This is a genomic window from Lactococcus muris (assembly GCF_042849115.1).
Classification (GTDB): Bacteria; Bacillota; Bacilli; order Lactobacillales; family Streptococcaceae; genus Lactococcus; species Lactococcus muris.
This window is the reverse complement of the sequence record NZ_BAAFQO010000012.1, coordinates 1-57671: the sequence shown is the minus strand read 5'-3', so window position 1 is coordinate 57671 and position 57671 is coordinate 1. Positions and strand designations below refer to the sequence as shown.

54 protein-coding genes, 1 tRNA gene, 2 pseudogenes and 1 riboswitch (1 of these 58 running past the window's edge) are annotated in these 57671 nt (G+C 41.1%); of the genes and pseudogenes, 12 read left to right on the top strand and 45 right to left on the bottom strand.

Features of this window, described 5'->3' with window-relative positions:
- The 3 genes from rlmD to ACGHCK_RS08145 form a co-directional block, all read right to left on the bottom strand.
- Positions 1-1346: the 5' portion of a 23S rRNA (uracil(1939)-C(5))-methyltransferase RlmD gene (rlmD, locus tag ACGHCK_RS08155; RefSeq protein ID WP_251422088.1), read on the bottom strand. Its footprint begins 160 nt before the window's first position; only the first 1346 of its 1506 coding nucleotides appear in the window; its start codon is at positions 1344-1346; the stop codon falls past the left edge of the window.
- A gap of 101 nt (positions 1347-1447) precedes the next feature.
- The gene (gloA2, locus tag ACGHCK_RS08150) at positions 1448-1840 is read right to left on the bottom strand and encodes an SMU1112c/YaeR family gloxylase I-like metalloprotein (RefSeq protein ID WP_202231138.1); all 393 of its coding nucleotides are present in this window, start codon (positions 1838-1840) and stop codon (positions 1448-1450) included.
- 30 nt (positions 1841-1870) lie between these two features.
- A complete protein-coding gene (locus tag ACGHCK_RS08145; RefSeq protein ID WP_271328210.1) occupies positions 1871-2224 on the bottom strand; it encodes a winged helix-turn-helix transcriptional regulator in 354 nt (117 codons plus the stop codon).
- Between the two features lie 139 nt (positions 2225-2363).
- Here ACGHCK_RS08145 and ACGHCK_RS08140 point away from each other — a divergent pair, with 139 nt between their 5' ends.
- The 4 genes from ACGHCK_RS08140 (at position 2364) to ACGHCK_RS08125 (ending at position 5715) form a co-directional block, all read left to right on the top strand.
- Positions 2364-3182: an aldo/keto reductase gene (locus ACGHCK_RS08140; protein WP_202231139.1), complete on the top strand. Its 819-nt coding sequence runs from the start codon at positions 2364-2366 to the stop codon at positions 3180-3182.
- Between the two features lie 198 nt (positions 3183-3380).
- Complete coding sequence (gene recX, locus ACGHCK_RS08135) at positions 3381-4214, top strand: recombination regulator RecX (protein WP_271328209.1); 834 nt, start codon at positions 3381-3383, stop codon at positions 4212-4214.
- Between the two features lie 309 nt (positions 4215-4523).
- Positions 4524-5372 carry a MurR/RpiR family transcriptional regulator gene (locus tag ACGHCK_RS08130; RefSeq protein WP_202231141.1) on the top strand — a complete coding sequence of 283 codons (849 nt, stop codon included), beginning with the start codon at positions 4524-4526 and terminating at the stop codon, positions 5370-5372.
- Between the two features lie 31 nt (positions 5373-5403).
- A complete protein-coding gene (locus tag ACGHCK_RS08125; protein WP_202231142.1) occupies positions 5404-5715 on the top strand; it encodes a DUF960 domain-containing protein in 312 nt (103 codons plus the stop codon).
- A gap of 67 nt (positions 5716-5782) precedes the next feature.
- Here ACGHCK_RS08125 and ACGHCK_RS08120 read toward each other — a convergent pair.
- The 6 genes and pseudogenes from ACGHCK_RS08120 to ACGHCK_RS08095 all read right to left on the bottom strand — a co-directional run bounded on the left by ACGHCK_RS08120 (position 5783) and on the right by ACGHCK_RS08095 (position 10667).
- Positions 5783-7413 (bottom strand): annotated as a pseudogene (locus tag ACGHCK_RS08120) (hypothetical protein).
- A gap of 169 nt (positions 7414-7582) precedes the next feature.
- Entirely contained in the window at positions 7583-8350 is a 768-nt protein-coding gene (locus ACGHCK_RS08115; protein WP_251422083.1) for a metallophosphoesterase, read from the bottom strand.
- Positions 8351-8866: 516 nt separating this feature from the next.
- Positions 8867-9112: a 30S ribosomal protein S18 gene (rpsR, locus tag ACGHCK_RS08110; RefSeq protein WP_003133134.1), complete on the bottom strand. Its 246-nt coding sequence runs from the start codon at positions 9110-9112 to the stop codon at positions 8867-8869.
- A gap of 135 nt (positions 9113-9247) precedes the next feature.
- Positions 9248-9739, bottom strand: a complete 492-nt coding sequence (locus ACGHCK_RS08105) for a single-stranded DNA-binding protein (RefSeq protein ID WP_202231671.1) — start codon at positions 9737-9739, stop codon at positions 9248-9250.
- 37 nt (positions 9740-9776) lie between these two features.
- Positions 9777-10070: a 30S ribosomal protein S6 gene (gene rpsF / locus ACGHCK_RS08100; RefSeq protein ID WP_202231670.1), complete on the bottom strand. Its 294-nt coding sequence runs from the start codon at positions 10068-10070 to the stop codon at positions 9777-9779.
- A gap of 384 nt (positions 10071-10454) precedes the next feature.
- A complete protein-coding gene (locus ACGHCK_RS08095; RefSeq protein ID WP_202231669.1) occupies positions 10455-10667 on the bottom strand; it encodes a hypothetical protein in 213 nt (70 codons plus the stop codon).
- 191 nt (positions 10668-10858) lie between these two features.
- A riboswitch (Lysine riboswitch) is annotated at positions 10859-11046 on the top strand.
- A 76-nt stretch (positions 11047-11122) separates the two neighbouring features.
- Between ACGHCK_RS08095 and ACGHCK_RS08090 the strand changes: the two genes are divergently transcribed.
- On the top strand, positions 11123-12586 hold the full coding sequence (locus ACGHCK_RS08090; protein ID WP_271328203.1) for an amino acid permease: 1464 nt from the start codon (positions 11123-11125) through the stop codon (positions 12584-12586).
- 87 nt (positions 12587-12673) lie between these two features.
- On the opposite strand, the gene ACGHCK_RS08085 is transcribed toward ACGHCK_RS08090, so the two are convergent.
- The 5 genes from ACGHCK_RS08085 to ACGHCK_RS08065 all read right to left on the bottom strand — a co-directional run bounded on the left by ACGHCK_RS08085 (position 12674) and on the right by ACGHCK_RS08065 (position 18104).
- Positions 12674-14320, bottom strand: coding sequence for a hypothetical protein (locus ACGHCK_RS08085; RefSeq protein ID WP_271328204.1), 1647 nt, complete (start codon positions 14318-14320; stop codon positions 12674-12676).
- A gap of 245 nt (positions 14321-14565) precedes the next feature.
- Positions 14566-16230, bottom strand: coding sequence for a DNA polymerase III subunit gamma/tau (dnaX, locus tag ACGHCK_RS08080; protein WP_251422920.1), 1665 nt, complete (start codon positions 16228-16230; stop codon positions 14566-14568).
- Between the two features lie 12 nt (positions 16231-16242).
- Positions 16243-16863 (bottom strand): phosphotransferase, encoded by a 621-nt coding sequence (locus ACGHCK_RS08075; protein WP_251422923.1) that lies wholly within the window; start codon positions 16861-16863, stop codon positions 16243-16245.
- Between the two features lie 8 nt (positions 16864-16871).
- Positions 16872-17354, bottom strand: coding sequence for a GAF domain-containing protein (locus tag ACGHCK_RS08070; RefSeq protein WP_202230321.1), 483 nt, complete (start codon positions 17352-17354; stop codon positions 16872-16874).
- Positions 17355-17666: 312 nt separating this feature from the next.
- Positions 17667-18104, bottom strand: a complete 438-nt coding sequence (locus ACGHCK_RS08065; protein WP_202230322.1) for a DUF1761 domain-containing protein — start codon at positions 18102-18104, stop codon at positions 17667-17669.
- Positions 18105-18384: 280 nt separating this feature from the next.
- Between ACGHCK_RS08065 and ACGHCK_RS08060 the strand changes: the two genes are divergently transcribed.
- On the top strand, positions 18385-18657 hold the full coding sequence (locus tag ACGHCK_RS08060) for a chorismate mutase (protein WP_202230323.1): 273 nt from the start codon (positions 18385-18387) through the stop codon (positions 18655-18657).
- 90 nt (positions 18658-18747) lie between these two features.
- Here the strand turns inward: ACGHCK_RS08060 and ACGHCK_RS08055 are convergent, their stop codons facing one another.
- The 15 genes from ACGHCK_RS08055 to argR form a co-directional block, all read right to left on the bottom strand.
- On the bottom strand, positions 18748-19179 hold the full coding sequence (locus ACGHCK_RS08055) for a hypothetical protein (protein ID WP_251422926.1): 432 nt from the start codon (positions 19177-19179) through the stop codon (positions 18748-18750).
- A 233-nt stretch (positions 19180-19412) separates the two neighbouring features.
- A complete protein-coding gene (gene glnA, locus ACGHCK_RS08050; protein WP_202230325.1) occupies positions 19413-20753 on the bottom strand; it encodes a type I glutamate--ammonia ligase in 1341 nt (446 codons plus the stop codon).
- A gap of 52 nt (positions 20754-20805) precedes the next feature.
- Positions 20806-21171, bottom strand: a complete 366-nt coding sequence (locus tag ACGHCK_RS08045; protein ID WP_165713993.1) for a MerR family transcriptional regulator — start codon at positions 21169-21171, stop codon at positions 20806-20808.
- Between the two features lie 88 nt (positions 21172-21259).
- Positions 21260-21691 carry a low molecular weight protein-tyrosine-phosphatase gene (locus ACGHCK_RS08040; protein ID WP_202230326.1) on the bottom strand — a complete coding sequence of 144 codons (432 nt, stop codon included), beginning with the start codon at positions 21689-21691 and terminating at the stop codon, positions 21260-21262.
- Positions 21692-21814: 123 nt separating this feature from the next.
- A complete protein-coding gene (ruvB, locus tag ACGHCK_RS08035; protein ID WP_251422929.1) occupies positions 21815-22813 on the bottom strand; it encodes a Holliday junction branch migration DNA helicase RuvB in 999 nt (332 codons plus the stop codon).
- 43 nt (positions 22814-22856) lie between these two features.
- The gene (locus ACGHCK_RS08030; protein WP_271328205.1) at positions 22857-24098 is read right to left on the bottom strand and encodes a Fic family protein; all 1242 of its coding nucleotides are present in this window, start codon (positions 24096-24098) and stop codon (positions 22857-22859) included.
- 86 nt (positions 24099-24184) lie between these two features.
- Positions 24185-25834, bottom strand: a complete 1650-nt coding sequence (locus ACGHCK_RS08025) for a hypothetical protein (protein ID WP_251422935.1) — start codon at positions 25832-25834, stop codon at positions 24185-24187.
- 168 nt (positions 25835-26002) lie between these two features.
- Entirely contained in the window at positions 26003-26206 is a 204-nt protein-coding gene (locus ACGHCK_RS08020) for an adenine methyltransferase (protein WP_394304524.1), read from the bottom strand.
- A 105-nt stretch (positions 26207-26311) separates the two neighbouring features.
- Positions 26312-26902: a Holliday junction branch migration protein RuvA gene (gene ruvA, locus ACGHCK_RS08015; RefSeq protein WP_251422938.1), complete on the bottom strand. Its 591-nt coding sequence runs from the start codon at positions 26900-26902 to the stop codon at positions 26312-26314.
- Positions 26902-27864, bottom strand: a complete 963-nt coding sequence (locus ACGHCK_RS08010; RefSeq protein ID WP_251422941.1) for a glycosyltransferase — start codon at positions 27862-27864, stop codon at positions 26902-26904. Before ACGHCK_RS08010 ends, ruvA begins: the two co-directional genes overlap by 1 nt.
- A gap of 16 nt (positions 27865-27880) precedes the next feature.
- A complete protein-coding gene (mutL, locus tag ACGHCK_RS08005) occupies positions 27881-29779 on the bottom strand; it encodes a DNA mismatch repair endonuclease MutL (protein ID WP_251422944.1) in 1899 nt (632 codons plus the stop codon).
- 157 nt (positions 29780-29936) lie between these two features.
- Positions 29937-30611 (bottom strand): hypothetical protein, encoded by a 675-nt coding sequence (locus ACGHCK_RS08000; protein WP_202230333.1) that lies wholly within the window; start codon positions 30609-30611, stop codon positions 29937-29939.
- A gap of 58 nt (positions 30612-30669) precedes the next feature.
- Complete coding sequence (mutS, locus tag ACGHCK_RS07995; RefSeq protein ID WP_251422960.1) at positions 30670-33177, bottom strand: DNA mismatch repair protein MutS; 2508 nt, start codon at positions 33175-33177, stop codon at positions 30670-30672.
- A 103-nt stretch (positions 33178-33280) separates the two neighbouring features.
- On the bottom strand, positions 33281-33622 hold the full coding sequence (locus tag ACGHCK_RS07990) for a YlbF family regulator (RefSeq protein WP_202230335.1): 342 nt from the start codon (positions 33620-33622) through the stop codon (positions 33281-33283).
- Positions 33612-34058: an arginine repressor gene (argR, locus tag ACGHCK_RS07985; RefSeq protein ID WP_202230336.1), complete on the bottom strand. Its 447-nt coding sequence runs from the start codon at positions 34056-34058 to the stop codon at positions 33612-33614. Before argR ends, ACGHCK_RS07990 begins: the two co-directional genes overlap by 11 nt.
- A gap of 289 nt (positions 34059-34347) precedes the next feature.
- Here argR and argS point away from each other — a divergent pair, with 289 nt between their 5' ends.
- Both argS and ACGHCK_RS07975 read left to right on the top strand, forming a co-directional pair.
- On the top strand, positions 34348-36036 hold the full coding sequence (gene argS, locus ACGHCK_RS07980) for an arginine--tRNA ligase (protein WP_251422963.1): 1689 nt from the start codon (positions 34348-34350) through the stop codon (positions 36034-36036).
- 191 nt (positions 36037-36227) lie between these two features.
- A complete protein-coding gene (locus tag ACGHCK_RS07975) occupies positions 36228-37493 on the top strand; it encodes a hypothetical protein (protein ID WP_271328206.1) in 1266 nt (421 codons plus the stop codon).
- Between the two features lie 115 nt (positions 37494-37608).
- Here ACGHCK_RS07975 and ACGHCK_RS07970 read toward each other — a convergent pair whose 3' ends face one another.
- The 5 genes from ACGHCK_RS07970 to ACGHCK_RS07950 all read right to left on the bottom strand — a co-directional run bounded on the left by ACGHCK_RS07970 (position 37609) and on the right by ACGHCK_RS07950 (position 40104).
- The gene (locus tag ACGHCK_RS07970) at positions 37609-38493 is read right to left on the bottom strand and encodes an NAD(P)-dependent oxidoreductase (protein WP_251422969.1); all 885 of its coding nucleotides are present in this window, start codon (positions 38491-38493) and stop codon (positions 37609-37611) included.
- 10 nt (positions 38494-38503) lie between these two features.
- Positions 38504-38710, bottom strand: a complete 207-nt coding sequence (locus ACGHCK_RS07965) for a hypothetical protein (RefSeq protein WP_202230340.1) — start codon at positions 38708-38710, stop codon at positions 38504-38506.
- Between the two features lie 53 nt (positions 38711-38763).
- Positions 38764-38846: transfer RNA gene (locus tag ACGHCK_RS07960), tRNA-Leu, on the bottom strand.
- A 47-nt stretch (positions 38847-38893) separates the two neighbouring features.
- Entirely contained in the window at positions 38894-39262 is a 369-nt protein-coding gene (locus tag ACGHCK_RS07955) for a DUF1634 domain-containing protein (RefSeq protein WP_202230341.1), read from the bottom strand.
- Positions 39259-40104, bottom strand: a complete 846-nt coding sequence (locus ACGHCK_RS07950) for a sulfite exporter TauE/SafE family protein (RefSeq protein ID WP_202230342.1) — start codon at positions 40102-40104, stop codon at positions 39259-39261. The genes ACGHCK_RS07955 and ACGHCK_RS07950 overlap by 4 nt, the downstream gene beginning before the upstream one ends.
- A 108-nt stretch (positions 40105-40212) precedes the next feature.
- Here ACGHCK_RS07950 and ACGHCK_RS07945 point away from each other — a divergent pair, with 108 nt between their 5' ends.
- On the top strand, positions 40213-40392 hold the full coding sequence (locus tag ACGHCK_RS07945; protein ID WP_202230343.1) for a hypothetical protein: 180 nt from the start codon (positions 40213-40215) through the stop codon (positions 40390-40392).
- A gap of 23 nt (positions 40393-40415) precedes the next feature.
- Complete coding sequence (gene zwf, locus ACGHCK_RS07940) at positions 40416-41903, top strand: glucose-6-phosphate dehydrogenase (protein WP_202230344.1); 1488 nt, start codon at positions 40416-40418, stop codon at positions 41901-41903.
- A gap of 264 nt (positions 41904-42167) precedes the next feature.
- Here the strand turns inward: zwf and ACGHCK_RS07935 are convergent, their stop codons facing one another.
- From ACGHCK_RS07935 to mreC, 7 genes and pseudogenes are all read right to left on the bottom strand, one after another.
- Positions 42168-42695 carry a YqeG family HAD IIIA-type phosphatase gene (locus ACGHCK_RS07935; protein WP_251422972.1) on the bottom strand — a complete coding sequence of 176 codons (528 nt, stop codon included), beginning with the start codon at positions 42693-42695 and terminating at the stop codon, positions 42168-42170.
- An 807-nt stretch (positions 42696-43502) separates the two neighbouring features.
- Positions 43503-45124 (bottom strand): annotated as a pseudogene (locus ACGHCK_RS07930) (hypothetical protein).
- Between the two features lie 220 nt (positions 45125-45344).
- A complete protein-coding gene (gene dnaJ / locus ACGHCK_RS07925; protein WP_271328400.1) occupies positions 45345-46472 on the bottom strand; it encodes a molecular chaperone DnaJ in 1128 nt (375 codons plus the stop codon).
- A 220-nt stretch (positions 46473-46692) separates the two neighbouring features.
- A complete protein-coding gene (locus tag ACGHCK_RS07920) occupies positions 46693-47871 on the bottom strand; it encodes a coiled-coil domain-containing protein (RefSeq protein ID WP_271328399.1) in 1179 nt (392 codons plus the stop codon).
- 742 nt (positions 47872-48613) lie between these two features.
- The gene (locus ACGHCK_RS07915) at positions 48614-49888 is read right to left on the bottom strand and encodes a CHAP domain-containing protein (protein ID WP_251423741.1); all 1275 of its coding nucleotides are present in this window, start codon (positions 49886-49888) and stop codon (positions 48614-48616) included.
- A 135-nt stretch (positions 49889-50023) separates the two neighbouring features.
- The gene (gene mreD, locus ACGHCK_RS07910; protein WP_202230350.1) at positions 50024-50530 is read right to left on the bottom strand and encodes a rod shape-determining protein MreD; all 507 of its coding nucleotides are present in this window, start codon (positions 50528-50530) and stop codon (positions 50024-50026) included.
- A 2-nt stretch (positions 50531-50532) separates the two neighbouring features.
- Positions 50533-51390, bottom strand: coding sequence for a rod shape-determining protein MreC (gene mreC, locus ACGHCK_RS07905; RefSeq protein WP_202230351.1), 858 nt, complete (start codon positions 51388-51390; stop codon positions 50533-50535).
- A gap of 119 nt (positions 51391-51509) precedes the next feature.
- Here mreC and ACGHCK_RS07900 point away from each other — a divergent pair, with 119 nt between their 5' ends.
- Positions 51510-51962, top strand: a complete 453-nt coding sequence (locus tag ACGHCK_RS07900) for an NUDIX domain-containing protein (protein ID WP_202230352.1) — start codon at positions 51510-51512, stop codon at positions 51960-51962.
- Between the two features lie 50 nt (positions 51963-52012).
- Here the strand turns inward: ACGHCK_RS07900 and rpiA are convergent, their stop codons facing one another.
- Together rpiA and ACGHCK_RS07890 are read right to left on the bottom strand one after the other, a co-directional pair.
- The gene (rpiA, locus tag ACGHCK_RS07895) at positions 52013-52684 is read right to left on the bottom strand and encodes a ribose-5-phosphate isomerase RpiA (RefSeq protein ID WP_251423738.1); all 672 of its coding nucleotides are present in this window, start codon (positions 52682-52684) and stop codon (positions 52013-52015) included.
- 139 nt (positions 52685-52823) lie between these two features.
- On the bottom strand, positions 52824-53561 hold the full coding sequence (locus ACGHCK_RS07890; protein WP_202230354.1) for a pseudouridine synthase: 738 nt from the start codon (positions 53559-53561) through the stop codon (positions 52824-52826).
- 118 nt (positions 53562-53679) lie between these two features.
- On the opposite strand from ACGHCK_RS07890, the gene mnmE reads away from it, so the two are divergent.
- Positions 53680-55044 carry a tRNA uridine-5-carboxymethylaminomethyl(34) synthesis GTPase MnmE gene (gene mnmE / locus ACGHCK_RS07885; RefSeq protein WP_271328398.1) on the top strand — a complete coding sequence of 455 codons (1365 nt, stop codon included), beginning with the start codon at positions 53680-53682 and terminating at the stop codon, positions 55042-55044.
- A 40-nt stretch (positions 55045-55084) separates the two neighbouring features.
- On the opposite strand, the gene ACGHCK_RS07880 is transcribed toward mnmE, so the two are convergent.
- Both ACGHCK_RS07880 and recG read right to left on the bottom strand, forming a co-directional pair.
- Complete coding sequence (locus ACGHCK_RS07880; RefSeq protein ID WP_251423732.1) at positions 55085-55339, bottom strand: hypothetical protein; 255 nt, start codon at positions 55337-55339, stop codon at positions 55085-55087.
- A gap of 36 nt (positions 55340-55375) precedes the next feature.
- The gene (recG, locus tag ACGHCK_RS07875; protein WP_271328397.1) at positions 55376-57382 is read right to left on the bottom strand and encodes an ATP-dependent DNA helicase RecG; all 2007 of its coding nucleotides are present in this window, start codon (positions 57380-57382) and stop codon (positions 55376-55378) included.
- Between the last annotated feature and the right edge of the window lie 289 nt (positions 57383-57671).

Sequence of the window (57671 nt, the reverse complement as noted above, 5' to 3'; positions counted from 1 at the left end):
AATTGCGAAAGAATTATCAAGTCTTTTGCTAATGTCGAAACATTACAAGACACATAAACGAGTTTTTCTGGTGTATATGTGGTGATTGTTTCCAACAAAGCATCATCCAATCCTGTTCGCGGTGGGTCAACGATAAGCGCTGTGGCTCTATGGCCTGACTTATACCAGTTAGGAATGATCCGCTCCGCTTTACCTACTTCATAGTGACAGTTTTTAAAGCCAAGACGTTTTGCATTGGCTTTAGCATCTGCGATAGATTCTGGCGTAATATCCATTCCGTGGACCGACTTAACTTTCTTAGCCACACCAAAACCGATGGTGCCGACACCGCAGTAGGCATCGATAACACGGTCGTCTTTTTTCGGATTCAACGCGCGTACGGCTTCACCATAGAGCACATTAGCTTGTTCTGAATTGAGTTGATAAAAAGCACGTGGTGACAACTCAAAGTCATAATCCAAAACGCCTTCGGTAATCGTTTCTTTTTCTGCAAAAAGCATCTGTGTACGGTCACCATAAATTTCGCTGGTTTTCTTTGGATGGAAGTTGGCTGATACAGAAACAATCTCCTGAAACTCTTCCGTCAAGTCAGATAAAATATTATCCATCTTCACCAAGTCTTTGCGTTGACGTTTTGAGAGCTCTTCACGTGGTGCAGGCCAAACTTGTCCATCTAAGCTGATACGTGCGGATGTCACGAAAATAATTTGAACTTCACCTGTTTTTTGGCTGCGTCGCGCAACGATTGTGCGGATACCCATGACTTTACGTTCATCATAAACAGGCAAATTGTATTTTTCAATCAAACGGCAGATACGATTAGCGATATTTTGGATGACTTCGTCTTGAACCAAGCAATTTTCTAAATTCACTAAGTGATGCGTACCTTCTTTGTATAAACCAGCAATGACATCGCCATTGTTTAGACGACGCACTTGAAATTGCAATTTGTTACGGTAACGCAAAGGATTTTCCATACCAAGTGTGGGTAGAAGTTCGTACTTTTTCCAGCCTGTTGGGCGGTATTTTTCGAGAGCTTGACGGAGCAAATCACGCTTAAACTCTAATTGTTGCGGATAAGCAAGATGCATGATGTGTGAGCCGCTCAGCTCATGGTAAACACGATCTTCAGGTTTAACACGGTATTTTGACTTTTTATTTATCTTGACAACTTTTGCGCGTGAAAAATTACGGGCATTCTCTGTAATTTCTGCTAGAATTTCTTCTGTAGGCAGTGCATAAGGCACAAATACCAAGCGCCCATGGTAAGAGGCAACTCCTTCGCCATTGATACCCATACGCTCAATATTGAGTGGGATTTTTTGTCCAATTTTCAGATTAATCATATCCCAATTTTAACATAATTTTCCTGTGATGAGCCCCAGAAAATTATGCTATTCCCACCACATACACAGAAAAAAGTCCAACCCACAGTTGGAATTTTATGTTATTCATGCAATTCTATCGGCAGATCGTCTGGATCGTAGAAGAAAACCATCTTTTTATCTGTGATTTCATCCACACGTAGTTCTCCCACTTTCACGCCTTGGTAAGACAAATATGCTATATCTTCTTCAATATTATTTGTCTTTATCGCCAGATGACGCAAGCCCTTTGCTTCTGGATAAGACACACGTTCTGGTGCCTCAGCCTTGATAAATAGCTCTATTTCCGTTTCGTCATTCATCTTTAAATCAATTTTTATATCTCCTTTATCAGGACGATGATTTTCTCTAATCACAGAAAAACCCATAATATCGACATAAAACTTCCGAGATTTTTCATAATCGCTGCCAATAATAGCAACATGATGTACCGTGTCAAAATTCGGTTTATACATTGTATCTCCTTGACTTGTTTGCATATTCAACTAATCCTTAATCAGGATGCAGACATCGTTTCCTTGCTCATTTAAAGTTTTGACATGGTCTTCTCCCCAAGAGCAAAGACTGTCTAAAATATTATTCAAACTTTCTCCGTAAGGACTAATTGAATACTCCACTTTAGGAGGGACTTGATTATAAACTTTCCGAACAATAATATTATCTGCTTCCAGCTCGCGGAGCTGCTGTGTGAGCATCTTTTGACTAATGCCAGGGATACTGCGCTTAAGTTCACCCGGTCTGCGTGGCTGATGTCTTAGGTTACATAAAATTATAGCCTTCCACTTTCCACCAATGACATCCATCGTAGCTTCTACACCTATGTTATAAGTTTTTTCCAAAAAAATACCTCTTACAATTCCTCGTTTTAATTAAAAACTACTTTTATGTATGTATATAACAAAAAAGTAGGTACTATTCAATAAGTTGTTTTTATTATATACTATTTTTTGTCAAAAGAAAACTTAAGGAGAACAGATAATGAAGCTTAACAATCATATTAATATCCCCGAATTAGGCCTGGGTGTCTTTCAGATTCCCAATGAAGAAACTGCTGAAATCGTCAAAAATGGTATCATCAACGGCTATCGCCTCATTGATACTGCACAAATTTATGGAAATGAAGAAGGAACAGGACAAGGGATTAAAGAAGGGCTGCACGCAACAAACCTACCTCGTGAAGAGCTTTTCATAACTTCAAAACTGTGGGGCAGTAACCTTTCCTATGAAGAAACTCTTCAAAACTTTGAAACAAGTTTAGAAAAATTAGGTTTGGATTACCTTGACCTTTATCTCATCCACTGGCCGGGTACTGACTATGGTTATCAAGAGTCTTGGAAAGCAATGGAAGACTTATATAAAGCCGGACGTGTAAAAGCTATCGGTGTAAGTAACTTTCAGAAACACCATTTGGAGCGACTCTTTACATATGCTCAAACACTACCAGCAGTAAATCAAATTGAGCTACACCCTAAGTTAGCACAAAAATCTTTACGCCATTTTTTAGAAAAGCATAATATCAAAACCCAGGCTTGGTCCCCGCTCATGCAGGGAAAATTACTAGATAATGAAGTTATCCAAAAAATCGCTCGAAAGCACAATAAATCAGCTGCACAAATTATTCTACGTTGGCATTTAGAACAAGGCATCTTGCTCAATGTAAAATCAGTCAAGGTCGAACGGATGCGTGCCAACCGTGATGTCTTTGACTTCTCACTGGATCAAGAAGACATGCTGCTTTTGGATGCACTTGATGAAAATCTGCGTGTGGGACCAGACCCAGAAACATTTAATTTCTAAACCAAGAAGTTATCACGAGACTGAGATGAGACTCTCAAATACAGAAAAAACGCTCAATTTGCCACAAAGTCATGCAGAACTGAGCGTTTTTTACATATGGAAGAAGATTCACTCGCCTCCCAACTCCCTTATCTTCCCTGTACTGTTGACACATCGAATAATGTTTCCCCTTCCTTAAAACTCTGATATAATGATGCTATGATAAAAATCAAGGAAATTAAAAAACTCAAAAAACTTTACAAAATCACCTTTTTTGAACCCCTCGCGTATAAAGATTGGGATGAAGCTCGTGATAATATCTATGTATGTGAGGATACTCTCGTTAAGTTTATGCTCACACGTGAAAAAGTACTTACTGAAATGGAGTTTGAACATCTCTTATCTTTTGATTATTTTGCCCAAGGCAAAGCTTTGGCACTTTATTTCATCTCGTTCAAACCGCGAACCTCATCCGAAGTAAAAAAATATCTTTTAGAGCATCATGTTCAAAGCTCTCAGGTTGAAGCTATTATCGACTATCTTAGGAAAAACAATCTCATTAACGACCAAGCATATATTGAAAGTTATATCCGAGGAAAAATCAGAGCAGCCAATGCAGGCCCATACCAAATCCTGCAAAAATTGCGTATGAAAGGACTGGAATCACAGCTGATTGAGCAGCTTCTTGCGCAAGTCTTTTATGAGGAAAGACAAATCGATGTGGCCGTAAAGCTCGCTGAAAAAATTGTCCGCCAAAAGGCAAACCGACTCACACTTCAACAACTCAAGCAAAAAGTGACACAATCCCTTACAACTAAAGGCTTTTCATATAATATCAGCGCCATCGCTTTGGAGACTTTGAAGCTTGAAGCAGATGAAGAAAATGAGCTAGAATTGCTCTATGATGAACTTGAAAAAACGGCACGCAAATACAGTAGAAGATACGAAGGTTATGAACTTAAGCAACGCATTACACAAGCTTTAGCACGCAAAGGCTTTGACTTTGGTTCTATCTCAAGCGCTATTCGTGATTATGATTTTGAAGAGGAATAAGGGGAGCGGGTTGCTCAAACGGTCTCCCTCCTTCCCATAGAAGCATTAACAATGCCGACCTCAAATGACATAAGCGACACCAACCGACAAACCTTGCCACTCATTAACCTCCAGACCCAAGAATCAGTCACTGCTGCTATATATTTAGTATAGCTCCTCTTTACTTTTTCTTTTACTTCACACATTACGGCTAGATAGCGTTTCGTGACTATTTTTAGAGTAAGTCATCTCAATTTAACCACTTTTTAGCCCCTCTCCTATCGCTTCCAATAAGGTGTATGATATAATAAGGCTAGGACTGGAAAGCATATGACACACTCTTTAATCACACGTATCAACTCTTATTACGACAATCTTAGCAAGTCTGACCAAGCAATTTCAAATTACTTGATCAAGAACATGGATAGTGCTGCACACTTGTCTATCCAAGACTTTGCCAAAAATGTTCAGGTATCTACAGCAACCATTTCACGCTTTGCAAAAAAGATTGGCTTTGATTCTTTTCAAGATTTAAAGCTAGCTATCCACAGCACCGAAAAATTCAAATCAGATAATTTCTTCAGCGAGCTGTCGCCTAGGGATAGCTATAAAGATATCCTGACAAAAAACTTTACAAGCAACACTTTGTCATTAAATGCGACACTGCAGCTCATAGATAGCAACACGCTAGATGAGATAATGAATGTTCTCCTTTCTGCAAAGACGTGTGGTTTTTTTGGCGTGGGAGGTTCCAATGCCGTGGCTTTGATTGCTTATCATAAGTTTTTACGTATGCCTCTACAAACTGTCTATCACCAAGACTTCCACTACCAGCAAATGTTGGCTTCCAAGTTAACGAAAAATGACTGTGCCTTTGTTATTTCACATACTGGAAAAAACAAGGACACACTCAAGATTGTTGATATATTGAAAAATAATCAAGTTCCTGTAATTGCAATAACATCATTTGCTCACTCAGCATTGGTGAAAAAAAGTGACTTATCCCTCATTTCAATAGCTGAGGAGATTTCTTTCCGACCAGAAGCTGTTGCTTCAACTGTTTCCCAAATCAGTCTTCTTGATGCTATCTTTTTGATGTATGGCATGAGGAGCCAAGACACAATTGAGCACTCTTTGGAAAACATTCGGGAAGTTATTAGTCAAACCCGCTTAAATTAATTTATCAAGTTAATGTTCTAGGAGGACCAAAATGGCATTTACTGAAACAAAAGGACGCTATGCAAGCTATGGTACTGTATCAAGTATCCCTGGCGAAATCATTGACAGTTTTTGGTTCATCATTGACAATCAGCTCAAAGGTGTTATTGCCCTTGAGCCTCTTATCAATTTTGAATTGTTGAACCAAAACGGTTTACTTTCTGTAAAATTTTCGCAGCCAAAGAACCCTTTGACGATTACTGTTGATTTCCGCTATCCTTTCAATCCCTCTTGGCCGCGCCATTTTCACGCTGTCGACAATAATGGCAAAGAAACCATTATTTCTTCAGGAGAGCGCCAATGAGCACCGAATATGAAAATACAAACGAAAAACATTCAAGAGCTAGCACTGCTTCTTGAATGTTTTTATTTTATTGACGAATGATTAGAGCTGGACGCACACCACCAACAGCAGAAACATTGTTTGCAGCACGGTTGGATAGCATTCCGGACATCTCTACTCTATTTACATCCCACGCACTTTCTCCCAGAACTGCAGGAGTACGTGTCCACCACCACATAAAATTAGGGGCTTCACGCGAAGTCCGGCTAGGGAAGGCTCTACCTGGCCCTGATAAGCGAGCGACGTCTGCTAAAGAGAGGGCAAAAGCACGTCTTGTCCCACTGGCATCGACCTGGGTAACATCTGCCGCAACTTCAGGGAAGTCATCTATATTATCAGGTAGCCAGCGCCATGCTTCTGACCAAGTGATGGAGGCATTTTCAACATTTCCTGTCACAAAATTTTCTCTCACTGGCTGAACCATAGCTCGAACCTCTGAGGCAAGCTCTCCCGTGTACCAGCTGTCCAAATAAGCATTCTGAGCATTGAATGAAAGAGCTGGGGTAACATGATTACGGATAATCATATGGTTACGGTTCCCCATATTCTCCAAATAACGATACTGCTCATTAGCCATAGTGAATATCGTCCCCGGTGCCATAATACTAAAGTTGATTTGGTCGGGTTGGACATTGTCATCTGGTCCCGGGTTCCCCAGTTGTTATCAATGGAACCAGTCTGTACAGCTGTCAAGAAGTCAGACAAGTCATCATGGTGCGTAAAGCTTCCATCTGCAGCCAAGAAGTCATTGATACGGTCAGGACTGATCAGTTGCCCGTCCACATGGATACCGTAGTAATATTCTCCCGGGATAGCATTCGCTGCTGCGGTCATCTCTGCTGCATCCAAGAGGTAAGAAGTGGTCTCTCCTGCTTGAAGTTGGTTGGCCCAGTAAGCCCAGCCTGTTTGGTGGTCGATGACCCAGAAGTTTCCGACTTTCAGGTTATTAGGCAAGGCTGCCCACTGGCTGATGGTCATCGGGGCACGGTCTTGTTGCAGGTTTTGGGCTGCATCATGGGTGACTTCTTCTCCCGGCCAAACTGGACCGCTATTGTTAAAGCTGTCGCCAGAGGACCAGTAGGCATCTGTACCATCTCCGGGGTGAGTGGCGCCATCTGTTACCCCGTCTGTGGCTGTGCTTATGACCCAGTCACGGGCATGTCCTGCAGAGGCGGTCATCAGGTCTTGGTTGTCCCGGTTGAAGGTCGGCATGAACCATGGGGCATCTTGACCTGAGCGGCTCCAACCAAAGGTCAGGTTGGCGTAGGTGTTGAAGGCTGCCGAGTCATCTACACGGGTGTTGAGATTAGTCTCTGAGGGACGCATGACCGTCCAAGTGTCCACTTGGTCACGGATGGTGCCGTTCACTATAGGGGTGAAGTCTGTGTCTCCTGCTGAGCGTTTCTCCATGAACTCGGAGAGGCGGATACGGGCCATGAGGGGCACATTGCCATAGTTCTCCACGAAGACGTCCTTGTTTTCGGTGTCACGGTTGTAGTAGTCGTGGACGCGGCCTCCGGGGATGTTTTCTCGGATGCGGTCATTGATGGCCCGCTGGTTGAAGGCTTGGAAGGCGAAGGTGCCGCCTACCAAGAGCAATAAGAGGGACAGGAGCGCGAGGTTGCGCAGCCGCCGCTGGTTTTTCTTTTCTGGTGTCATAAACTCCTCCTTTGACGTAACGTGTGGTTTAGATTTTTCATTACATATACATTTCTAATGTTACGTTTACTTTCTGAGTCTATAGTATAAAAAAAAGGTCAAATGAAATGAGTGTTTGATGAGAAAAACGCCCATGCGGTGTATATACTGCACCTTTGGACGTTTTTTCTTAAATCTCATAATACACTATCTCTGGAGGTACACCAAACCTTATAGGTAAAAAAGTCAAGCCTATTCCTGCATTGACAAAGAGTTTCGTGTTTCCCCCTAAGTCATATAAACCAGAGTCATAAGCTTTAGAGCCATCATTACGCAAACGAAAATTTCCAAGACGGATTTGACCACCGTGGCTGTGCCCTGCAACTACCAAATCATACTGTTCCGGATGTTCAACCTGTAAAATCGTATCCGGCTCATGAATCATTAAAAGGGAAAACTCCGCTTGCTCAGGTAACATCCCAAAATTTGGCTGACCTTCGCGCAAGTCAGCAAGCCCCGTCAATGATACATCTCCTGCCCGTACAGACTGATTTGTAAGTACTGTGAATCCTGACTCTTCCAGAAAGCTTCTTATGTAGTTAGGATGTCCCTCCTCCGAAAAATCATGATTGCCCAAAATAGCAAATTTCCCCAAAGGAGCATCTAAATCCGCCAGAATTTCTTTAACTTTATTTCTCTCGTGCTTTTGAGCCCAGCTTACCTTGTCAAATAAGTCACCTGTAAACAAAATCAAGTCAGGCTGATTCTGCTTTATATGCTTCGAAAATTTATAAAATCGGTATGGCCGGGTGTGCCAGTTAAAATGCGTATCTGTAAAATGTGCAACTTTTAATCCTTTCCTATCTGAGATTTTCACTTCCCGTACACGCATAAAGTGTGGTTCAAGCAAAATCCCATAAAACAGGAAACTAAAAAGTAGAATTATAATCCATATCATTGCTTTTAATTTCTTAACTTCTCTTTTTTCCTAATCATTTGTAGGTCTGCGAGATTACGCGGAAACCTTGCTCTGGTTCAGTCATATATAACATTCTTCTAATGCCCAACCAATCATGTGCTTTTCAAACTCTCTTTTGTCTCACCTCTTCTTCAGCAGGGAAGACCGTTTTTTAAAGGAGCTACATCTTTGGCACACTGTATAAATCCTTCGCACTCTCATTCAATATTTTTTAGAAATGCTTCTGTATCAGATATTTATTTACTCATCCCAAGAGCTCAACTTGTAACTAAAGCTAATTTTTGCAATTCCTTTGGCAGCTTAACCATATAGCCGTCTTGCAAAAAGGCTTCTTTCATTTCTAGTATAACATAAAGTCAAACAAGACTGAGTGGAGTCACCCTTACATAAGTTTTGGAAGCGAGGAGCTTAACCGTTATAATATACGGGATGGTACTCAAAAAATCAAAGTTAGAGTACGAAAAAAGACACCCTCTGGTATCTTTTTTTATATCTTTAGTTTTCGTCAGAAGCTACGAATGGCAAAAGAGCCATAACACGTGCGCGTTTGATAGCTGTAACCACTTTACGTTGGTTTTTAGCTGAAGTACCAGTTACGCGACGTGGCAAGATTTTACCACGTTCTGAGATAAAACGTTTCAATAGTTCAGTGTCTTTGTAATCAACAACTTCGATTTTGTTAGCTGCGATAAAGTCAACTTTTTTACGGCGTTTGAAGCCACCACGTTTTTGAAAAGCCATAGTGTGTTTCTCCTTATATTATTATTTTATGATGTTTCACAGAAAAGTACTATCAGCGTTCTGTGAAACTAATAAGAGGCTTAGCAGCCCACTCGTGTTGGAAAGAAGAGCCTTAACTCCCTCTGCAACAGACTATTAAAATGGAAGATCATCATCAGAAATTTCCATCGGTGAGCCACCAAAAGGATCAGCATCACGACCAAAATCAGGTGTCGCAGTACTTGCTGTGCTCGTTCCAGCAAATGTACTGTTTTGCGGTTGTTGCTGTTGTGGTGCACTGTATGAACCACTTCCACCTTCACGCACGGCACGACTTTCAAGCATTTGGAAGTTATCCGCCAATACCTCAGTCACGTAAACACGTTGACCTTCTTTGTTCTCATAATTCCGCACTTGAATGCTACCTGTCACACCAATTAAGGCACCCTTTTTCGCCCAATTTGCCAAGTTCTCAGCAAATTGACGCCAGATGACACAGTTGATGAAATCAGCTTCACGTTCGCCTTGCGCATTTTTAAAACGGCGGTTAACAGCAAGCGTAAATGTAGCAACCGCAGTATTTTGCGGTGTGTAACGTAGTTCAGGGTCACGCACAAGGCGTCCAACCAAAACAACATTATTAATCATGATGTCTCTCCTTTAATTTTGTCCAGCTAAACCAGAATTAAGCTTCTACTTTAGTGATCATATGACGAAGAATATCGCCGTTAATCTTAGCAAGACGGTCAAATTCGCTCAAAGCCGCTGAATCAGTAGACGCTTCAAGAGTTACGATGTGGTAGATACCTTCACGGAAATCTTGAATTTCGTAAGCGAGTTTACGTGTTTCCCAGTCTTTAGACTCAAGATTCACAGCACCGTTGTCAGTCAAGATATTATCGAAACGTTCAACGAGAGCTTTCTTTGCTTCTTCTTCAATGTTCGGACGAATAATATAAAGAATTTCGTATTTTGTCATTGATTTTTCCTCCTTTTGGACTAATGACACAGGTTGGAGCCTGTGTAAGTTATGAGTTTTACTCACAAGTATATATTCTATCAGATTAGCAGTTTTTTTGCAAGCTGCCCCACTCCTATCACAGAAATTTCACGGCTTATTAAAAAACTATAATAACTATCTCGAAACACTGATTTAGAAGCACTTGTAGTGTACGCACATTTTTCTTAAAAAGAGCCGCTTCGAAGGTATTTTACTCTTTCAAGTGTAAAAGTTATTCAAGAAAAGGGGGAATTTCTCAGAGCTTGTGAAACTTCCGTGTCCCTTCTCGTAGAAATCTTAAAACGAAACCAAAAGAAAACAACCCTCTGCACATGCAGAAGATTTTTCACCTTTCTTTATTTATCAAGCTACAACATCGAGCACATTAGCTGGAATGTAGCGGTACTCACCTTCTTTCGACTGATAGTAGCCAAGTTTTTTCACAATAAAATGCAGTTTGCATTGGTTATCAAAGCGTTGGAATAAGTGTGTTACTTCTCCTTCTTGGCTGCGTGTTACGCGTACAATTTTTTCTCCTGCGTAAGTTGGAGATACATATTTTGGGGTAAATGCCATAACAAACCACCTCCCGATATAATTCAGATGAAAGCGTGCTCATCTACCTTCTATTATAACTCTTTTTAGTTTCTAAAACAAACACTTCGCATTATTTATAACCAACAAGCAAAGTTGCATAATTATACACTTTTTTCAGCTTTATCCTTGACAAGCCTCTCAAATTAATCTAAAATATTCATAAATACTTAATAAACGATAGAGGTCGCAGCCAATAATAAGTCGAACGGAGCTTGAGTAAGCTAGGATGTTTGACCCAGGAGCGGTTGCCGAAAGAAAAGTTAAACTCAATACCTTTTCTTGGTTTAACGAGAAATACTTGTTAAACTGTCGTAGTCTAGCTAGACTCTTAGTATAGACACGATGCGCTATTCGGATAAAAATCCTTTCTGACGTTTAGTGATCCCTCGGGATTGCTTTTTTGTATTAATATTCATAAATTTAGGAGAGAAGTAATGGATAATACTGCAAACAACGGACCCACGACAACCACACAAGTAAAACGGGGGCTCAAACATCGCCACTTAACCATGATTGCTTTAGGGGGAACTATCGGTACGGGGTTATTTGTTGCTTCAGGAGCCACAATATCTCAAGCTGGTCCTTTTGGCGCCCTTGTTGCTTATGGAGCTATAGGTCTCATGGTTTTCTTCTTGATGACTTCTCTCGGTGAAATGGCTTCTTACTTGCCACTATCTGGTTCCTTTGCTTCCTTTGCTGACCGTTATGTTGATGAGGCTTTCGGCTTTGCCATGGGCTGGAACTACTGGTTCAACTCAGCAATCACTGTGGCTGTTGAGGCTGCTACAGTCGGTGTAATTATGCAATTCTGGTTGCCACATGTCCCTACATGGATTTGGTCTACCATAGTTATTGGTCTTATCCTATTGGTCAACTTGATTTCTGCCAAGGCTTACGGTGAAGCAGAGTTTTGGATGGCTACGGTTAAAGTTGTTGCCGTTATTGCCTTTATCGTGATTGGTCTCGCAACAATTTTCGGGATTATGAGTTATAAACCCGATGTGGCACGTAACCTTTCTGCTGGAGGAAATCACGGGTTTGTTGGCGGTATCGGAGGAATGATTGCCGTCTTCATGATTGCAGGTTTCTCTTTCCAAGGTACCGAAATCGTTGGTATTGCAGCTGGTGAATCTGAAAATCCTGAAAAAAATGTACCTTCAGCAATCAAACAAGTTTTCTGGCGTATCCTCATTTTCTACTTCCTATCTATCTTTGTCGTTGGAGCTTTAGTCTATTATAAAGACCCTAGTCTTCTCCGTGCTGCTGCTCAAAACGACATTACCGTTTCTCCGTTTACTCTAGTGTGTGAGCGTGCTGGTTTAGCTGCTGCCGCTTCTGTTATGAATGCTGTCATTTTAACATCTGTTATTTCTTCTGCTAACTCTTGGCTCTACGCTGCTTCTCGTATGCTTTTCGGTATGGCTAAGGAAGGACATGCACCAAAGATTTTTGCAAAGACAAACACAAGCACTGGTGTTCCCATCTTTGCTATCCTAGCCACTGTAGCCATTGGTCTTTTAGCTTTCTTGACCAGTATCTTCGGAACAGAAATTTACTTCTACCTCGTAGCCGCCTCTGGTTTATCTGGCTTTCTGGCTTGGATTGGTATTGCGATTTGCCATTTTCGCTTCCGCCGTGCTTTTATTAAGCAAGGACATCATCTTTCTGAGTTGGGTTATCATGCCAAATGGTTCCCCATCGGCCCAATTATTGCCTTAATCCTCTCAATCATCATCGTTATCGGTCAAATCACCACTGTCACGATGAGCGTGCAAAACATTGTTACCACTTACTTGGCGCTGCCACTTTTCCTTGTTTTATATTTTTCTTATAAAATTGTTAAGAAGACGAAGCTCATCCCCCTTGAAGAAGTTGACCTGAGTCGCGATATTGATTAAAAACTCAGATAAAACCCTAAAAATCACTCAATACTTGGCTTATAAGGATGCCTTATTGAGTGATTTTTGTTTTGGAGTTTGACTGCTTTAGTTGGATTGATTGATAATTATAGCAGGGCGAATACCACGCACAGGGTGGGTAAATGATACATTATTACTAGCGAACAACTGTCCTGGTCTCTGGAAATTCACATGCCAAGCAAATCCGGGAGCCCCAGGTGTCCGTAACCACCACGAGTTACTGTTCGTCGCCGTACGTCCCAAGGAGTTAGGAAATGCTTGTCCAAGTCCAGATAGGCGTGTAACATCAGCTAAGGAAAGTGCAAACGCACGTGGACTACCACCTGCTCCTTGGACAATTGTTGTCACATCTGCCGCAACCTCACCTTCTAGATTATTGGGAATCCATCGCACACCACCATCAAATGTAACAACATCATCTGGAACACTTCCCGTTATGAAGTTATTAGCTACAGGCTGAACTCTGGCTCTCACTTCTGAATGAAGAGAGTCATACCAAGAATCCAGTTCCTCTTCTTGCTGTACAAATGAAATCTCGGTAATCACATTATTCCGGATAATCATATGGTTGCCAGAACCCATGTTTTCAAGGTAACGGTACTGCTCACCTGCCATGGTAAAGATACGGCCCGGACGCATGGTTGAGAAGTCAAAAGCATCTGGTGCACTGTCTTCGTTAGGCAATGGGTTCTGTCCGTCATCGTACATCACTCCGTTCTGGATACCTTGGAGAAGGTCTTCCAGCTCCGCATGGTGTTGCTCCCCGTCATTGAGGAACTCCTCATGCTGGTCAGGACTCACCAGTCCGCTCTCGACATGAATGCCATAGTAGTAAAAGCCGTTAAAGACCTTGTCCTCAATGGCAGCCGTCATCTCCGCTGCATCAAGCAGGTAAGAGGTGGCTTGTTCCCGGTCCAGTCGGTTGGCCCAGTAAGCCCATCCCGTGTTCGAGTCAACCACCCAGAAGTTGCCTATCTTGTCTTCGTTAGGCAGGTTACTCCACTGGTTCATGGTCATTGGGGCACGGTCTTGGGGAAGGTTTTGGGCTGTTTGGTTGGTCACTTCTTCCCCCGGCCAGATTGGACCACTGTTGTCAAAGTCTTCACCTGCTGACCAGTAGGCATCTGTTCCATCACCCGGGTGTGTTGCGCCATCTGTGACCGCATCTGTAGCACCGTTCCCTTCGATCCAGTCCCGCGCATGACCTGCCGCTGCTGTTCTCTGGTCGAGGTTGTCATGGTTGAAGGTGGGCATATACCATGGAGCATCTTGACCGGAACGTTCCCAACCAAAGATGAGGTTGGCATACTGGTCGAAAGCATTTGAAGCATTAGAGTTTTCACGGTCGGTGATGTCGTTTGCGCTGGGAATCCATGTGGTCCAATTTTCTACATCGTCACGACTGGTTCCTGCCACTAAGGGGGTGAAGTTGCTTTCATCACGTTGACGGGTTTCGAGGAACTCGGACAGGCGTATCCGTGCCATAATCGGCCGTTCGCCATAGTTTTCTACGAAGACGTCCTTGTTTTCGGTGTCTCGGTTGTAGTAGTCGTGGACACGGCCACCGACATTGATCTCCACTTCATTCAGCCGGTCATTGATGGCCCGCTGGTTGAAGGCTTGGAAGGCGAAGGCGCCGCCTACTGCGAGTAACAAGAGCGACAGAAGCACGAGGTTGCGCAGCCGCCGCTGGTTTTTCTTTTCTGGTGTCATAAACTCCTCCTTGACGTAACCTGTGGTTTAGATTTTTCATTACATTTGCATTTCTAATGTTACGTTTACTTTCTGAGTCTATAGTATAAAAAAAAAAAAAAGGTCAAATGAAATGAGTGTTTGATGAGAAAAGCGGAGGGGACCTCCATGTGGGGTAACTTCTGGCTTCCGTAACCAGTGTCCGAAAAGTAGACAAAAAAGCTCCAGTCTAGGCTAGAGCTTCTTGACCTCATGATACTATATTTCTAATCCTTAATCACTTTCACTTTTTCACCAAAAAATTCTTTCGCTTTACTGACAAGCAGTTCCTCTTCGTCTTCTTTAGAGCCTGTCTCGGCAACTATTTCAGTATTTTTCTCTCCTTTTTTTAGGTGCATCACATACTCTTGCCGGACAGACTGCCAATCTTGTTCCGCCAGAGCAATAATCTCCGGTGAAAAACCTAAGATGGAGGACATAAGATTTCCAAATGTTAACTGTAAATTTTCATTTTCAGCTACACGTTTAGCTAGATTTCCATGGGGGAAAGTCACAACGACAAAGTTGCTTGATGCTGCTACAGGCGCTGTGTTATTGATTAACGCACGCTCTGAAGGCTTTGTAAAACTTGAAACAATCTCTGGCCAAGCCCCGAAAACAGCTTGACGTGCTTCATTTGTTGCTTCTCTTAACGCTTTAAAAATCAAGTCTTGATTTACTTGATATTTTTCTGAACTCGTTTGCAGCTTCACTTGACGCTTGATTTGCACTTCTTGACTTATGGAAGATACAGAAGGCTTATTTTCAACTTCTGCCAACTTGGCCTTAAGCTCCCGAAGCTCTGCTTTTATAGCTTGAAGTTCCTGCGCCAAATCCTCTGAAACCGCCGCGTCTTCTGCAGGATGAGAAGCACCGGCATCCACTAAGCGCATCGTCATGACATCGGCAGCAATTTTGCTTTGCGTTGTTTCTTTGATAATCTTCAAGGACTCAATCGCTATATTGATCCATTGATAAATTCGCGCCCGAGGTATCTTGTTGTCTTCCTTCAAAAGCAGGTCACGGAAATAGGTTAGAAGATCTTCTGTGAAGCGCAACATATTTTTACCTTCAAGAAAAATCTTCTCTAAATCCGCCAGTGCTGAGGTCACATCCGAATCTGCCAGCGCAGAAACATAAGAAACCAGCGCTTCGTTGGCAATTGAACCTGTTACGAGTAGAGCATCTTTTTCTTCAAGTTTACCCTCTGAAAAACTCAACGCTTGATCAAGTAAACTCAAGGCATCACGCATCCCACCTTCCGCAGATTTAGCAATCACATCAAGGGCCGCCTCTTCAAAGTCAATCTTTTCATCAGATAAAACTTCCGCTAAATGCTGATGAATATCACTAGTCGTAATAGCTTTGAAAGCAAAGCGTTGCACACGACTAATAATCGTTGCTGGGATTTTTTGCAACTCGGTCGTTGCTAGAACAAAGACAACATTATCCGTTGGTTCTTCCAAAGTTTTCAGCAAAGCATTGAAGGCCCCTGTTGACAGCATGTGAACCTCGTCAATGATATAGACCTTGTAAGTCACGCGATTGGCTACATAAGTGGATTTGTCACGGATTTCTCGGATTTCATCGACACCGTTATTTGAAGCAGCATCGAGCTCAATAACATCTTCTAAATTTCCTTGGGTAATCGCTTGACAAATGTCACACTTGTTACAAGGCTCACCCTCTTTTTGATTGGGACAATTGATGGCTTTGGCAAAGATTTTTGCTGCTGAAGTTTTCCCAGTCCCTCTTGGACCGCTAAAAAGATAGGCATGAGAAATCTGGCCATTCATAATGGCATTTTTCAGTGTTGTCGCAACAACTTCTTGCCCAACCATTTCGTCAAATCTTTGACTACGATATTTTCTATATAAAGCTTGATAAGCCATTTTTCATTCCTTCTAGTAAAGATCTGGCTCTGCGCCAAGACCAAGTTCTTCATTGATACGGAAAAGAACATCACGCGCAAGGATAGACTGATCAATATCTGTTGAATTATAATTTTTCATGGCCTTGTAAACTGCCCAAACCCTTGCACGAATAACTGTTGCTTTATCAGCTTCAACGGCTGAGAAAAATATCTTTCTCTGTTTCTCATCAAAAATTTCCCAAGCGATTGTCAAGTCACTGGCGGGATCTCCCACAATCAAAACCTCTGTCTCAACCACACCAGAAAATTTATCCTTAGTCACCCAAACTGTTTCCAAATTCAGATTGCCATGTAACACCACTGGTGATTTTGTCCAAGGGTTCCTGCTTGCTTTCTCCCAATACATACGAAGGTCTTCCACCGGCACAACTCTCTTCATCTGGTCTAGCAGGGTAAAAAATTCTGCTTCAATAACCGGCAGCATTAGCTCTGCACTCTGTGCTCCAGTCGCCTCCAACTTGTGCAATTGATAAATAAAGTTTCCCAAATCTTGAGCAAATGCCTTGGGCTCCGCCAAACGGTTAAAACCCACTGGCGTCCCTTCCTTATCTTTAAACCTATCTCTGATAAATTGATTTACTGTTTCTTTCATCTTTTCCCTCACTCAAAAAATCTCCAGTCCGTCCTATCTGATAAAATCTGACAGAATTCTTCAAGATACTTCTGATCAATATCGTCATAAAACGATAGCTCAGCGGCATCCAAATCTAAAACACCTTTGAGTTCCCCATCTTTGACAAGAGGCACGACAATTTCAGACATTGCACGACTGTCACAGGAGATATAGTTTTTATGTTCCTTAACATTGTCAACGATTAAGGTTTGACGTTTAGCAGCAGCCTCCCCACACACGCCTGCTCCCAACTTGATTTCCACACAAGAAACACCACCTTGAAAAGGGCCTAAAATCAACTGTTCACCATTATAGAGATAAAATCCCACAAACACTTGTTGAGGCAAAAAGCTATTCAAGAGGGCTGCGGCATTAGACAAGTTAGACAATGTATAGTTCTGTGCCGAAAGAAGTCCTTTCAACTGATTATTCAGGAGCTCATATCCTTCAACTTTTTCTTTTTTATTCATTGCTTCATCAAACTTCCTTTAATCAAGCCATTTCTGGCTCTGTTTTTTTACAAAAGGACCAGAAAAGGACAAACGTTTTAGCATTAAGCCCTTTACAATCTCTGATTAAATTATATCAAAAAAGCGCCTTCTATTAAAACATGGAGAAGCAAAAAAGCAGATTGCTCTGCTTTTAGAGTGTGGACAAGTAAGCCTACTTTCCTCCCTTTGAGTTTTAGAGTTAAATTTTTCTACTCCAAAGAAAACTCAAAATGGATTTTTTATTTTTTGAAGCTTTTCGCTAAGTTCAAAGCAGCTTCCCCTGCTTTACTTCTAACCTAATAAGCCAATAACAAGCCCCATCACAAGCAGACCAATCAATCCGTTCACAAGATGAAGACCAATCAGTTTTTTACTTTGCCCACTGTAAGCTGCCAAGACGAATTGCCCAACACCATAAAAAGCCAACCAGTTGAGAAAAGCCATCATAAGTGCCGCCACCAGTGGACTGACACCAAACGTGCTTCCAATACCTGCCGAAGCTGTTTTTACTGCATGTGAAAGTCCAATTGCCATGAAGACTCCCACAAGAATCGTCCCACCAAATGTAAAAAGCATATCTGCAGCAGACATTTTTTGTTTTTCCATTTTTTCCGCCATACCGGACTCTTTAGCCCAAAAACGCCCCCAGACATGCATAGGATTATACAATAAACTTTCGACCATAACCCATGCTAAAGTTCCAGCAAAAATACCTAACCAATTAAACATATTCATCACCTGCTTCTATATTTCTCAGAGTAAGCACCAATCACTGTTAGTAACCCTAATCTTTTTACATCCTATAATATTAACGAAACATTGTCAATCAATTTCAAAAAAAGACATCTTGGCGTATAAATACTCAGGATACAATTCAATTGCTTCCACTTTCAACAGTTTGTCCAACAGTATATTTGTTTACCTCAGCCTAATATGAACAAAATTCATCGATGCATCAACTAAATTCCGGAAGGTGTAATGAGGACTTGAAATATGCTAAAATAAAGCTATGACTTTAGAAAATATCCGGAAGGAAATAGATGCCTTAGATGAACAAATTCTTGGGCTTTTAAACCAACGTATGTCTCTCGTTGAAAAAGTTATTGCCGCCAAGGAGCAAAAAAACTTACAGGTGCTTGATGCAGCACGGGAAAAGTTTATTCTAGAAAAAATTGAGAATAAAATAAAAAATCCCCAATACGCTGCTTCCATCCAATCTATTTACAAAGAAATCATGAAGCACTCTCGAGATTATCAAGAACAAAAACGCCTTAAAGAATAATCTCCCGAAAAATGACAATAAAAAATGGCCCTCATGTCTAGGACTCCATTTTGAGAAATTTTGAACCAATATGACTTTTTCAGTAAACTACTAAAGAGCTAGTTTCCCTTTCATACTTGAACGTAAGGCCATATACTCTAGCTGTGGCAAGTCCAAGAGAATGACTTTGCTATTTTCCAATTCATCCGTAGAAAGTAAGGCGTTCAAAAAACCTTTGATCTCAGTGGTTCCAAGCTCTAAACACGCCACAAAAATAATATGCTTGGGAGCTTCTAACCCTCCAATGAACTGTGAAAAATCCGTTGAGGTAAGAGCTAGCTCAGAGTCTTTACGATGCACGACAGTTAAATCTTCTTGATCTGATAAATATTTTGCCGCAAAGTCATCAAAGAGAGCCATGTTTACAACATCTCCTTGCACTTCAGAAACCGCATAAGCTCCTCTTTCTTGCATAGCAATCTTAAGGACTTGCCCATATTCTACCTTGTCTATGATGCTTTTCAAATTTTCTTTTATATCCATAGGACTAGTTTAGTCTTTTTAGTAGGAAAATTCAAAAAAAGCACCTCAGATAATGATTATTGAAAAAAGTTAGCTTGTCTCCCCACAAAGAGAACCTCAGACAAAATCCCCCTAAAAATTAAAAAAACGCTTAACCATGGGCATAAGCCTAGATTGGTTGAGCGTTTTTGTGCTTTAGTTGAAATCAGCTAGCCTGCCATTTTTCAACAGTCTCCAAGGAAGATTATCTATTTTTAGTAAAGTTCCAAATAGTTATCAATTTCCCATTGGCTGACAAATTGCGCATAGCTTGCCCACTCGATCTTCTTCGCTTCCACAAAATTAACGAGAACATGATCGCCCAGAGCTGCAGTTACCACCTCATCTTCACGAAGAGCTTTAACCGCATTGTGCAAAGTTGACGGCAAGTCCGTAATACCATGTGCCTTGCGTTCACTTTCAGTCATAACATAGATATTTTCTTCCACAGCTTCTGGTGCAGCAATTTTATTTTCAATCCCATCAAGACCAGAAGCAAGTAGAACAGCCAAGGTCAAGTAAGGATTAGCCGATGGGTCAACTGAACGAAGCTCCACTCGTGTAGACATTCCACGTGATGCTGGGACACGAATCAAAGGCGAACGGTTGCGCCCAGCCCAAGCAATGTAAACTGGTGCTTCATAACCAGGAACCAAACGCTTATAACTGTTTACAGTAGGATTTGTAATAGCTGTATAGTTGTAAGCATGTTTAAGTAAACCACCGATAAAGTAGTGCGCCACCTCAGAAAGTCCCATCTCTCCTGCTTCATCATAGAAGGCATTTTGACCGTCCTCTGTAAAGAGCGACATGTTACAGTGCATCCCAGAACCGTTGATACCAAACTTCGGTTTGGCCATGAAAGTTGCGTGTAAACCATGTTTACGCGCAATTGTCTTTACAACAAGTTTAAAAATCTGAATATTATCACAGGCCTTTAAAGCATCGGCATATTTAAAGTCAATCTCATGCTGACCAACTGCAACTTCATGGTGGCTGGCTTCCACTTCAAAGCCTAAGTCCGTAAGGACGTTGACGATTTCACGACGTGTATTTCCCGCCAAGTCTGTAGGTGCGAGATCAAAATATCCCCCTTTGTCATTCACTTCTAAAGTTGGCTCTTGATTTTCGTCAAGTTTAAAGAGGAAAAACTCAGGTTCTGGTCCAAGGTTGAACTTTTTAAAGCCCATTTGTTCCATAGTTTCAAGGTTGCGTTTCAGCACTCCACGCGGATCTCCTGGAAAAGGCTTGCCTTCTGCTGTATAAACATCACAGATAACTCCAGCTACCTTGCCGTACTCGTCCCCCCATGGAAAGATAATCCACGTGTCCCAGTCTGGATAGAGGTACATGTCTGATTCATTGATGCGGACAAAACCTTCTATTGAACTGCCATCAAACATCATCTTATTGTCAAAAAGTTTGTTTAATTGTTCGTCAGTTGCTGGAACTTCTACATTTTTCAAAGTTCCTAGGATGTCGGTAAACATCAAGCGCAGAAACTTGATATTTTTTTCCTTGACGTCACGACGGATATTTTCTGCTGTGATTCCCATAATACGGCTCCTTTTTAAGAGTAAACGATACTTCCTTTTATGTAATATTTTCTTACATGCGCGGCTGGTTGAAGTGAGTTGATGTTGAATGTCCAAAACGCCCTTGTTGCGCAAATTCGCGTTCCAAAGCAAGATGCACTTCGCTGATAGAGAGATTTTTCATTGCTTTTTTCTGTCGTTGAGCATAGATACGTTTAATATCTGCAATATTATTGCCCTCAGATAGTAAATCTGCGATATCAAACACTATCTCAATATCATTAAGAGAGTACATCCGGCGGTTACCTTCGTTACGCTCTGGAAAAAGTAAACCTTGTTCCTCATAGTAGCGAATCTGTCTCGCACTCAATCCTGTTAGTTTCATAACAGTGCCAATTGGCAGCACTGCTAGAGAGTGCCTCAATTCACGTTCTTTCACCCGTTATCTCCTCAACTTCAACTCTATGGCATATTATAAACCTAGTTTAAGCTCTTGTCAAAGGTTTATGTCACATTTTATGACATATTCAATCATTGTTTTCTAAAATTTTTAAACAGCCTTCTTTTACTAAGGCATAAGTTTCCTCAAAATCTCCTGTATACCAAGGATCGGGAACGGATTTTTCCAAAAGCATTTTTACTTTATTTTTTTGATCTGCTGGCGCCATTTTTTCCAAATCCCGTTTATTTGAGGCATCCATCGCAATGATTTGATCAAAGTATTGAAAATCCTCTGGCGTAATCTGCTGACTGCCTTTTTTCTCGTCAAATTTAATGTCATATGCCTTTAGAATAGCGCGCGTCCCAGGATGAATGGGGTTGCCATGCTCCCAACTGGATGTCGCTCTGCTCTCTATCTCATAAGATTTTCCCGCTTTTTCAGCCAAATCTTTCATGACAAACTCAGCCATCGGGCTACGACAAATGTTCCCTAAACAAACAAATACTATTTTTTCCATGTCTTCATTATAGCACATCCAATGGCATAAAAATCACCAGTTACAAACTGACTCTTTAGTTGCCACTTTTAGAAGAGTACCGCAAGCGTAATATATAAAAAATACTCCAGATTGAGTATTTTTTCAATTTTCTTGATAAGAATATCCTAAATGTTCATAAGCCTTTGCGGTTGCTTTCCTTCCTTGCTTTGTCCGCACAATAAAACCTTTTTGAATCAGATAGGGTTCATACATATCTTCAACAGTTTCCTGATCTTCAGCAATGTTAACTGCCAGAGTTCCTAAACCAACTGGTCCTCCATTGTACATTTCAATCATGGTACGCAAGATTTTCTGATCTACATAGTCTAGACCAGCATTGTCCACATCTAAAATTTGAAGTGCTTTATCCGTGATTTCTTTATCCACACGACCATCTCCCATGATTTGCGCAAAGTCGCGCACACGTTTTAACAAACGGTTGGCGATACGTGGTGTCCCTCGGCTACGCAAAGCAATCTCAAGTGCTCCTTCTTCAACCACCTCTACCTCAAATATATCTGCAGTACGTTTGACAATCTCTTCCAAGTCACGCTCAGTATAATACTCCATGTGTGCAGAAATTCCAAAGCGAGCGCGCAAAGGATTAGACAACATCCCTGCTCGTGTCGTTGCACCAACTAAGGTAAAAGGTGGTAAGTCTAAATGGACCGAGCGGCTTCCATCACCAGAGCCCAGCATGATATCAATGTAGAAGTCTTCCATAGCAGAGTAAAGGATTTCCTCAACCTGCATGGGCATACGGTGAATTTCATCAATAAAGAGGACATCGCCAGGTTCGAGTTCATTAAGGATCGCGACCAAGTCGCCCGGCTTTTCGATCGCTGGACCCGAAGTTTGCTTGATATTGACCCCGAGTTCATTAGAAATAACAAAGGCCATGGTTGTTTTACCCAATCCCGGAGGACCAAAAAGAAGCACGTGATCCAGTACTTCCTCACGTAGCTTGGCTGCTTTGATAAAGATTTCGAGTTGTTCTTTAACCTTATCTTGACCGATGTATTGGTTGAAATATTGCGGACGTAAGGACTTTTCAACCAGCGCTTCATCTTCAAGTGGTGTTGCGGATAGATTTTCGTTCATTATTTTTATTATAGCAGAAAAGATGGTTCTGTGTTAAGTCTATTTATTTTTGTAATTCACTCCAAAACTCATCCGTTAGCTCATGGATGGACGGTTTTTGTTTTACTTGAGTAATATGCTTTTTCTCTTTTAAATCTTTGAGAATATTTTTTAGTTTTTGCCGTGAGATTCCGATACCTACGGCAATATCTGCATCCGTAAGAACATCTAAACTATCATACATTCGAACTTGTGCTAGAGGGTAGATAACTGAACGTTCATCATTAGTTTGTTCAAGTTTTTGAATATTCTTCTGCAAGGTATCAAGCTTGCTCTCCCATTCTTTCAAAGCACTTAAAATTTTCTCTTGAGCCTTAAGTAAAATATCAAACATATCCAAAATAAAAGATGTTGCTTCACCTGCATTTTTGGGATGAGAAGTTTCCTGAAAAGCTTTATAATACTTATTCTTATTTTCTAAAATAGCTACAGATACTCCGATTGCAGATAAATAATCTAACTTTCGAGCGAGGTAAGAGCAAAGTATAAAACGTCCAATTCTTCCATTTCCATCATAAAAGAGGTGAGTATTTTCAAAATAAAAATGACTAATAAATGCCTTTTCAAAGGTCGGTATATCATCCTGATTCATAAACTTCACGAGATGAGCAAGACGTTTTTTTATGATTTCTTGCCCTTCTGCTCCTTGGTGGACTTTTTTGCCCGTCCTTTGGTCAACGATAAATACAGGTTCACTCCTAAAAAGCTCTCCCGTGCTCAATTTATCCTCTTCAGCAACTTCATCTTTGAGTAAATTTTCATAGATTTCTCTTATATCTTCAATTGTTGTAATCTGACTAAATTTAGATTTTCTAAAATTCATGTATTGATAGACAAGACTTTTAAATCTTTTATCTTCTTGAGATTTTTCAAGAATAACACTAATGGCATCACGTATTTCTTTTCGCGTACTTTGAACGCCCTCAATATCATTGGAGGCTTTAATCTCTTCAACAAGTAGATGATAAAAGATATTCTTTTTCGTAATCTCAGGCAAACTGTTCATAAGTTTATCAATTTGTCGTGAATTTTCGTTAAGCTTGTCTTTGAGTAACGATGTCTGAGGAAGGACGAGAAAGAAAAGTTCCATCTCTTCTTTTAATAAAAGTTCTTGTTTCGTATCAAAAGCTTGAAAGAAAAGCCCTGTGAATACACTACTTTCACTTTCTTTTCTTTTTTCCACAATCATCGGATAGTTTTCAAAGTCATTATAGCTTATCGCACGTAAGGTCGAATATGTTTTCATCAATTCCTCCTCATCTCTATTTGATAAAATATAAAATAGCAAACGATGTTGGTGCTTCGCTTGCTATTATAGTTTTTGTAAATGTTTTAGTTTGTAGGTTGGTGAATGATGAGAGCGGGGCGGACGCCTCCATGGGAATTAGAACCTGTCATGGTCGAACGACCAAATAACGCACCCTCACTGATCCCCCATGCATGACCATCAGGCGTAGGGGTACGAAGCTGCCACCAACGAGCATCGGCAGCTTCACGAGCTCTATGAGTGGGAAAAGGACCTGCAGCAGTTGATAAACGAACAACATCCGCAAAAGAAAGAGCAAAAGCTCGTTGTGTTGTCCCTCCAACAACCGTTCTGTCTCCTCTAACAGCATCAAATCTGTTATCATTCCATTGTAGAGGTAACCAACGTACACCCCCTGCTGTCCAAGGTGAAGCATCTAACTCTGAAATACTTGGCACGTTATTTGGCATAACTACTGGACGAACTATGGCTTGAACTGTATCATCAAGCCCGCCATACCAAGAAGCAAGTGCTACCTCTTGGTTAGAAAAATGAACATTACGGAGAGCATCATTTCGAATAATCATATGGTCTCCATTACCCATATCCTCAAGATAACGATATTGCTCACCTGCCATCGTAAAGATACGTCCTGGTCTCATGGTAGAGAAGTTAAATTCAGAAGGTGCACTACTCTCATTTGGTGCGGGATTTGGTCCATCATCAAACATCACTCCGTTATTAATTCCTGTCAGAAATTCTGCCAGTAATACATGATTGTTTCCGCCATCATTGAGAAACTCATTTCTTTGATCCGGACTTATCAGCTCGCTTTCAACATTGATGGCATAGTAAGAAAAACCGTTAAAGACCGTCTCTTCGATAGCATCCGTCATCACAGCGGCATCAAGTAGGTAAGAGGTTGCTTCCCCAGGTTCTAGACGATTGGCCCAGTAAGCCCAGCCTGTTTGCTGGTCAATGACCCAGAAATTACCGACTTTATTTTCATCTGGGAGAGTTTCCCATTGCTCTATCGTCATCGGGGCACGCTCTTGCTCGAGGTTTTGTGCTGTGGTTCGTGTCGCTGTTGCAGAGCCAGGCCATGTGATGCTTTGACTGCCGTTCGTGTAGCTTGTACCTGACGACCAGAAGCCATCTGTTCCCTCACCGGGATGAGTCGTCCCGTCGGTACTGCCATCTGTAGCTCCGCCACCTGCAATCCAGTCACGGGCATGTCCTGCGGCAGCTGTCCTCTGATCTAAGTTATCATGGTTAAAAGTTGGGAGATACCAAGGTGCAGTTTGTCCCTCCCTGCTCCAGCCAAAGCTTAACTGAGAGTAGCGGTCAAAAGCATTGGACGCATTGTTATTGGCGCGGTCATTTATATCTGTAGCGCTTGGTATCCAGCGGGTCCAAGAGCCGACATTTTCACGACTGGTTCCACTCACTAAAGGTGTAAAATTATCTTCATTTCGTTGCCGAGTTTCCAGAAACTCGGACAGGCGGATACGTGCCATGATTGGACGCTCGCCATAATTTTCGATAAAGACGTCCTTGTTTTCCGTGTCTCGGTTATAGTAATCGTGGACACGTCCGCCGACATTGACATTGTGTTCACGCTCACGGTCATTGATAGCCTGTTGCTCAAAAGAGCGGAAGGCAAAGGTTCCACCGACAAGCAAGGTGAGTCCTAAAACTGCTATAACACCCAGTTTTCTTTTTTGTTCCTTATTCATTTATTTTTCCTCATACTTCCATTTTGATTTAAACATGACGTGAAAAATCAAAAACGATTATTTTTTGATTTTTCACTAATGCAGTGCTTAGGCAAGGTCCCATAGGACTTGCCGTCTAGCATTAGTGCCTTTAGGCACAATAGCTAGCAGCACAGCAAAAAACGCCCTTTATCCAGGACGTATTGGTGTATGCGAAAAAAGACGGAAATCTACCGCTTGCTTAGCTGCTCTGCTCTGCTCTGCTCTGCTCTGCTCTGCTCTGCTCTGCTCTGCTCTGCTCTGCTCTGCTCTGCTCTGCTCTGCTGTCTGATTATAGGTCATTGCTTTTACCTCGTCAAGAGTTTCGTTATCTCCCTGTAAACTAAATAACATTCGTATGATATAATTATAATTTTTTTCTTATCAAAATCAAAACGATATCAGAATAGAAAAAGAGGCTGATCAGCCTCTTCTCTTATTTTATGGTTCTTTAGGGCACTACTTCATCATGAGCTTCAACGCGGCTTTAATATACTCTTCACTGGTCAGATCAACTTCTGCTTCAAGTTTCTTTTGAATCTTTTTGAGTTCTGTTGCCTTATAACCTAAAGCTTGCAAGGCTTCAATAGCTTCCGTCAGCGCAAGATTCTCATCCTTGGCTGTCGCCTTCACCATTTCCGCCGAAGCTCTTGCATCAAACTTACCTGCCAAATCCAGCACCATCTGCATCGCTGTCTTTTTACCAACCCCTGGGAACTTGGTCAAGTATTTGATATCACTACTGTCAATAGCATGAACCAGTCCTGTATTATCATCTGCTGCGATAATAGCTAAAGCTGACTTAGGACCGATACCCGATACACTAATTAAGCGCAAAAACAAGGATTTTTCTGCCTCATCAGTAAAACCATACAGGCTGTGTGCATCTTCGCGAATCACTTGATGGACATAGATTTTTACTTCTTGGTTCATCAGATTAGACCAGGCATAAGGATTGGCCACATTAATCAAATAGCCCACATGCGCAACATCTACTACAATGTAGGTCGGCGTGATTTTGACCAACTGGCCTTGAAAGTATTCATACATTAGTCTTCATCACTTTCTTTATTGATAAAATCCTGGATGATAAAACGCGGACGTGCCTTGACCTCAAGGAAAATCTTACCGATATATTCTCCGATAATCCCAAGAGCCAAAAGCTGAATCCCCCCCAGACCAATAATGGCCACAATGATAGAAGCCCAGCCTGTTGTAGGGAATCCCCCAGCAAAGTGGCGAATCACAACGTAGATGCCTGCAACAAAGGCCAGCATAAACATTGTCAAACCCGTCCAGAAGATAAAACGCATAGGCGTTGCAGATGTCGAAGTGATACCATCAATTGCAAAACTTATCATCTTTTTAAGCGGGTACTTACTTTCACCCGCAAAGCGCTCCCCACGTTTATAATAAACATTGGTTGACTTGTATCCCACGAGTGGTACCATGCCACGTAAAAAGAGATTAACCTCACCATATGCAGCCAAACCGTTCAAAGCTCGGCGACTCATAAGACGAAAATCTGCTGAGTTAGGTACTGACTCACTGCCTAACTTTTTCATCAAACCGTAAAAAGCAAGTGCCGTACGACGTTTAAAAGCTGTGTCTGTATCACGATTATCACGTACACCATAAACGACCTCATAACCTTTTTCATACTCTTCAAGCATCGCATCAATAGCATCAATATCATCTTGCAGATCCGCATCCATCGAAATTACAGCATCAGCTAAGTCTTTAACCTGCATCAAGCCCGCTAAAAGCGCATTTTGATGCCCTCTATTTCGCGAAAGATTAATCCCACTAAATATCGGATTTGCCGCATGTTTTTCTTGAATTTTTTCCCAAGTTTTATCACGTGAGCCATCATTAACATAAACAACACGACTCTTCTCATCGATTTTTCCGGCTGCTTTTAAAGCCCTATATTTTTCTTCAAGGCGACGAGATGTTTCATCAAGCACCAATTCCTCGTTATAACAAGGGACTACCATGTATAAAGTTGTCATTTTCCTATCCTATTTTTTAATTTAAATTTTTCCAGCTGGCTGCTTTGGAGAGATGTGCTTCTTGACGGCGACGGAACATTTTTTCCATATCCCCACTGTTAAAGTGAACAATCGTTGGACGTCCGTGCGCGCAAGAATATGGATTTTCACAAGTTGCCAGTTCTGCTACCAAAGCACGCGCTGACGCCGCATCCAAAGGATGATTAGCCTTAATTGAGCTCTTGCAAGCTACCATCGTTGCCAGTTCATGACGATATTTTTTAACTGAAAACTCTTTGGTCAAAAGAATCTCGTCAATCATCTCGTAAACTGTTTCTTCCAAATCACTTTCCTGAAGCCATGTGGGATGTTCCCTTAGGATTAGCTGATTTTCTCCGTACTCTTCGAGGAAGATACCCGCTTCTTCTAAAGCCCCTTTCCGATCTAAAAACATCAAGAAATCATGCTTTGGCAAGCTAAAGATGTAAGGCGCAAGCAGTATCTGCTGATCCATGCTCACCTCGCCAATTTTTTCACGCCAGTATTCATATTTAATACGTTCCTGGGCGGCATGTTGGTCAATGATATAAAGCCCATCCTCAGCCTGACAGAGTAAGTAAGTAGCGTGCAGTTGTGCCAAATATTCTAAATCTGGAAAGGCTTGCTTTCTTTCTGCTTTCTCTAAACTTTCTGCTGGCTTTTCCTCTCTTGGTGCTTCTTGTTCTTCAAAAATTGAACGTTCTACTACCTTTTCTGTTTCTGGCGGGGCTACAGGTTCAACTTGAGATAAGGTACTTTCCTCCCGAACCTGATGTGTATCAACAAAGAAATCTTGCCTCACTTTATCGTAGTAAAGATTAGCTGTCTTGTTCTCTGGCAATGTTTCTTGCCTGTCTTCATGTTTTACGAGACGGGAAGACAAATTTTCTAAAGCATCAGGAATTAACGTTTCCTCAACAAAAACGTTTTGAATAGCTTCTGTAATCAAACGCATCAGCTCACGCTCTTTAGATAAGCGAACTTCCTGCTTAGTAGGGTGAACATTAACATCAGCTAGCTGAGGATCAATCTCAATCGATAAGACAACGATCGGGAAGCGACCAACCATTAAACGATTCCCATAACCTTCAATGATTGCTCTATTAAGCAAAAAGTTCTTGATAAAGCGACCGTTTATCATCAAAGTAATATAATTACGGTTTGCGCGTGTAAGCTCTGGTAAACTCACATAACCCGAAATCCTAAAATCTAGGTCTTCCGCCTCAACTTTTAGCATCTTCTTCGCTGTGGGCAAACCATAGACACTCGCAATAACTTGGCGTAAATCACCATTTCCTGCCGTCTTCATCAATTCTCGCCCTTCGTTAATCAAGGCAAAAGAAACCTCAGGGTGAGCCATGCTTTGCCGATTAATCACATCCGTGATGTGGCTGAGTTCGGCTTGCAAGGAACGAATATATTTCAAACGAGCAGGCGTGTTATAAAAAAGATTTTGGACAGTAATTTTTGTGCCCTCTCGTTTTGCAATATCTTCCAGAGTATCCACTTTTCCACCATGACTCACCAAGCGCGTACCAGACTCTTCTCCAGTTACACTCGTTTCTATAGAAAACTCACTGACTGAAGCAATCGAGGGCATAGCTTCTCCGCGAAAACCCAAAGTACGAATCTTGAAAAGATCCGCCTTGTCTTTTATTTTACTTGTCGCATGGCGTTTCAAAGCCTTGGCTACATCCTCTTTTTCAATGCCAGAACCGTTATCAACAACCTCTATGAGACGTAAGCCACTCTCTTGAATTTTCACAATGATTCGTGAAGCCCCAGCATCGATTGAGTTTTCCACTAGCTCTTTTACAACGCTAGCAGGACGCTCGACAACTTCCCCAGCTGCTATTTGATTAGCCAGAGATTCATCAAGTTCGATTATTTTTCCCACTTATACAGGCCTCCTAACCAAGCAAATGCTATTTTTTATAGTCAGTATTATTATAGCATACTTTAAAGGACAAAAGTCTTTGTGTTTGGTCCTTTGGTAACAAAGAAAACCCCTCCGAAGATACACTGGAGAGGTCTTATTAGATATTTTATTTAGCTTAATATTGAAATTGATCAATACTACTAAATATTGCTGCACCAAGCATGATAAAGAAAAGTAGCATAAAGATTACGGCTGCAACACCGATAATAAAGGCGACTAAACCTGCACGATTCCAACCATCCATAATTTTACGAAATTCTTCTTCATCACGATAACGATTATCTGGATTTTGGAGTGCCCAACGCTCACCGTTGATACCAAAGACGATAGCCCAAGCAATACCAAAAATCCAGCCAATACCTGGCACAATAACTAGCAAGCTCAACAAGCCCAGGTAAGAACGATTGGCAATACCAAAGAAGACAGGCAGCGCCATTGCTCCCCAATTCCACTTAGTAGCTATTTTTGATTTCACTTGATTATCTGCCAAAAATGGCTCATCTGCATAAGTGCTTTGTGAATCTTGAGAGGGCTCAACACTTGTTCTTCCAGCAGCTGTTTCTACCGTTGGAACTTCTTCTTCCTCTTCTAAAACCACTTCAACCTGAGGTTCTTCTCTTGTTTCTTCCTCAACCTTCTCTAGTTCGTCCACCGTTGAGAGTACAAGCTCCTCTTGCTCATTTTCTGAGTTTTCTCTCTCACTCACTTCAGTATCGACTTCTTCTCTCTTATCTGTTATGGTTTCTGAGGCCTCTGTCGTTTCTAAGTCCTTAATTTCATCTTTTTCCATATCTCTCTCCTTATAAATTCAATCTATCCCTGTAATTCTACCATAAAAAAGCAAAATCTTACAAATCATCTCTGAGGTCCCACAAAAAGTTCAGGGCTTCCCGTGCAGTCATATTGTCCAAATTTATCTCTCTTAATCTTTCAATAATTTCTTGATGATTATCTTCAACTGGAAAAAGACTCAACTGCTCTTTTTCTTCCTCAGAGGCTTGACGCACAACCGGTTTGTTCTCCAGTTTTTGTAAGATGATGTCCGCACGCTCTAATAAGCGAGCCGGCAAACCTGCAATTTTGGCAACATGAATACCATACGATTTATCTGCTGGGCCTTCTGCTATTTTGTGCAAGAAAGTCACATCTCCCCCCTTCTCCAAGGTCGCAACATGAACATTCTCTAACCCCTCAAGGCTCCCAGATAAATCTGTTAACTCGTGGTAGTGTGTAGCAAAAAGCGTCTTCGCATGAATATTGTCATGAATGTACTCAATAATCGCCTGAGCGAGAGCCATCCCGTCATATGTTGCTGTCCCACGTCCAAGCTCATCAAAAATAATCAAGGAATGCGCCGTAGCATGCTGAATCGCATGATTAGCTTCCATCATCTCAACCATAAAAGTGGATTCACCCGAGATCAAATTATCACTTGCTCCGATGCGCGTAAAAATTGCATCAAAAACAGGGAGCTCAGCCAACTCTGCTGGGACAAATGAACCTATTTGTGCCATAATCACAATCATTGCAAATTGCCGCATATAGGTCGATTTCCCCGACATGTTTGGTCCTGTGATAAGCTGGATAGCTGTTTCTTCAGGAAGCTTGATATCATTGGGGACATATTCTTGTGCACCAAGAACACTCTCAACAACTGGATGACGACCATTAACAATATTCACTTGACGCTCTTGTGTAAAAACCGGACGGACATACTGGTATTTTTCAGCAATTGTTGCCAAACTTTGTAGACAGTCAATGCTCGCAATGGCTTTCGCCACTTTTTGTAAACGTGAAATATACTGCTCTGTTTCTGTACGGACTTGCGCAAAGAGATCATATTCTAAAACGCTTGATTTTTCACGCGCTTCCAACATTATTTCTTCAATTTCAGCCAATTCTTTTGAACCAAAGCGCTCTGAATTTTTCAACGTGGCTTTTCGGTAAAAGTATTCTGGAACACTGGCCAGTTGACTTTGAGTAACATGGAAATAGTAACCGTCTTTGCGATTAAAGTCAATACGTAACGTTGAGATACCTGTTTTTTCCTTTTCTTTGGCTTCAAGTTCTGCTATCCAAGAAGTCCCGTTTGCGAGGGCTTCCCTGTATTTATCCAGTTGTTCATTATAGCCCGTCTTAATCACACCACCTTCAGTAATCACACGCTGTGCCGATTCATCAATGGCATTATGTATGAGACGGATAAGCTCTGGGATTTCATCCAGCTGGGAAATCAGTGGTTCTAGGGCTGAATTCTTCATAGCCAACAGGACATTTTTAATCCCTGGGATATTTGACAGAGAGTTTTCTAACTGCAAGTAATCAACTGGAAGAACTTTACCAAAAGACACGCGGGATGCAAGACGTTCTAAGTCATACACCCCCTTAAGAGCCTCAATCAAATCCGCACGTTCAAAGAAATTGTCCAAAAAGAGCTGCACAATATCCGCACGTTTTGTGATTTCACTGGAGGAAATCAAAGGACGCTCTAGCCAACTACGAAGCAAACGTGTTCCCATGGCTGTCTTAGTCGCATCAAGCAACCAATAAAGCGTCCCATGTTTCTTTCCTTCACGTTTATTTGTTGTTAACTCAAGAGAAGACTTTGTCGCAAAATCCATCTGTAGGAAATCTTTTATTTCATAATGCTCAACTTCTTGCAAATGACTCAAATCTCGTAACTGTGTACGCTTGACATAAGCCAAGAGCTTGGAAGCGACTTGATTTTCAAGCCTTGAAAGTGACGAATGGATATCCTCAAAGTCAAATTGCTCAGAAACCATCAGATTCATTTGCTTCTCAAAGATTTGTCTATCATCAGCCTTTAACGCGTAACCCACCACGATCTCACGCGCTTTGAGCGAGGAAATTTCACTCAAAGTTGTCGAGAAATCTGAAAGTTGGGTTGCTTTAAATTCTCCCGTTGATAAATCCATGTAAGCCAGGGCATACTTTTCATCTCCCTTGTCAAGAGCGACTAAAAAATTATTGTCTGTTGTTTGCCCGACATCAACAGCCGTTCCTGGTGTGATAACTTGCGTTACGGCACGTTTAACAATACCCACCGCAGTTTTAGGATCTTCCACTTGCTCGGCAACAGCAACCTTATGTCCCAGACTGACTAATTGCTCAATATAATGATCTGCTGAATGATAGGGCACACCAGCCATTGGGATAGGATTTTCTGCATTCTTATTCCGCGAGGTGAGAGAAAGTTCTAAAATTTGCGCTGCATTTACCGCATCTTCATAAAAAAGTTCATAAAAATCTCCCATACGAAAGAGCAAGAAAGCATCTGGATAATCAGCTTTGATATCAAGATATTGCTGCATTCCTGGTGAAATTTTTTCAGCCATGTTATTCTTCTTTCCTTTGAAAATTCTTTATTTCCATTATAACATACGGATTAAGGGCAAAGCTAAAACAAAAAAAGGCCCTGAAGACCTTTATTTTAAATATTCATCTTTCCAAAGCCTCATTGACTTTTCTTTCTATTTCTCCTGTAACGTATTGCAAAAGGGCATCAACAGGCTGCATTTTTAGGAGATAATCCTCGACTAATGGTTCATTTTTCAAGGATTCATGTATACTTTGTGCGGTACTCGAAGTTTCTCTAAAGGCCTGTTTTTTACCTATTTTTTGATAGAGAACAGCTTCTTTCTGTAACTCTTTCATTTTCTTTTGCTGCTCAAAAAGTCCCTTTTCTGCCTGTAGGGCTGTTTCAGCTTTTTGAAAGCTCTTTACATAATCCAAGTCAAGAATTTGAGCAATCAATTTTTCTTTGCTTGTTTTATAGGGCATCTTCAATCTCCAAAGCCAAATCACGAGCTGCCTGTTCATCTTTACAGATTAAAAGTAGGGTATCTGCACCGGCTAAGGTTCCTAAAATCTCGGGACGCTTTTCATCATCAAAAGCATTAGCTAAAAGATCTGCCTCCCCCAAGTGCGTGTGTACAACCACATTAACACTGGCAAAGGAGACTTTTAAAACAAAATTGCTAAAATATTGTTGCAATAAGGATTGTGAAGGTGCATTGAGCTCTGTTAAAAAAACATAAAAGCTCTTCCCTCCCTCACGCTTTTTTATGATGTGTAACTCACGAATGTCACGCGATAAGCTTGCCTGAGTAATCTTTACCCCTTTTGACTCCAAAACACTTTGTAATTCTTCTTGTGTCGCAATCTGATTTTCAGAGATAATCTGTTTAATTAAGTCTAATCGTTCTTCTCTTTTCATGCACCTATTATAGCATAAAAATACTCAACAAAATATAAGGAGAAGAACCTACAATATCAGCGCTCACCGCTTTTCTTTATTTCTCCCCCTTCTAAAATTGCATAAAAATACACAAAAACTTAAATTATTCTTTTTAACAGCCGAAAAAATTCATGGTTTTTCTAAAAAACATGCATGAAAACAAAAAAGCACTTCATCCTGTAATTCTTTGACTCATTCAACTTACATACCTTAAAAACACCACCTCAAGCACTATACTTTTTTATTTCTATTATGGTATAATTATTCTATGAATGAAAAACTATTAGCAGCAAAATCTTTGTTCACCGCCCTTGACGGTGCGCTTGAACTTGAACAAATCGAAAATTTGCTTGAAAAACCAAAATCATCAGAAATGGGAGATATCGCATTTCCAGCTTTCAGTTTAGCAAAGTCCATGCGTAAAGCTCCACAAGTTATTGCTGGTGAAATCGCTGAGAACGTTGATGCTACTGGCTTTGATAAAGTAGTTGCTACTGGTCCTTACGTGAACTTCTTCCTTGACAAGAAAGCTGTTGCTACAGCAGTCATCAATGAAGTCATCACTGAAAAAGAAGACTATGGTGACCAAAACATCGGCCACGGTGCTAATGTTCCTATTGACATGTCAGCTCCAAATATCGCGAAACCTTTCTCTATTGGGCACTTGCGTTCAACAGTTATTGGGGATTCGCTTTCAAAAATTTACGAAAAGATTGGTTACAACACCATCAAGATTAATCACTTGGGGGACTGGGGTAAACAATTTGGTCTCCTAATCACAGCCTATAAAAAATATGGTGATGAAGCAACAATTACCGCAAATCCTATTGACGAGCTGCTGAAACTCTATGTCCAAATTAATGCCGAAGCAAAAGAAGATCCTTCTGTTGACGAAGAAGGTCGTGCTTGGTTTCTTAAAATGGAACAAGGGGACGAGGAAGCCCTCCGCATCTGGAAATGGTTCTCTGATGTCAGCTTGATTGAGTTTAACCGCATCTATGGAAAATTAGGTATTGACTTTGACCATTTTACAGGCGAATCTTTCTACTCTGACAAGATGGATGCTGTAGTCGAAGACCTAGAATCCAAAGGGCTCATGTATGAGTCCAAGGGAGCCATGGTAGTTGACCTTGAAAAATACAATCTTAATCCAGCTTTGATTAAGAAAACTGATGGTGCAACATTGTATATCACACGTGATTTAGCAACTGCAATGTATCGTAAAGCAACTTTCGACTTTGTGAAATCACTTTATGTCGTTGGTGGCGAGCAGCAAAACCACTTCAAGCAGTTGAAGGCGGTACTTAAAGAAGCTGGTTATGACTGGTCTGACGACATGACCCACGTTTCTTTCGGTATGGTTACTCAAGGCGGGAAAAAATTCTCAACACGTAAAGGGCATGTAGTTAAACTCGAAACTGCTCTTGACGAAGCCGTTGAACGTGCACTCAAACAAATCAATGATAAAAATCCTGATTTGCCAAACAAAGAACAGGTTGCACAACAAGTTGGAGTTGGCGCTGTGAAGTTCTACGACTTGAAAGCTGATCGTAACAATGGCTATGACTTTAATCTTGAGGACATGGTTTCATTTGAAGGTGAAACAGGTCCGTATGTTCAATATGCCTATGCACGTATCTGTTCAATCTTGCGTAAAGCCAACTATGTCCCAAGCCAAGTTAGTATTGAAGACATTCCTTCAGAAGCTTGGGAAATCGTTAAATTACTCCAAGACTTTGGTAACGTTGTTAAGCGTGCAGCTGACAAATATGAACCTTCTATTATCGCGAAATACTCTATCTCATTGGCACAGGCTTTCAATAAGTACTATGCTCATGTGCGTATTCTCGAGGAAAACGAGGGACTTCAAGCACGTTTAGCGCTTGCTAGCGCTACTGCTATCGTCTTAAAAGAAGCTTTGCGTCTGCTTGGTGTTGAAGCGCCGGAGGAGATGTAAGGTTTAAAACTTTCAAAATTACAAAATAATTTTAAAATGAGCTGAGAATAGCATCAAAATCTTTTGGCTCATTTTTTGCGTGTATTTTATTACTCATACTGTAAAAACATTTAGCTGTTTTTCTTTTTTGATAAAATCAAGCTGGGATTTTTTTATAAACATCCAAAAAATAATAATCACAAAGAGAAGTAATGATGTCTAACTTTAACCCCATATCACCAACTAAATTTAAACGTTATCGGAAAAAATTCAATCACTTTGTAGAATCGTCAGCAAAAAACTTCCGAGAAAATACAACGAAAACGAAAAAAGTTTTGCTCATTGGTGCTGCAGTACTTAGCCTCAGCATGCCTGTAGGCTACTATATCCATGCTAATGCTCTAAATGAAGCACGTAACCATCTTATTCAAGCAGAAGAAGCCCTCAATCAAAATAAACAGGGTTATGTTTCAAAAGAAACAACAGAAGCTATTTCGAGAGAAACTGCTGATACAGCTAAAATAAAAGAAATTTGGCTTCATCCTCAAAAAATAGAGAAAGAAGCACAAGCTTTAGAAGCACTGTCTAAGAAAGCCGCTACAGAAAGTCAAAGCATTGAAGAGCTCCTTCAGCAAGCTCAAACGCTATCAACGGATAAAAATATTTCACCAACAGACAAAAAACTGCTTGAAAGTTATCAAAAACAAGCCAACTCTTATCAAAATTTTTCAGATTATAAATCAAAATTTGAAGAAGAAATGTTCTTGGTCGAGGCACATAATTCTCGCACAGAAGCATTAAATTTAGCAGAAGAAACTCTTAAAGACAAGGATTTACCAAAAGAAAATCGGAATGAATTAGATAAACTCGTCAAAAGTACAAAAGCTGCAAAAAAATCTGATGCAATCAAAGACTTAGCAAATGAATTAACCGAAAAAGTTAGCACTGCAAAGTTGCGTATTCAAGAAGTTAAGGAAGCATGCGCCCTCAAAAACGCCAAGGATAAAGCCCAAGAAAATATTTCAACAGCTGAAAAACTACAAGCTTCAGTCTATACGGAAGCAACAGATAAGACCGAATTGCAAAAGCTTGTCAAAGCTGTCAACCAAGCGAAGACATCTAAAGCTGTAGAAAAGGCCAACTCTGATTTAGCAACCTACTTAACAGGTGCTAAGCAAAGAGAAAGTAAAGCAGCTGAGCAAGCCGCACAGAAAGCCGAAGCAAAACGTCAAGCAGAGGAAAAAGCTGCACAAGAGGCTGCAAGAAAAGCACAAAACGAAATAAATTCAGCAAACAGTGCTCCAGTAACTTCTGGCGGCTGGACAACGGCGGCACCAGGAATGGTTTTCTATCGTAGTAACTCTAACAAATACTATCGCATGGTGAAAAAACCTGGAAATTACACCTATATGACCATTGGAGAAGCGCAAGGACTCAATGCAACACCTGGACATAGCAATGGTTCTGCAAAAAACTAAAGTAAGAAAGCTCTTTTCCACTTTTCTAAGCTCTAAAAAGCTAAGCGCAATCCCCAAATGACTCAAAAAAAATCCACTGGCGCAACCTCACTGTCCAGTGGATTTTTAATAGTTTTTACTTATTCGGTCTTACGCCTTCTGGCCACCAAAGTTTAATCAGCGCTTGTGTGCCGTCGTTTTCATAACCTTCCTCTGCTAAACGGTCATAAAGTTTCTTCGCCCCTGCTGTAGCAGGAAGTTCAATCCCCATTTTTTCAGCCTCAGATAGAGCAATCCCCAAATCTTTAATAAAATGCTTAACAAAGAAACCCGCACTAAAGTCCTCACGTAAAATACGCGGCGCATAGTTAGTCATTGACCAAGTGGCTGCAGAGCCGCCTCCTACTGTTTGAAGGACTTTTTCTACATCTAAACCTGCTTTATCTGCATAAACCATCAGTTCTGTCATAGCTGTCATCGTTCCAGCAATGGCAATTTGATTGGCCATTTTAGTATGTTGGCCCGCTCCTGCTGCACCTTGTCGTGTGATGGTTTTTCCGATAGTTTCAAAATAAGGCAAGAGGTGCGCATAGGCTTCTTCATCACCACCTACCATAATCGTCAAGTTGGCGTTCTTTGCCCCAATGTCTCCTCCTGATACTGGTGCATCTAAAGCCGAAGCTCCCGCTTCTTTTGCAGCCTGATAAATCTCTTGTGCCAAAGCTGGCTCTGATGTTGTCATATCTACCAAAAACATGCCTTGTATATCCGCCTTAAATACTCCTTTTTCGCCGAAGTAAATTTCGCGAACATCTTGCGGATAGCCCACAATAGAAAAAACAATATCGGCTGCTTCCGCAATCTCTTGGGGTGTCGCGCAGTAAGTTGCTCCACGCGCTACTAAATCATCTGTTTTTGCTTTTGTCCTGTTATAGACGAACAGTTCATTGCCTGCATCGAGCAGGTGACCTGCCATTGCTGCGCCCATTACTCCTGTACCGATAAATCCGATTTTTGCCATGATTTCTCCTTTATTTGTTCAATCTTCTTTGCCTTGCTGCTGTTCGACGTAAGGTTTTTATTTTTTGGTTGCGATAATCTTCCAACTTATAGCTTTTCAGCAATTTTTCAATCCCGACACGCGTTAAGCCTACTTCCTCTCCTATATTAGCAAGCCCACGTAGAGGATTGGCATCAATCAAGTCCTGTAGTTCTTCTTTTGTCAGTCTTCTCACCATATCTTCACCTCTTAAACAAAAAAATCCCGCCCAAGCGAGATTGTAACTGATTATGGGGGAGAGGGGATTTGAACCCCCACGCCCTTGCGAGCACATGCACCTGAAGCATGCGTGTCTGCCATTCCACCACTCCCCCAGCACTACCTATGATACCAGTTTCAATAGTGTTTTGCAAGAAATAGCTTACACGCCTGTGTGTCCTAAAAAAATCGCTAAAACCAGTACTGCAAGTACCATCATCGTGATAAAAATATACATTTTATCACCCTCTTTTGCGAAGGCAAAAATAGAGGCCAGCACACGAAGTATAGGAGTCAAAATCAAAAGAAAGAGACCAGCCATAAGCCAGGCAAAGGCTTTAAATTCAACAAGTCCCCTTGCAATTTCTGACAAGCCCCGTGGATAAGTCGTCCCTGGATAACCAGAATATCCTGTGAAAACAAACATCACCAAACCAATAATGATAACCGCCGAGCTAACAAATACACCCGCCCTTAAAATCTTTCCTATTCTGAGTTCAATCTCAAGTAATTTTTCTTTTTCTTCCGTCATAAACCAAGTCCTTTGAGTATCATTTGTAGGGCCATAAGACCAATTACAGGGATAAATATCAAGCGAATCGTCCGAGCAGGCAAATGTGGCATGATGCGCGAACCAATGGCTGCACCGGCTACGATACCTATAGCTAAAGGCCCTGCTAAGGAAGGATTAATGTAACCATTAAAAAAGTAGACCGTCGCTGAAGCTGCCGCAGTTACTCCAATCATGAGATTTGAGGTTGCCGTTGACGGTTTGAGTGGCATCTTCATCATTGTATCCATTGCCAAAACCTTAAATGCCCCTGAACCTATACCTAAAAGACCAGAAGCTATTCCTGCACCAAACATAATGGAAGCTCCCTCTGGAACCTTTTCCACTTGATACACGACTTCTTTTCCTGTTTGCTTATCAAAGTAAGAGGAATTTAGCTTCATCTTTTCTGCCCACTTGTCTGAGGTGACATTTTGCAAGACTTTCTCACCTTGATGTAGCTTGCGCCACATATTGTAGGCTTGAAAAATCAATAAACAAGCAAAAAGGATATTTAATACCGCAGCATTAAACAAGCCGGCCAAAATCGCCCCCAGTAATCCGCCAATCGTGGTAAAAATTTCCAAGAACATGGCGACCCGAACATTGACCAGATCATCCTTTAAATAAGAAATGGCAGCGCCTGAACTTGTAGCGATAACGGCGACAATACTCGCCCCAATCGCATATTTTATATCAACACCAAAAAAGGAAGTGATAATGGGTGTAATAATAATTCCACCGCCGAGACCTAAAACACTTCCTACAATACCAGCAACTACGCCAAGTAAAAGCATGGAGAATGTAAAAGTTAATAAAGACATAGCTCTATTTTATCACTTTAACTCAAAAGAATCTCAGCTCAAAGGTTCGCCACTCAATTGTGATATAATTTTCTTAGTAGTAAATTTTTCTAATATAAGGGAATCGTTATGAATCGCAAAGAGCTTGAAAAGAGACTCCAAAAAGAATTAAACTTGCCTTTTTATCGTGCTAAAATTGCTGAACGTGACTATACAGAAGCTGAATATCAGGATATCAAGGCACAGCTGAGCAAAGACTATCTGGACTATGTTGATACCTATATCGACTATGCTGAAAATGATGTTTGACAATCAATAGAAAGAAGAAACTTATGAGTAAACAAGTACTTTTTACAATGTTTGGGGCAACTGGTGACCTCGCTAAACGTAAACTTTACCCCGCCCTTTTCCAACTTTATAAAAAAGGCGAAATTGCTGAAAATTTTGCAGTAATCGGTACTGCGCGCCGTCCATGGACGGATGAGTACTATCGCCAAATCATTATCGAATCTTTATCTGGTTTAAGCAACAACGAAAAAGAACTCGCTGACTTCTCAAGCCATTTCTACTATCAAAGTCATGATGTAAATGATACCAGCCACTATCACGCCCTCAAAGAGCTTGGAGATCGACTCCGAGAAAAGTATAATACCAACTGTAATCAGGTCTTCTATCTGGCTATGGCGCCGCAATTTTTCTCAATCATTGCTAACCATCTCAAATCAGAAAAGATTCTGACAGGGAAAGGCTTTGAACGCGTCATTATCGAAAAACCTTTCGGAAGTGATTTAGAAACAGCCCAAGCACTGAATACTGCACTGAAAGATGTCTTTAGAGAAGATCAAACCTTCCGCATCGATCACTACCTTGGAAAAGAAATGATCCAATCTGTTTCAGCTATCCGTTTTGCCAACCAAATGTTTGAGTCAATATGGGACAAAGACCACATCGACAATATACAGATTACATTTGCTGAAAGCATCGGAGTTGAAGATCGTGGCGGCTACTATGAAACAAGTGGTGCGCTCAAAGATATGATTCAAAATCATGTCTTGCAGGTTCTAGCTCTGCTCGCTATGGAAAAACCCAAGTCCTTTACACAAGAGAGCATCCTGGCAGAAAAAGTTAAAGCCCTACATAGCATTAGGCAATACTCTGAGCAGGAAGCTCTGGAGGCATTTATCCCAGGACAATATGTTGAAGGGACAATTGACGGAAAAGCATTCCCAGCATATCGTTCTGAGCCTTCTGTTGCACCGGACTCTAACACTGAGACCTTTGTCGCAGGAAAGTTCCTCATTGACAATGAACGCTGGGCCGGTGTTCCTTTCTATGTCCGAAGTGGAAAGCGTTTGACAGAAAAAGGAACACGCATCAATATCGTCTTCAAACAAGACCCTAACAATATCTTTGAAACAACTCTTGAAGAAAATGTACTCACTATCTATATCCAGCCTACAGAAGGATTCTCTCTTACTGTTAATGGTAAAGAGGTCGGGCAAGGATTTAATATTGCTCCTATCAAGTTGGGCTATCGGCACGATGCTACAATCCTAGGAAATTCTCCTGAGGCTTATGAGAAATTAATTCTTGATGTTCTCAATGGAGACGGAACGAACTTTTCACATTGGGAGGAAGTTTCTCGTTCTTGGGAGCTGATTGATGTTATTCGTCAAGCTTGGGACAAGGCACATCACGAGTTGCCTAAATACCCAGCAGCTACCATGGGACCTCAAGAAGCCTTTGATCTTCTCGAAAAAGATGGTAGGCATTGGATTTGGCAACCGGATAAGTGGTATAAAGAACGTGGATTAATGTAAAAAGAATAACCTAAAAACAAATGTTACATCAGTCCCTAAAGCTTAAAAAAAACGCCTTACTACATGCACAAAAATGCTGTAGTTAAGCGTTTTTTTGATATTTCATCTCAAAGTAGTCAAATTTATTCCTTTTTCCACATTTTTATTCACAGTTTTCCACACTTTTGTGAATAAGGTGTGTAAAACTGTGGAAAACTTGGGATAAATCAAAAAATTCAGTGGAAAATCTCTGAAACAATAGCATAAAAAACTGCACAACACAGGTCATAGCCTTTTTTTCCACTCCGGCTGCCCGTATCTTCGAACTAATTTTTTCCACATTCGCCGTTCACGCCAACGGTTAAATTTAGTACTCCAGGCATCAGAGGCAACCAACTGTTTGACTAGAATGCTACGCACGCCTGCACGATGGGCAGCCCGAATATCAGTCATCAGCTGGTCACCAACCATAATCACATGGTCCGGTTCCTCTTCAAGTTTAGTCAGTGCCTTGTGAATTCCCCACGCAAAGGGTTTCATCGCCCGTGATACAAAGTCAACATCAAATTTAGCAACTGCGCGCTGAACTCTTTCGTGTTTATTATTGGAGACAACAATGACCTTTATATCATTTTCTCGCATAGTTTTTAGCCAGTGATGCAGCTCTGGTGTACCATCTGGATTGTTCCAAGCAATAAGTGTATTGTCTAAATCAACCATGATTCCTCGAATGTCCTTCTTCTTTAAGTTTTCCACATCCAAGTTATACACAGCTTCTAAAAGATAGTCTGGTTTATAATTCACAAGTTTCATACATTTATTATAACATTTCTCTTTACTTTTCTCCCTTCCTTACTCAATTACTGTAACAAACTCTTTTTAGCCCAGAATAGCTCTCCCTGTATTCATCGATTATCTTATAATTTTTCCAAACCCATACATAGGAACCCATTTTTCTCATGGCGAACTTAAACAAGATTGACAGTGCGTAGGAAAATTGATAGAATCATCAATAAATATTCAGAAAAAATCTCTAAATAGGATTATTTTTATGTCTACACTTGTACTTATTCTCATACTTATGTTTTGCTTGGGCGCCTACTATTTTGGGGCTAACGAATTTGTAGTAAAACCTTTAATTTCTAGAAGACGGAGACAAAATAAGAAAATTTCTAAGTTCTTCTTACTGTACGCATGGGGCTTGGGACTAATCTTTCTCGGACTATTATTTTTAACTTTTTATTTAGAGGGGATTGGGAAATTACTTCCCTCAACTGCCTTAATTATATGGATTTTCTTTTTCTATTTAAAGAATACCTAGCAAATCATTCCTATAACCGACTCTCTTCTGACAAAGAATGAGCGTATTATTGTTGATAGATGGCGCCCTCTGATTTATAAGTTTAGGTCTTACACAACAACCAAGGATGCACTGGGTCAAAACTTTAGGTTTGATGAGAAACTCCAATAATGCTTATGTTTTTTTGTTTAAAGAGTTTTAAGCAAAGTAAAATTACCAGCTATAAAATAAAAAAGGTCTCAATATCGCATTCATGTATATTGAGGACTTTTTTTCTTTACATATTTACTTAAGCTTATACGCCAGCTGTATTTGGAGTTTTATTGACGAACGATGAGGGCCGGGCGCAGTCCTCCATACCAAACATTATGATTTACATCGCGGAATCCAGTTACAGCTCCATTCGCCAGAACAGACCACATGTAACCCGGATGAGCTCCAGGAGTCCGAAGCCAAGCCCAAGTATCATCAACAGGAAGACCGCGTTCTGCATGATTAGGAAAAGCACGGCCTGGTCCTGATAGACGAGCAACATCTGCTAAGGAGAGAACAAAGGCTTGGCGACTACCACTTGAATCAACCTGAGTCACATCAGCCGCTACATCGGGAAAATCATGGAGATTTGTAGGTAGCCAACGATTGCCTGTAAAAATAATATCTCCATCCGCTACACTAGGTGCTGGAGATGGTATAGATACAGGTTGTATCATAGATTGAACCGATGAATCAAGATTATTATAATAGTCGGTAAGACGCTGATTTGTGTTAGGAAAAGCAACATTTATAAATACACTATTACGGATAATCATATGGTTACGGTTCCCCATATTCTCCAAATAACGGTACCGCTCATTAGCCATAGTAAAGATGGTCCCCGGTGCCATGAGGCTAAAGTTGATTTGGTCGGGTTGGACATTCTCCTCTGGTCCCGGGTTCCCCCAGTTGTTATCAATGGAACCGTTCTGTACGGCTGTCAGGAAGTCTGACAAGTCATCATGGTGGGTAAAGCTTCCATCTGCAGCTAAGAAGTCATTGATACGGTCAGGACTAATCAGTTGCCCGTCCACATGGATACCGTAGTAATATTCTCCCGGAATATTGTTTGCTGCTGCGGTCATCTGAGCCGCATCCAAGAGGCAAGAAGTGGTCTCTCCTGCTTGGAGTTGATTGGCCCAGTAGGCCCAGCCTGTTTGGTGGTCGATGACCCAGAAGTTCCCAACTTTCAGGTTATTAGGCAAGGCTGCCCACTGGCTGATGGTCATCGGGGCACGCTCTTGTTGTAGATTTTGAGCCACATCATGGGTGACTTCTTCTCCCGGCCAAACTGGACCGCTGTTGTCAAAGCTGTCGCCAGAGGACCAGTAGGCATCTGTACCGTCTCCGGGGTGAGTGGCGCCGTCTGTTACCCCGTCTGTGGCTGTGCTTGTGACCCAGTCACGGGCATGTCCTGCAGAGGCGGTCATCAGGTCTTGGTTGTCCCGGTTGAAGGTCGGCATGAACCATGGGGCTTCTTGACCTGAACGGCTCCAACCAAAGGTCAGGTTAGAGTAGGTGTTGAAGGCTGCCGAGTCATCTACACGGATGTTCAGGTTGTTCTCTGAGGGACGCATGACCGTCCAAGTGTCCACTTGGTCACGGATGGTGCCGTTCACTAAGGGGTGAAGTCTGTATCTCCTACTGAGCGTTTCTCCATGAACTCGGAGAGGCGGATACGGGCCATGAGGGGCACATTGCCATAGTTCTCCACAAAGACGTCCTTGTTTTCCGTGTCTCGGTTGTAGTAGTCGTGGACGCGGCCTCCGGGGATGTTTTCTCGGAGCCGGTCATTGATGGCCCGCTGGTTGAAGGCTTGGAAGGCGAAGGTGCCGCCTACCAAGAGCAATAAGAGGGACAGGAGCGCGAGGTTGCGCAGCCGCCGCTGGTTTTTCTTTTCTGGTGTCATAAACTCCTCCTTTGACGTAACGTGTGGTTTAGATTTTTCATTACATTTGCATTTCTAATGTTACATTTACTTTCTGAGTCTATAGTATAAAAAAAAAAAGGTCAAATGAAATGAGTGTTTGATGAGAAAAGGGTGGGTGGTTTGGCTTGGGGCTTGGCTTTAGACATGAAGAAAAGAAGCCCCGGTTGGAGCTTCTTGACTTTGTGTACTTAGATAACTTTTATTTAAATTTATCGAAAAAACCTTTTTTCTGCTCTGAGATCTTTTGTCCACTTGCTTTAGCAAAATCACGCAATGCATCACGCTGAGCTTCATTCAATTTTTCAGGCGTTACAATGTTAACAACAACGTGTTGGTCACCTTGACCACTGCCGCGTAACTTCGGTGCTCCCTTACCTCTAAGTCGGAAATTTGTACCCGTCTGTGTACCAGCTGGAATCTTCAACTTCACATTTCCATGAACAGTTGGAACCTCAACCTCATCACCTAAAGCAGCCTGAACAAAACTCAATGGCATCTTGTAGTAGATTTCACTGCCATCACGTTCAAACTTGTCGCTGGCAGAAACTTGGAAACGAACATAAAGATCTCCGTAAGGTCCTCCATTTGTTCCTGCATCACCTTGACCTTGTAAACGCATCTGTTGACCTGACTCTACACCTGCTGGTACTTTTACCTTAACAGTATGTGCCAGCTTTTCATGACCTGTTCCGTGACATGTTGGACAAGGAGACTTGATTTCTTTACCTGTTCCGTGACAAACATCGCAGACAGCACTTGTTGACATACGGCCTAATGGTGTGTCACGAACAACTTGTATTTGTCCTCGACCATGACATTTATGACATGTTTCAGGATGTGTCCCTGGTTTGGCACCTGAACCTGCACAAGTATGACAAAGTTCTTCACGATGATACTTGATTTCTTTTTCGACCCCAAAGATTGCTTCTTCAAATGTTAAGTTAATGCGGTATTGTAAGTCATCCCCTTGACGAGGTGCATTAGGATTAACTTGAGCTCCGCCGCCTCCAAAGAAACTTGAGAAAATATCTTCAAAGCCACCAAAACCACCTGCACCTTGGAAACCATCAAAGCCAGAGAAACCTCCCTGACCGCCAAAGCCAGCATTAGCTCCTGCTGTACCATATTGGTCATAGTTGGCACGTTTTTCTTCATCACTTAATGTTTCATAAGCTTCTTGAATTTCTTTATATTTATCTTCTGCACCCGGATCTTTGTTGATATCTGGATGGTATTTTTTGGATAGTTTTCGATAAGCTTTTTTAATTTCGTCTTGGCTGGCATTTTTATCCACACCGAGACGTTCGTAAAATTCTGTGTTATTCATATATATTAACCTTCTTGACATGGAATATTAAGAGTATCACTCGATTTTTCAAACGAGCACTCTCTAGAAGTAGCCTATTTTTTCAGCTACTATAATATATTTTAGCATTTTTTAAAGCATTTGGCAAAAAAATTAGCACTCCATATTATAGAGTGCTAAACGCTAATAATTTCACTAAAAAAAATACAAACCGAAGCTTGTATTTTGTTTCAATTGTTTATTAAGGACGGATGAAACTTACGCCAGCTGTTGAACATTCACGTGTTGTCCCCCAACCACCGTTAAAGTTGCCTTCGATAACTGTCATTTTTGAACCAGATACAGAAAGGACGACAGCAACGTGACCTACGCCTCCTGCACCCTGATTACCTGGAGGGAATACAGCAATAGTACCTGCTGCAGGACCACTGTTAGCATAAGCTACCCAGTCACCTGCATTTCCCATATACGTTGGTATCTTTCCACCAAAATAATCCCATACAAAGGCTGTACATTGACCTGCAGGGTATGGATTTTTACCAGAAGGACTTACTGGTTTTACCGGATCTGGCGTTGGTACTGGTGTTGGAGTAGGTGTAGAGGTGTTGTTATTTCCTCCTGTTCCATTTGTAGCTGGTGCTGAAGGTCCAGCAGCAGTGTTGTTTTTCACCGCTTGCTCTTGTTGGACAACTACAGACTTCTCTGCTGCTGCTTTTTGAGCTTCAGCAGCTTTTTGGGCTGCTTTTTCTGCGGCCGCTTTTTGGTTCAGCAAGTCTTGTTTCTTACCTTCTTCAGTTGCTACTGTTGCCTGATAATCCAACTGCGCAACTTTGAGAGCTGCTTCTTGAGTTGCCAACTCATCTGCTTGTGAATCCAACTCTTGTTGAAGACGTGTTGCCTCAGCATATTTCTTTTGATTATCTGCCAACTTATTTTGGATATCCTTTTGATCAGCTTGTTGTTGCTCAATCATTGACTTATTCGCACCGGCAACAGTTGCCATAGCTGTCATTTTTTGAATCGCATCTGTCAGTGATTTTGAATCCAATATAGCAGACATATAGCTTGTAGCTGAGCCATCTGTTTGTGCGCTGCGCGCTTGCGCTTCAAGCGCTGTATTACGTTCTTTAATACTTTTGCTCAACTTTTGAATCTGTTGAGATTGCTCTTTTTGTTGAGCCATCAACTCATTAACTTTTTTAGTCATTGATGATTGCTTTGATTTTAAAGTGCTCACCTGTGACTGGATAGCATCTACTTGTGACTGTGCCTTAGCAGCTTCACTTTTAGCACTCGCAATCTTTGAATCTTGCTGTGCAATCTTCGAATCTGTGGTATCAGCCTCTACAGCAGCAAGTGGTGCACCCGCCGTCAGTACGACTGTCGAAAGCATCAACGCTGTAATAAGTTTTTTCTTCATAAAATCTTTAATTTTGCCTCCCTAGGTTAGTTTGGTAACATATTATATTGTATCACGACCACATAGCTACTTTGTAACATTTTAGTTACACTTTTATTTAAGTTCGTTTCTTATTGTTTCTTCTTTTTTTCATAAGGCGCTAAAAAGAGGAGTAAAATAGCGACAAATACCATTACATTAATGGCATTAGCTCCAATTAACCTCATTTTTACTTTTTTGATTTATATCTTAGGGGAAGCAGCATTTTCTTATCTTCTGTAGCATGTGCACATTATCAGAGAAAATCTTAAATTTTTCTTTGATAAAAGTTCTGCAAAACAGGGAGTTTAAGCCATTCTTTACAGCATTTACTCATTTCATGGATAATGCTATATGATTGTCCTTTGCTTATATCAGGTGGAGTTTCTGATAAAGTCGACGACTCCAAAACGATAGATACTTTAAATTCAAACTTTTATGGCGTTTGCAAGAAGCTAGAGACAGTGGTTCAAAAAATATTTTACCCCCTGTCTTGTTGCCCTTTCTTGCAATAGAACGGTTTTATTTTAAAAAGCACAACGATTGATAAAGGTAATCATAAGGAAAGAACCACAATAAAAATCCGAGTATTTTAGGCGCTCGGATTTTCTCTTCAATATTCGTTCCTCCCCTTTTTCAAGAGGTACATCCGTAGTAAAAAAGACAAAGCGGTAAAACTTTGTCTAAAGCTTAAAAAAGCTAATATTACATCTTTCCACCCTTCTTAAGGACGAATGAAACTTACACCTGCAGCTGAAACTTCACGTGTAGTACGGATACCTAAACCTCCACCGTTAGGACCTGAGAAGTTCGTTTCTGAGATAGTCAGCTTATTGCCATTTACAGCTGTTACAACAGCAACGTGACCTACACCCCCAGCACCTTGGTTACCTGGAGGGAAGACGGCAATTGTACCTACTGCTGGACCGCTATTAGCATAAACTACCCAATCTCCCGCATTTCCAGCATATGTTGGAATTCTTCCGCCGAAGTATTCCCAAACTCCCCATGTACATTGTCCCCATGGATAAGGGTTACTTAAGCTTGATCCTGGTGTACTGCTTGATCCTCCTCCAGCTGTGCTGTTACTTGAACCACTATTTGAGTTTGCAACACTACTTGATGAAGATGAAGAGGTACTGCTATCTGGAACTGGTGTAGTAACCACAGGTACTGTCTCCGTAGATGAAGCAGTCGGAGCATCTTTCTTAGTATCTACGGCTTGTTCTGCCTGTGCTTTTTGAGCAACTTGTGCTGCTTTCTCTGCTTTAGCTTGCTGCGTCGCCACTTCGGCCGCTTGTTTTGCTGCCGCTTCCTGTGCTGCTACCGCTGCTGCTTTTTGATCAATCAAACTTTGTTTCTTACTTTCAGATGTAGCAATTGTTTCTTGGTAATTTAATTGCGCAACTTTGAGAGCTGCCTCTTGGCTTGCTAACTCTTTACTTTGCGCTTCTAGTTCTTGTTGAAGCTGTGTAGCTTTTGCATACTTTGCTTCATTGTCTTTCAGCTTTCTTTGAATTGCTTTTTCATCTTCTTGTTGCTTTTCAATCATTGCCTTGTTGGCACCTGAAACTGTAGCCATAGCTGTCATTTTTTGAATAGCATCCGTCAAAGATTTTGAATCCAGTAAAGCAGATATGTAGTTCGTAGCCGAACCACTTGTTTGTGCACTACGTGCTTGTGCTTCAAGGGCTGTACTACGATTCTTGATGTCTTTATGTAAGCTTGCAATCTGTGCAGACTGCTCTTTCTGCTCTTTCATCAATTTATTTACTTCATTTGCTGTTGCAGTTTTTTTGGCTTGCAAACTTTCTACTTGTGCTTGAATTGCTGCTACCTGAGCTTGTGCTTCAGCAGATGAACTTTTTGCTGCACGAATAGCAGCATCTTGTTTTGCAATCTGATCGTCTGTACTGTCAGCTTTTACGGCGCCAAGAGAAGCCGCTGATGATAAAATCACTGTTGACAGCATTAGAGTCGTAAGTATTTTCTTTTTCATATTTGTTCCTGTTTTCTATAGAATTATAAATATAGCTCCGAGATAGGTTCAAGTATAACACTCTTTTATGACCTCTCCAAGTCAATTTAATTTCCTTAAAAATACTTTTTTTACCTTTCCTTTACAAAAAGATGCTCACCGAAGGCGATACATCTTTTCTAAAGGCCACTGTAGCAAGGTTGCAAAGATGATATTTAAAGCCAGAGTAGGCGCGAGCTGCCTGACGATAAAAGCAACGAAATCAACCTTAACTACTCCAACAAAATTAATAATCAGTGTACTTAAAACCTGAAAAGCAGAAACTATGATGATTACTGTAAATAAGCGTGTCCAACGATTTGTGAAAACAACCGTTTGGATACTATAGACAAAAAGAGCAATCAGTGGAAAAATCAGACTGGCAATACCAAAAATACCCAAAAAGTAACTGTCATAAACAATACCTAAAAGGATACCTAAAATAAGAACATAGCTGTGTCTATGCTGCGTTACCGTATACACCATAAAAATCAAAAGGAGATGACTGACGGGCATGATACTGCCTCCAGACAAAGCCGTGAATAAGTGTGTCAATTGACCATCGAGTAACAGGAGGAAAAAGAGAAGTAAAGGGCTAAAAAATTGAAAGCTAAAACGACTCATGGTTAGTTTCCTCCAATCATACCTTGGATCACAAAGACAAATCGGATATCGTACAAATTACCAGCTGGCTTAATATAAACTTCACGGTTCAAGCCTTGCTCCGTTTCTTTGACATCAATTACTGTTCCCAGTAAGAGATCTCGTGGAGAATCTCCTCCAAGACCACTTGTGAAAACCTGACTTCCTTTATCAATATTGCCTGTACCTACAAGGGAAGTTACAACATAGGCTTTTTGCTCATCGTCATAACTTGTAAGAAGACCGTTTACTGGATCACTTGAACTCCCTAAACGTACTGGGATTTTTGCTTCGATGCCTTTCTCAGAGCTTAACAAAGAAATCTTTGACGTGTTTTCGTTAACTTGAATCACACGCCCTATTACACCACCGTTCGCCATAACTAACTGGCGGTTTTTAACACCTTGTTTGCTGCCACTATCAATGACTAATGTATCGGCCCAGCTTGCGGGATTGCGGGTGATAACATTAGCAGAGATACTTTCATAATCTGTTAACGTTTCTTGAAGCTTAAGTGCTTCTTTCAACTCCCTATTCTCAACTTCCAAACTTTCTTGATTGTTTTTTGAGCTTCTAAGATTAGAAACTTCTGTTTTTAATGCCTGATTCTGCTTATAGGCATCTAATAAGTTCCCCACTTGATTTGCCTTATCTTGCACAAAACGAATTGGCGCTCCGATTATTCGATCAACTGCTCCAGTCCCATCATTGATAATTTGTGTCATCGCCGATGGATTTTTATTATTTTTAAAGTTATCTGCCGAGATAAAAATTGCTGTAAATGCTGAAATAACAATAATTAAGGCGATAATAATCATTTTACTAAGATTAAATTTTTTCACTGTTCATTTTTCCCTTCGCAAGAGCTTTGTTTAGCCTCTTTATTTTATCAAAATTGTCAACTTTTTGATAGAATATAAGTAAATTTTCTTCTATAAAAATATATCGGAGGTGTGTAAGTATGACTCAACAAGAAATTCCAGTCTTTGGCGAGAAAATTGCTGGAGTCAATTATCAATACCGTTACGGCGTCTATGGTATTGTTTCACGTGAAAACCATAGTCAAATTTGTCTTGTCCAAGCACCAAATGGCGCATTTTTCCTTCCTGGAGGCGAAATTGAAGCCAATGAAAATCATGCACGAGCACTAGAACGTGAGCTCCTCGAGGAACTAGGAGCAACCGCTACTTTAGGCCAGTATCTTGGGCAGGCTGATGAATACTTCTATAGTTCCCATCGTGACAAGTATTTTTGTAACCCTGCTTATATCTATGAAACATTGGATGCTCATTTTGACCAAGCACCTTTAGAAGATTTTAATAATATCTTTTGGTTTGATGTGCCTGTTGCTCTCGAAAAACTCAAGCGCGGCTCTCACAAGTGGGGAGTGGAACAATGGTTAAAAACATTATAAAAGCAATTTCTACTGATGTAAAAAAAAAGAAGGATGAGATTTCCTTCTTTTTACTTTTCGATAAGTTGAATGCCTGTTTTCCTTGCAACAATAACCTTTTTAACCATACCGTTAAAAAGACCATGTTCAACAACGCCTACGGTCAAGTCAAGTTCCTTAGCCAGTTTTTCTGGCTCTACAATTTTCTCAATATGCAGGTCAATAATATAGTGCTGCATATCTGTGATGAGTTTTTTTTCATCGTTCATACGCCAAGTTGGTGCATAACCTGCTGCCTCAAACTTCTGGAACAACTGCTCGGAACCATACGGAATAACTTCGACAGGAACCTTAAAATTTCCAAGAGTCTCAGAAAGTTTGCTTTCATCCACTATCCAGATATAATCTTTTGAATAGGTTGCAACAATCTTCTCCATGAGAAGCGCAGCCCCACCACCTTTAATACCGTTAAGGTCTGCATCAATCTCATCCGCACCATCCACAGTGAGGTCAACAGTATCCACTTCATCAATTGACTTGAGTGGGATATTGAGACTGGCCGCCTGCTGGCTGGTGACATTTGAGGTGGTTACACCAATAATATTCAAGCCTTCTTCTCTGACACGGCGTCCTAATTCCTCAACAAAGAAAGCGGCTGTCGACCCTGTTCCTAGACCAACGGTCATACCTGATTTTACGTACTCAGCTGCTTTGATACCAACTAGTTTTTTCAAATTCTCCATGTTTAAAACCCTTCCAAATGCTCTCTTAAACATTATAACAAAAAAGCTGAAATATCTTTCTTTTTATTTGAACTTCAAAGCTTCTCTCAAAAGTTTCAAGAGCTCTCCTTACTCTAAAACTCTCTCAACAGACCTTGTTTTATTTAACCTCCGCTTTCTTCCCTGACTCATCTTTTAGTTTTGTAATTTCCTCATCTGTAAGTGCTCGGTATTCTCCTAAAGCTAATGCCTCATCCAGTTTTAAACTGCCCATGCGTAGCCGTTTGAGATAAGTCACCTTCATTCCTACAGCTTCAAACATTCGCTTGACCTGATGAAACTTACCCTCATGAATAATAAGGCGGATTTCGCCTTTATTCCCCTCAGATTTCTCAATAAAAAGTTGACCTGGTTTGACGTTTTCCCCAGATTTCAAAGTCAATCCTGCTGCAAATTCTCGAACAGTTGCTTGCGTGACTTGCCCTTGAATTTGAGCAAAGTACTCTTTTTCCACATGTTTTTTGGGACTCAGGAGGTTATGACTCAACGCCCCGTCATTTGTCAGCAAAAGAAGCCCTTCTGTGTCTTTATCTAAGCGCCCCACAGGAAAGATATCTTCTCGAAAATCCTGTGTCTTCAGCAATTGAACAACCGTTTTGTCCAAATTATCTTTCGTTGCTGAAACAACCCCCGCAGGCTTATTAAGCAGATAATAATAAAATTCTTGATAAGCTAATGGCTGTCCATCGTAGCTTACACTGTCTTTGTCCAACTCAACTTGCTGTTTCCCGTCTTTCACCTTCACATCATTAACTGTCACTTTTCCTGTCTTTAGAATCGCCTTGACTTCTTTACGTGAGCCTAGCCCGGCTTCCGCCAAATATTTATCCAATCTCATATTCTTATTTTACCAAATATGGATAGGATAAACCTTTAAGAGTGGTTGATGAATCTTTATTTTTAGCACGACTTGTTATATAATAAGGCATACTGAAATTAGTAATTAGGATAAAAATATGATAACAAAAGAATTTGACACCATAGCAGCCATTTCCACACCTTTAGGTGAAGGAGCCATTGCTATCGTCCGATTGTCTGGTAGTGATGCTATCCCAATCGCTAAAAAGGTTTTTCAAGGGAAAAATCTCGATAAAGTTGCTTCACATACCATCAACTATGGGCATATCTTTGACGAGGACCGTCTTGTTGATGAAGTTATGCTCTCTGTTATGAGAGCTCCAAAAACCTTTACGCGTGAAGATCTTGTGGAAATCAATACACATGGCGGAATTGCTGTCACCCAGGAAATTTTGCAACTCCTGCTTCGCTCTGGCGCACGCCTCGCTGAACCGGGTGAATTTACTAAACGTGCCTTTTTAAATGGGCGTATTGACTTGGCGCAAGCTGAATCCGTAATGGATTTGATTCGCGCTAAAACAGATCAGGCAGCCAATATTGCTGTAAAACAGCTTGATGGAAGCCTCTCTAACTTGATTAACAACATTCGTCAAGAAATTTTAGAATCACTCGCGCAAGTTGAAGTCAATATTGATTATCCCGAATATGATGATGTTGAAACGATGACAAGTCAAATGCTGCTGGAAAAAACGGCACATTTTGAACAACTTCTGGAAACACTTCTTGCAACAGCTAAACGCGGCAAGATTCTCCGTGAAGGTTTGAGAACAGCAATTATTGGCCGTCCAAATGTCGGAAAATCAAGCCTGCTCAATCAACTTTTACGGGAAGAAAAAGCCATTGTTACCGACATAGCTGGAACAACACGTGATGTTATCACAGAGTTTGCTAATATTGGTGGCGTACCACTAGAGTTAATTGATACTGCTGGTATACGAGAAACTGAGGATGTCGTTGAAAAGATCGGTGTCGAACGTAGTCAAAAAGCCTTAGAAGAAGCCGACTTAGTCTTACTTGTACTCGATGTTTCGTCACCTTTAACTCCCAAAGATCTAGAATTGTTGGAACTTTCCTCTTCGACAAATCGTATCGTCTTGCTGAATAAGACCGATCTTCCAGAAAAAATTGAACTTGAAAAACTACCTGCAGACTCTATCAGAATTTCTGCCTTAAAAAATGAAAATCTTGATGCCGTCGAAAAACAAATACGCGCGCTCTTTTTCTCTGGGGAAATTGAAGCAAAAGATGCAACGACTCTTTCTAATGCACGACATATTGGCCTGGTCGAACAAGCTTTAGATGCTCTGAAAGAAGCAAACCGAGGTTTGGCGATGGGACTTCCTGTGGACCTCATCCAAGTGGATGTCACGCGCTGTTGGCAATTGCTTGGCGAAATAACCGGTGAAGCTGCACCGGATGAACTGATTACTCAGCTTTTCAGCCAGTTCTGCTTAGGAAAATAAAAAAACATAAGAAGGATGAAATTCCTCTTATGTTTTTTGTTTACTGCCAGCCCATCAAAAGGGCTAGAAGAATCGATGCTGAGCCGATAAACGAAAGAAAACACAAGGCGAAACCAATGGTAAATATTTTTGTTCCATCACCTTCATAAGACTTTCTTGTTCGTTTTCCTTTATAGACAAACATACTACTTAAGGAAAGCAGAGTGAAAATAAACTGCAAGGGAAGAAATCGCCATTCAGCAGAAAAGTTCAGCAAAGAAAGTCCACCACCTAGAAATGCTAAGAGAAATCCCATTTTTTATCATCCTTTCTTGAACTCACACTTTAAACGTTAATCAAAACCACCATCAACATCCAAGTCCGTAAGCATCATCTGATATTCTGGGCGTTCAGGTGTTTTAAAAACTTCCTGCGCTTCTTGACGTGCCACTTCTAAAATGTTGTAGTCATTCACTATATCAGCTGCTAGAAATTCTGGTAAACCTGATTGACGTACGCCGAATATTTCTCCAGAACCTCGCATCTTCAAGTCTTCTTCTGCTAAACGGAAACCATTCTGCGTTTGACACATTATCTTCATCCGGTTTTTCCCTGATTCTGTCTTAGGATTGGCAACGAGAATCGTATAGGATTTCTTGCTTCCCCGACCTACACGGCCTCGTAACTGATGCAGCTGGGAAAGTCCAAAGCGATCCGCATCCATGATTACCATAATCGTTGCATTTGGCACATCCACACCAACTTCAATAACCGTTGTGGAAACCAGAACAGACAAATCCCCTGCCTTAAAGGTCTGCATAATCTGCTCTTTTTCTTCATTTTTCATTTTACCATGCAGTAAACCAATACCCACTTCTTTTCCAAAATACTGCGCCAATTCTTCGTAAAGTGCCACGGCATTCTTTAAGTCCAAAGCTTCTGATTCTTCAATAAGCGGCGAAATAAAATAGACTTGGGCCTGCTGCCTCAGCTCTTCTTTTATCCATTTCAAGACCTCTGACAGCTGCTCATGTTTTACCCACCTGGTCGTAATCGGTTGCCGACCTTTAGGTAACTCATTGATGATGGAGACATCCATATCACCAAAAGCCGTAATCGCCAAAGTCCGAGGAATCGGTGTCGCAGTCATCATAAGTACATCAGGATTTTGACCCTTTTCGCGTAAGACTTTCCGTTGGTTAACCCCAAAGCGATGTTGCTCGTCGGTAATGACCAGCCCCAAGTCATAAAAATCAACAGCTTCCTGAATCAAAGCGTGCGTTCCCACAACCATCTGTGTTTGACCGCTTGCTAAACTTTCGAGTATCTCTCTTCTCTCCGCAGCTTTTAAACCCGAAACGAGAAGACTTATTTTTAGTTCAGGAAAAAGGTTTTCTAAGTTCGCAAAATGTTGCCGTGCTAAAATTTCAGTAGGAACCATTATAGCAGCTTGAAGCCCCGATAAGACCGCTGCATACATCGCTAAGCTGGCAACGACTGTTTTTCCTGAACCGACATCGCCTTGTAAAAGGCGATTCATGTGATAGGCGGAGGACATATCTGCTAAAATTTCGTCTAAGGATTTTTGTTGGGCACCTGTCAGTTCAAAAGGAAGATTTTGGATTTTTTCTTCCATCAATTGCCGGTCAAAAACCACCTTTCGCCCAAAGCGTTGGGCTTTTTCTTTATACTTCAAAGCCTGCAACTTCAGTTGAAAATAAAAGAGTTCTTCAAACTTTACGCGCCTTAAAGCTTGCTTGTGCATCTCCATATCATCTGGAAAATGCATGGCACGTACCGCTTCCTGCCGGGGCATCAATCGGTACTTTTTCAATAAATAGTCTGGCAGATTCTCTTTTAATTCCGATAAAAGTCCACTATCGAAAGCCATTTGAATTGTTTTCACCAAGCTGGATTGCTTCATCCCTGCAGTAAGGTGATAAACAGGAGAAAAGCCACCTTCTGCTTGGGTTAATATTTTCATCCCCAAAAGTTGTTGCTTTTTCTGTTCCCATTTTCCATAGACTGCGACCTCTTTTCCAACCTTAATCTTATCTGCTAAATAGGGTTGATTAAAAAAGCTCACAGCGACCACAGCTTCACCTTGTTTGAGTTTAAAAGTGAGCCTGTTGCGTTTAAAACCGTAATATTGGACATTGGCAGGTGTTACCACTTCGCCAATAACTGTTGCTTTCTCTCCATCCAGTAATTCAAAAATGGAACGTCCAGCAAAATCTTCATAACGAAAAGGAAAATAAAGCAATAAATCCTGTATCGTAGAAATGCCAAGCTTCTGATAATTCTCTAGAGACTTGGGGCCTACACCTTTCAGATATTGTACACTGTCTGTTAGTTTCATAAGTTTATTATACAACAAAAGCGGTCTTTTGACCGCTTTACTATTTTGGTTCTGTATAATCTGTGGTGGTAGATTAAAATCTACTGCCCTTTTTTTATACAAGAAAAGCCATAGTAATTCGCTAAAATGTAGTTACCACACAAACACTTTAGTTAAGGATTCCTATGACTCATTCCGATTTTATCACATTGATGCTAGACTTGAAAGCCTCAGACCTCATTTTCCCTGAAGAAAACTACTTCCGACTTGGTTTTACAAAGCTGACAGGACATCATCAAGCACAAATCTT

Coding starts and splice junctions, on each gene's coding strand:
- ACGHCK_RS07880 (WP_251423732.1), bottom strand. CDS start 55,339: ATGGGATTTCTCTTAGCATTTCTAGGTGGTGGACTTTCTTTGCTGAAC.
- rpiA (WP_251423738.1), bottom strand. CDS start 52,684: ATGGAGAATTTGAAAAAACTAGTTGGTATCAAAGCAGCTGAGTACGTA.
- mreD (WP_202230350.1), bottom strand. CDS start 50,530: ATGAGTCGTTTTAGCTTTCAATTTTTTAGCCCTTTACTTCTCTTTTTC.
- ACGHCK_RS08025 (WP_251422935.1), bottom strand. CDS start 25,834: ATGAATAAGGAACAAAAAAGAAAACTGGGTGTTATAGCAGTTTTAGGA.
- ACGHCK_RS08085 (WP_271328204.1), bottom strand. CDS start 14,320: ATGACACCAGAAAAGAAAAACCAGCGGCGGCTGCGCAACCTCGTGCTT.
- ACGHCK_RS07975 (WP_271328206.1), top strand. CDS start 36,228: ATGATGTCTAACTTTAACCCCATATCACCAACTAAATTTAAACGTTAT.
- mutS (WP_251422960.1), bottom strand. CDS start 33,177: ATGGCTGAAAAAATTTCACCAGGAATGCAGCAATATCTTGATATCAAA.
- ACGHCK_RS08010 (WP_251422941.1), bottom strand. CDS start 27,864: ATGACAACTTTATACATGGTAGTCCCTTGTTATAACGAGGAATTGGTG.
- ACGHCK_RS08125 (WP_202231142.1), top strand. CDS start 5,404: ATGGCATTTACTGAAACAAAAGGACGCTATGCAAGCTATGGTACTGTA.
- dnaJ (WP_271328400.1), bottom strand. CDS start 46,472: ATGAATAACACAGAATTTTACGAACGTCTCGGTGTGGATAAAAATGCC.
- ACGHCK_RS08020 (WP_394304524.1), bottom strand. CDS start 26,206: ATGTTATTTAGTTTACAGGGAGATAACGAAACTCTTGACGAGGTAAAA.
- argS (WP_251422963.1), top strand. CDS start 34,348: ATGAATGAAAAACTATTAGCAGCAAAATCTTTGTTCACCGCCCTTGAC.
- ACGHCK_RS08115 (WP_251422083.1), bottom strand. CDS start 8,350: ATGATATGGATTATAATTCTACTTTTTAGTTTCCTGTTTTATGGGATT.
- ACGHCK_RS07950 (WP_202230342.1), bottom strand. CDS start 40,104: ATGTCTTTATTAACTTTTACATTCTCCATGCTTTTACTTGGCGTAGTT.
- ACGHCK_RS08000 (WP_202230333.1), bottom strand. CDS start 30,611: ATGGAAAAAGATGAAATTAAGGACTTAGAAACGACAGAGGCCTCAGAA.
- ACGHCK_RS07990 (WP_202230335.1), bottom strand. CDS start 33,622: ATGCCCTATAAAACAAGCAAAGAAAAATTGATTGCTCAAATTCTTGAC.
- ACGHCK_RS08105 (WP_202231671.1), bottom strand. CDS start 9,739: ATGATTAATAATGTTGTTTTGGTTGGACGCCTTGTGCGTGACCCTGAA.
- argR (WP_202230336.1), bottom strand. CDS start 34,058: ATGAAAAGAGAAGAACGATTAGACTTAATTAAACAGATTATCTCTGAA.
- gloA2 (WP_202231138.1), bottom strand. CDS start 1,840: ATGTATAAACCGAATTTTGACACGGTACATCATGTTGCTATTATTGGC.
- rpsR (WP_003133134.1), bottom strand. CDS start 9,112: ATGGCTTTTCAAAAACGTGGTGGCTTCAAACGCCGTAAAAAAGTTGAC.
- ACGHCK_RS08055 (WP_251422926.1), bottom strand. CDS start 19,179: ATGGATATAAAAGAAAATTTGAAAAGCATCATAGACAAGGTAGAATAT.
- ACGHCK_RS07935 (WP_251422972.1), bottom strand. CDS start 42,695: ATGAAACTTGTGAATTATAAACCAGACTATCTTTTAGAAGCTGTGTAT.
- ACGHCK_RS07915 (WP_251423741.1), bottom strand. CDS start 49,888: ATGAAAAAGAAAATACTTACGACTCTAATGCTGTCAACAGTGATTTTA.
- ACGHCK_RS08065 (WP_202230322.1), bottom strand. CDS start 18,104: ATGTTTAATTGGTTAGGTATTTTTGCTGGAACTTTAGCATGGGTTATG.
- ACGHCK_RS08030 (WP_271328205.1), bottom strand. CDS start 24,098: ATGAAAACATATTCGACCTTACGTGCGATAAGCTATAATGACTTTGAA.
- ACGHCK_RS08060 (WP_202230323.1), top strand. CDS start 18,385: ATGACTTTAGAAAATATCCGGAAGGAAATAGATGCCTTAGATGAACAA.
- ACGHCK_RS07965 (WP_202230340.1), bottom strand. CDS start 38,710: ATGGTGAGAAGACTGACAAAAGAAGAACTACAGGACTTGATTGATGCC.
- ACGHCK_RS08075 (WP_251422923.1), bottom strand. CDS start 16,863: ATGAAAGAAACAGTAAATCAATTTATCAGAGATAGGTTTAAAGATAAG.
- ACGHCK_RS08130 (WP_202231141.1), top strand. CDS start 4,524: ATGACACACTCTTTAATCACACGTATCAACTCTTATTACGACAATCTT.
- ACGHCK_RS07920 (WP_271328399.1), bottom strand. CDS start 47,871: ATGAAGAAAAAACTTATTACAGCGTTGATGCTTTCGACAGTCGTACTG.
- ACGHCK_RS07900 (WP_202230352.1), top strand. CDS start 51,510: ATGACTCAACAAGAAATTCCAGTCTTTGGCGAGAAAATTGCTGGAGTC.
- recG (WP_271328397.1), bottom strand. CDS start 57,382: ATGAAACTAACAGACAGTGTACAATATCTGAAAGGTGTAGGCCCCAAG.
- ACGHCK_RS07970 (WP_251422969.1), bottom strand. CDS start 38,493: ATGGCAAAAATCGGATTTATCGGTACAGGAGTAATGGGCGCAGCAATG.
- zwf (WP_202230344.1), top strand. CDS start 40,416: ATGAGTAAACAAGTACTTTTTACAATGTTTGGGGCAACTGGTGACCTC.
- ACGHCK_RS08140 (WP_202231139.1), top strand. CDS start 2,364: ATGAAGCTTAACAATCATATTAATATCCCCGAATTAGGCCTGGGTGTC.
- ruvA (WP_251422938.1), bottom strand. CDS start 26,902: ATGTATGAATACTTTCAAGGCCAGTTGGTCAAAATCACGCCGACCTAC.
- ACGHCK_RS08070 (WP_202230321.1), bottom strand. CDS start 17,354: ATGAATAAAAAAGAAAAAGTTGAAGGATATGAGCTCCTGAATAATCAG.
- ACGHCK_RS08095 (WP_202231669.1), bottom strand. CDS start 10,667: ATGGCATTTACCCCAAAATATGTATCTCCAACTTACGCAGGAGAAAAA.
- recX (WP_271328209.1), top strand. CDS start 3,381: ATGATAAAAATCAAGGAAATTAAAAAACTCAAAAAACTTTACAAAATC.
- ruvB (WP_251422929.1), bottom strand. CDS start 22,813: ATGAACGAAAATCTATCCGCAACACCACTTGAAGATGAAGCGCTGGTT.
- ACGHCK_RS07955 (WP_202230341.1), bottom strand. CDS start 39,262: ATGACGGAAGAAAAAGAAAAATTACTTGAGATTGAACTCAGAATAGGA.
- mnmE (WP_271328398.1), top strand. CDS start 53,680: ATGATAACAAAAGAATTTGACACCATAGCAGCCATTTCCACACCTTTA.
- glnA (WP_202230325.1), bottom strand. CDS start 20,753: ATGGGAATCACAGCAGAAAATATCCGTCGTGACGTCAAGGAAAAAAAT.
- dnaX (WP_251422920.1), bottom strand. CDS start 16,230: ATGGCTTATCAAGCTTTATATAGAAAATATCGTAGTCAAAGATTTGAC.
- ACGHCK_RS07945 (WP_202230343.1), top strand. CDS start 40,213: ATGAATCGCAAAGAGCTTGAAAAGAGACTCCAAAAAGAATTAAACTTG.
- ACGHCK_RS08040 (WP_202230326.1), bottom strand. CDS start 21,691: ATGGAAAAAATAGTATTTGTTTGTTTAGGGAACATTTGTCGTAGCCCG.
- ACGHCK_RS08090 (WP_271328203.1), top strand. CDS start 11,123: ATGGATAATACTGCAAACAACGGACCCACGACAACCACACAAGTAAAA.
- ACGHCK_RS07890 (WP_202230354.1), bottom strand. CDS start 53,561: ATGAGATTGGATAAATATTTGGCGGAAGCCGGGCTAGGCTCACGTAAA.
- rpsF (WP_202231670.1), bottom strand. CDS start 10,070: ATGACAAAATACGAAATTCTTTATATTATTCGTCCGAACATTGAAGAA.